This is a genomic window from Campylobacter helveticus (assembly GCF_002080395.1).
Lineage (GTDB): Bacteria > Campylobacterota > Campylobacteria > Campylobacterales > Campylobacteraceae > Campylobacter_D > Campylobacter_D helveticus.
Window position 1 is genome coordinate 1 of sequence record NZ_CP020478.1, and the last position, 57,671, is coordinate 57,671.

General features: G+C 36.5%; 47 protein-coding genes and 2 pseudogenes (1 of these 49 running past the window's edge). 33 read left to right on the forward strand and 16 right to left on the reverse strand.

Annotated elements, in window-relative coordinates; translation table 11 throughout:
* The 12 genes and pseudogenes from dnaA to CHELV3228_RS10760 all read left to right on the forward strand — a co-directional run bounded on the left by dnaA (nt 1) and on the right by CHELV3228_RS10760 (nt 10,296).
* Complete coding sequence (gene dnaA / locus CHELV3228_RS00005) at nt 1–1,320, forward strand: chromosomal replication initiator protein DnaA (RefSeq protein ID WP_082198959.1); 1,320 nt, start codon at nt 1–3, stop codon at nt 1,318–1,320.
* A gap of 138 nt (nt 1,321–1,458) precedes the next feature.
* Nucleotides 1,459–2,526 carry a DNA polymerase III subunit beta gene (gene dnaN, locus CHELV3228_RS00010; protein ID WP_082198960.1) on the forward strand — a complete coding sequence of 356 codons (1,068 nt, stop codon included), beginning with the start codon at nt 1,459–1,461 and terminating at the stop codon, nt 2,524–2,526.
* 9 nt (nt 2,527–2,535) lie between these two features.
* A complete protein-coding gene (gyrB, locus tag CHELV3228_RS00015) occupies nt 2,536–4,848 on the forward strand; it encodes a DNA topoisomerase (ATP-hydrolyzing) subunit B (RefSeq protein ID WP_082198961.1) in 2,313 nt (770 codons plus the stop codon).
* A 6-nt stretch (nt 4,849–4,854) separates the two neighbouring features.
* Nucleotides 4,855–5,064: a hypothetical protein gene (locus CHELV3228_RS00020; RefSeq protein ID WP_082198962.1), complete on the forward strand. Its 210-nt coding sequence runs from the start codon at nt 4,855–4,857 to the stop codon at nt 5,062–5,064.
* A 21-nt stretch (nt 5,065–5,085) separates the two neighbouring features.
* Entirely contained in the window at nt 5,086–5,394 is a 309-nt protein-coding gene (locus tag CHELV3228_RS10335) for a hypothetical protein (RefSeq protein ID WP_172461466.1), read from the forward strand.
* Nucleotides 5,367–5,552 (forward strand): hypothetical protein, encoded by a 186-nt coding sequence (locus tag CHELV3228_RS10340; RefSeq protein ID WP_171050447.1) that lies wholly within the window; start codon nt 5,367–5,369, stop codon nt 5,550–5,552. The genes CHELV3228_RS10335 and CHELV3228_RS10340 overlap by 28 nt, the downstream gene beginning before the upstream one ends.
* Complete coding sequence (locus CHELV3228_RS10345; RefSeq protein ID WP_172461467.1) at nt 5,540–5,902, forward strand: glycosyl transferase family 90; 363 nt, start codon at nt 5,540–5,542, stop codon at nt 5,900–5,902. The genes CHELV3228_RS10340 and CHELV3228_RS10345 overlap by 13 nt, the downstream gene beginning before the upstream one ends.
* A 74-nt stretch (nt 5,903–5,976) precedes the next feature.
* Nucleotides 5,977–6,369 (forward strand): preQ(1) synthase, encoded by a 393-nt coding sequence (gene queF, locus CHELV3228_RS00030; RefSeq protein WP_082198963.1) that lies wholly within the window; start codon nt 5,977–5,979, stop codon nt 6,367–6,369.
* Nucleotides 6,360–7,382: a GTPase ObgE gene (obgE, locus tag CHELV3228_RS00035; protein WP_082198964.1), complete on the forward strand. Its 1,023-nt coding sequence runs from the start codon at nt 6,360–6,362 to the stop codon at nt 7,380–7,382. Before queF ends, obgE begins: the two co-directional genes overlap by 10 nt.
* 111 nt (nt 7,383–7,493) lie before the next feature.
* Nucleotides 7,494–8,156: an FkbM family methyltransferase gene (locus CHELV3228_RS00045; RefSeq protein ID WP_082198966.1), complete on the forward strand. Its 663-nt coding sequence runs from the start codon at nt 7,494–7,496 to the stop codon at nt 8,154–8,156.
* Nucleotides 8,157–8,475: 319 nt separating this feature from the next.
* A pseudogene (locus CHELV3228_RS10755) lies at nt 8,476–9,057 on the forward strand (cache domain-containing protein); the annotation flags it as partial.
* 798 nt (nt 9,058–9,855) lie between these two features.
* On the forward strand, nt 9,856–10,296 hold the full coding sequence (locus tag CHELV3228_RS10760; RefSeq protein ID WP_370445650.1) for a methyl-accepting chemotaxis protein: 441 nt from the start codon (nt 9,856–9,858) through the stop codon (nt 10,294–10,296).
* A 38-nt stretch (nt 10,297–10,334) separates the two neighbouring features.
* Here the strand turns inward: CHELV3228_RS10760 and CHELV3228_RS10405 are convergent.
* A pseudogene (locus tag CHELV3228_RS10405) lies at nt 10,335–10,436 on the reverse strand (phosphoribosylglycinamide formyltransferase); the annotation flags it as partial.
* 90 nt (nt 10,437–10,526) lie between these two features.
* Between CHELV3228_RS10405 and CHELV3228_RS00055 the strand changes: the two are divergent.
* Together CHELV3228_RS00055 and pbpC are read left to right on the forward strand one after the other, a co-directional pair.
* Nucleotides 10,527–15,731, forward strand: a complete 5,205-nt coding sequence (locus tag CHELV3228_RS00055) for an alpha-2-macroglobulin family protein (RefSeq protein WP_082198967.1) — start codon at nt 10,527–10,529, stop codon at nt 15,729–15,731.
* Nucleotides 15,728–17,956, forward strand: a complete 2,229-nt coding sequence (pbpC, locus tag CHELV3228_RS00060) for a penicillin-binding protein 1C (RefSeq protein ID WP_082198968.1) — start codon at nt 15,728–15,730, stop codon at nt 17,954–17,956. Before CHELV3228_RS00055 ends, pbpC begins: the two co-directional genes overlap by 4 nt.
* Here pbpC and CHELV3228_RS00065 read toward each other — a convergent pair.
* From CHELV3228_RS00065 to argC, 5 genes are all read right to left on the reverse strand, one after another.
* Nucleotides 17,943–19,379: a glutamate synthase subunit beta gene (locus CHELV3228_RS00065; protein WP_082198969.1), complete on the reverse strand. Its 1,437-nt coding sequence runs from the start codon at nt 19,377–19,379 to the stop codon at nt 17,943–17,945. The two genes, pbpC and CHELV3228_RS00065, sit on opposite strands and share 14 nt — an antisense overlap.
* A gap of 119 nt (nt 19,380–19,498) precedes the next feature.
* Nucleotides 19,499–20,659 (reverse strand): aspartate aminotransferase family protein, encoded by a 1,161-nt coding sequence (locus CHELV3228_RS00070; RefSeq protein WP_082198970.1) that lies wholly within the window; start codon nt 20,657–20,659, stop codon nt 19,499–19,501.
* Entirely contained in the window at nt 20,660–21,499 is an 840-nt protein-coding gene (argB, locus tag CHELV3228_RS00075; RefSeq protein ID WP_082198971.1) for an acetylglutamate kinase, read from the reverse strand.
* 8 nt (nt 21,500–21,507) lie between these two features.
* Nucleotides 21,508–21,954 carry a GNAT family N-acetyltransferase gene (locus CHELV3228_RS00080; protein ID WP_082198972.1) on the reverse strand — a complete coding sequence of 149 codons (447 nt, stop codon included), beginning with the start codon at nt 21,952–21,954 and terminating at the stop codon, nt 21,508–21,510.
* An 8-nt stretch (nt 21,955–21,962) separates the two neighbouring features.
* Nucleotides 21,963–22,973 (reverse strand): N-acetyl-gamma-glutamyl-phosphate reductase, encoded by a 1,011-nt coding sequence (gene argC / locus CHELV3228_RS00085; RefSeq protein ID WP_082198973.1) that lies wholly within the window; start codon nt 22,971–22,973, stop codon nt 21,963–21,965.
* Between the two features lie 255 nt (nt 22,974–23,228).
* Here argC and CHELV3228_RS00090 point away from each other — a divergent pair, with 255 nt between their 5' ends.
* From CHELV3228_RS00090 to CHELV3228_RS00100, 3 genes are read left to right on the forward strand one after another with little or no spacing between them, the layout of a single operon-like run.
* A complete protein-coding gene (locus CHELV3228_RS00090; protein WP_234980996.1) occupies nt 23,229–24,524 on the forward strand; it encodes a hypothetical protein in 1,296 nt (431 codons plus the stop codon).
* On the forward strand, nt 24,521–25,441 hold the full coding sequence (locus CHELV3228_RS00095; protein ID WP_082198974.1) for a Dam family site-specific DNA-(adenine-N6)-methyltransferase: 921 nt from the start codon (nt 24,521–24,523) through the stop codon (nt 25,439–25,441). Before CHELV3228_RS00090 ends, CHELV3228_RS00095 begins: the two co-directional genes overlap by 4 nt.
* Nucleotides 25,422–26,477 carry a DNA adenine methylase gene (locus CHELV3228_RS00100; protein WP_082198975.1) on the forward strand — a complete coding sequence of 352 codons (1,056 nt, stop codon included), beginning with the start codon at nt 25,422–25,424 and terminating at the stop codon, nt 26,475–26,477. The genes CHELV3228_RS00095 and CHELV3228_RS00100 overlap by 20 nt, the downstream gene beginning before the upstream one ends.
* Here CHELV3228_RS00100 and CHELV3228_RS00105 read toward each other — a convergent pair.
* The 4 genes from CHELV3228_RS00105 to topA all read right to left on the reverse strand — a co-directional run bounded on the left by CHELV3228_RS00105 (nt 26,474) and on the right by topA (nt 30,486).
* A complete protein-coding gene (locus CHELV3228_RS00105) occupies nt 26,474–27,562 on the reverse strand; it encodes a DNA adenine methylase (protein WP_082198976.1) in 1,089 nt (362 codons plus the stop codon). The genes CHELV3228_RS00100 and CHELV3228_RS00105 overlap by 4 nt on opposite strands.
* A gap of 11 nt (nt 27,563–27,573) precedes the next feature.
* A complete protein-coding gene (locus tag CHELV3228_RS00110; RefSeq protein ID WP_234980997.1) occupies nt 27,574–28,098 on the reverse strand; it encodes an EcoRI family type II restriction endonuclease in 525 nt (174 codons plus the stop codon).
* Nucleotides 28,099–28,153: 55 nt separating this feature from the next.
* Nucleotides 28,154–28,297 (reverse strand): hypothetical protein, encoded by a 144-nt coding sequence (locus CHELV3228_RS10410; protein ID WP_234980998.1) that lies wholly within the window; start codon nt 28,295–28,297, stop codon nt 28,154–28,156.
* A 95-nt stretch (nt 28,298–28,392) separates the two neighbouring features.
* A complete protein-coding gene (topA, locus tag CHELV3228_RS00115; protein ID WP_082198977.1) occupies nt 28,393–30,486 on the reverse strand; it encodes a type I DNA topoisomerase in 2,094 nt (697 codons plus the stop codon).
* 140 nt (nt 30,487–30,626) lie between these two features.
* On the opposite strand from topA, the gene flgE reads away from it, so the two are divergent.
* Nucleotides 30,627–33,146 carry a flagellar hook protein FlgE gene (flgE, locus tag CHELV3228_RS00120; protein WP_082198978.1) on the forward strand — a complete coding sequence of 840 codons (2,520 nt, stop codon included), beginning with the start codon at nt 30,627–30,629 and terminating at the stop codon, nt 33,144–33,146.
* Between the two features lie 386 nt (nt 33,147–33,532).
* Here flgE and CHELV3228_RS00125 read toward each other — a convergent pair whose 3' ends face one another.
* Complete coding sequence (locus tag CHELV3228_RS00125; protein WP_082198979.1) at nt 33,533–35,506, reverse strand: OPT family oligopeptide transporter; 1,974 nt, start codon at nt 35,504–35,506, stop codon at nt 33,533–33,535.
* 145 nt (nt 35,507–35,651) lie between these two features.
* On the opposite strand from CHELV3228_RS00125, the gene CHELV3228_RS00130 reads away from it, so the two are divergent.
* From CHELV3228_RS00130 to gltB, 5 genes are all read left to right on the forward strand, one after another.
* A complete protein-coding gene (locus tag CHELV3228_RS00130; RefSeq protein ID WP_082198980.1) occupies nt 35,652–36,455 on the forward strand; it encodes an undecaprenyl-diphosphate phosphatase in 804 nt (267 codons plus the stop codon).
* Between the two features lie 69 nt (nt 36,456–36,524).
* A complete protein-coding gene (gene thrS / locus CHELV3228_RS00135) occupies nt 36,525–38,333 on the forward strand; it encodes a threonine--tRNA ligase (protein ID WP_082198981.1) in 1,809 nt (602 codons plus the stop codon).
* The gene (infC, locus tag CHELV3228_RS00140) at nt 38,330–38,848 is read left to right on the forward strand and encodes a translation initiation factor IF-3 (protein WP_082198982.1); all 519 of its coding nucleotides are present in this window, start codon (nt 38,330–38,332) and stop codon (nt 38,846–38,848) included. The genes thrS and infC overlap by 4 nt, the downstream gene beginning before the upstream one ends.
* 56 nt (nt 38,849–38,904) lie before the next feature.
* On the forward strand, nt 38,905–39,687 hold the full coding sequence (locus tag CHELV3228_RS10180) for a DUF1796 family putative cysteine peptidase (protein ID WP_167562775.1): 783 nt from the start codon (nt 38,905–38,907) through the stop codon (nt 39,685–39,687).
* Between the two features lie 15 nt (nt 39,688–39,702).
* Nucleotides 39,703–44,175, forward strand: a complete 4,473-nt coding sequence (gene gltB / locus CHELV3228_RS00155) for a glutamate synthase large subunit (RefSeq protein WP_082198984.1) — start codon at nt 39,703–39,705, stop codon at nt 44,173–44,175.
* 121 nt (nt 44,176–44,296) lie between these two features.
* On the opposite strand, the gene CHELV3228_RS00160 is transcribed toward gltB, so the two are convergent.
* The 3 genes from CHELV3228_RS00160 to CHELV3228_RS00170 form a co-directional block, all read right to left on the reverse strand.
* On the reverse strand, nt 44,297–44,536 hold the full coding sequence (locus CHELV3228_RS00160; RefSeq protein ID WP_371819586.1) for a DNA cytosine methyltransferase: 240 nt from the start codon (nt 44,534–44,536) through the stop codon (nt 44,297–44,299).
* 214 nt (nt 44,537–44,750) lie between these two features.
* Nucleotides 44,751–45,812, reverse strand: a complete 1,062-nt coding sequence (gene rlmN / locus CHELV3228_RS00165; protein ID WP_082198985.1) for a dual-specificity RNA methyltransferase RlmN — start codon at nt 45,810–45,812, stop codon at nt 44,751–44,753.
* Between the two features lie 17 nt (nt 45,813–45,829).
* Nucleotides 45,830–46,348: a phosphorylase family protein gene (locus tag CHELV3228_RS00170; protein ID WP_082198986.1), complete on the reverse strand. Its 519-nt coding sequence runs from the start codon at nt 46,346–46,348 to the stop codon at nt 45,830–45,832.
* Between the two features lie 75 nt (nt 46,349–46,423).
* Here CHELV3228_RS00170 and rsmA point away from each other — a divergent pair, with 75 nt between their 5' ends.
* The 3 genes from rsmA to CHELV3228_RS00185 all read left to right on the forward strand — a co-directional run bounded on the left by rsmA (nt 46,424) and on the right by CHELV3228_RS00185 (nt 50,003).
* Nucleotides 46,424–47,197 (forward strand): 16S rRNA (adenine(1518)-N(6)/adenine(1519)-N(6))-dimethyltransferase RsmA, encoded by a 774-nt coding sequence (gene rsmA, locus CHELV3228_RS00175; protein ID WP_082198987.1) that lies wholly within the window; start codon nt 46,424–46,426, stop codon nt 47,195–47,197.
* Complete coding sequence (locus tag CHELV3228_RS00180) at nt 47,194–49,152, forward strand: ribonuclease J (protein ID WP_082198988.1); 1,959 nt, start codon at nt 47,194–47,196, stop codon at nt 49,150–49,152. Before rsmA ends, CHELV3228_RS00180 begins: the two co-directional genes overlap by 4 nt.
* A 65-nt stretch (nt 49,153–49,217) precedes the next feature.
* Complete coding sequence (locus CHELV3228_RS00185) at nt 49,218–50,003, forward strand: DUF1796 family putative cysteine peptidase (RefSeq protein ID WP_167562776.1); 786 nt, start codon at nt 49,218–49,220, stop codon at nt 50,001–50,003.
* Nucleotides 50,004–50,008: 5 nt separating this feature from the next.
* Here the strand turns inward: CHELV3228_RS00185 and CHELV3228_RS00195 are convergent, their stop codons facing one another.
* Nucleotides 50,009–52,378 (reverse strand): ribonucleoside-diphosphate reductase subunit alpha, encoded by a 2,370-nt coding sequence (locus CHELV3228_RS00195; RefSeq protein ID WP_082198990.1) that lies wholly within the window; start codon nt 52,376–52,378, stop codon nt 50,009–50,011.
* A gap of 12 nt (nt 52,379–52,390) precedes the next feature.
* Complete coding sequence (gene purB / locus CHELV3228_RS00200) at nt 52,391–53,719, reverse strand: adenylosuccinate lyase (protein WP_082198991.1); 1,329 nt, start codon at nt 53,717–53,719, stop codon at nt 52,391–52,393.
* 76 nt (nt 53,720–53,795) lie between these two features.
* Here purB and CHELV3228_RS00205 point away from each other — a divergent pair, with 76 nt between their 5' ends.
* The 7 genes from CHELV3228_RS00205 to rpsS form a co-directional block, all read left to right on the forward strand.
* Nucleotides 53,796–54,704, forward strand: a complete 909-nt coding sequence (locus CHELV3228_RS00205; protein ID WP_082198992.1) for an RluA family pseudouridine synthase — start codon at nt 53,796–53,798, stop codon at nt 54,702–54,704.
* Nucleotides 54,705–54,851: 147 nt separating this feature from the next.
* Nucleotides 54,852–55,163 (forward strand): 30S ribosomal protein S10, encoded by a 312-nt coding sequence (gene rpsJ, locus CHELV3228_RS00210; protein WP_004275690.1) that lies wholly within the window; start codon nt 54,852–54,854, stop codon nt 55,161–55,163.
* An 11-nt stretch (nt 55,164–55,174) separates the two neighbouring features.
* Nucleotides 55,175–55,750: a 50S ribosomal protein L3 gene (gene rplC, locus CHELV3228_RS00215; RefSeq protein WP_082198993.1), complete on the forward strand. Its 576-nt coding sequence runs from the start codon at nt 55,175–55,177 to the stop codon at nt 55,748–55,750.
* Entirely contained in the window at nt 55,747–56,361 is a 615-nt protein-coding gene (rplD, locus tag CHELV3228_RS00220) for a 50S ribosomal protein L4 (protein WP_082198994.1), read from the forward strand. Before rplC ends, rplD begins: the two co-directional genes overlap by 4 nt.
* 2 nt (nt 56,362–56,363) lie before the next feature.
* Complete coding sequence (locus CHELV3228_RS00225) at nt 56,364–56,645, forward strand: 50S ribosomal protein L23 (protein WP_082198995.1); 282 nt, start codon at nt 56,364–56,366, stop codon at nt 56,643–56,645.
* Nucleotide 56,646: 1 nt separating this feature from the next.
* The gene (gene rplB / locus CHELV3228_RS00230; protein WP_082198996.1) at nt 56,647–57,477 is read left to right on the forward strand and encodes a 50S ribosomal protein L2; all 831 of its coding nucleotides are present in this window, start codon (nt 56,647–56,649) and stop codon (nt 57,475–57,477) included.
* Between the two features lies 1 nt (nt 57,478).
* A protein-coding gene (rpsS, locus tag CHELV3228_RS00235) for a 30S ribosomal protein S19 (RefSeq protein WP_004275685.1) crosses the window boundary here: on the forward strand, nt 57,479–57,671 show its 5' portion. It continues 89 nt past the right edge of the window; 193 of the gene's 282 nt are visible here — the first part of the coding sequence; it begins with the start codon at nt 57,479–57,481; its stop codon lies beyond the right edge, outside the window.

Consider the following 57,671-nt stretch of genomic DNA (forward strand, 5'->3'; position numbering starts at 1 on the left):
ATGGACGCAAGTGAAATTCTAGATGCCTTTAAAAAAAAATTAAGAGAAGAAGAGTATAAAAATTACATCTCTCTTTTAAAATTTAACGAAAAACAAAGCAAAGCAGATATATTAGTTTTCAATGCTCCAAACGAATTCCTAGCCAAATTTATCCAAACAAAATATGCCGAAGGAATTGCCCTTACTTACGAAACTATGAGCGGCAACAAAGCTAAAATTTTAATCCAAAGTCAAACGCATAAAAGCAAAAATTCCACCAAAATAGACATCGCTCAAATTAAAATGCAAAGCACGATTTTAAACCCCTCTTTTACCTTTGATAGCTTTGTCGTAGGTGGCTCTAATGAATATGCTTATGCCACTTGTAAGGCTGTTAGCCAAAAAGATAAACTTGGAAAGCTTTATAATCCCATCTTCATCTATGGTCCCACAGGACTTGGTAAAACGCACTTACTTCAAGCTGTAGGAAATGTGTGCCTAGAAATGGGAAAAAGAGTTATTTATGCGACAAGTGAAAATTTTATTAACGATTTTAATTCTCACATTATCAACAAAACAATGGATAAATTTCAAGAAAAATATCAAAACTGCGATGTTTTACTCATAGATGATGTGCAGTTTTTAGGTAAAACGGACAAAATACAAGAAAAATTTTTCTTCATTTTTAATGAAATTCGCGATAAATCAGGACAAATCATAATGACTTCTGATAACCCTCCTAATATGCTAAAAGGCATTACAGACAGGCTAAAATCGCGTTTTGCTAATGGCATTATTGCTGATATTACCCCGCCTCAGCTTGAAACTAAAATCGCCATTATCCGTAAAAAATGTGAATTTAACGAAGTCAATTTAAATAATGAAATCATCAGCTATCTCGCCACAGCTATGGGGGATAATATCCGTGAAATAGAGGGTATGATAACAAATTTAAATGCTTATTCTAGACTTATCAATCAAGAAATAAGCCTAGAATTCGCCAAAGAAATGATGAAAGACCACATTAAAGAAAAAAAAGAAAATATCACCATAGAAGACATTTTAAGCATTGTTAGCAAAGAATTCAACCTCAAAACAAACGATATAAAATCAACAAAAAGGTCGCAAAATATCGTTCTTGCAAGACGCATTATAATATTTTTAGCAAGAGAACTTACAAGTCTCTCTATGCCGCAACTTGCAGTTTATTTTGAGATGAAAGACCACACAGCCATTTCACATAATATTAAAAAAATCAACGAACTCATCAAAGAAGATCAACATTTAAAAAGCAAAATCGAAGAACTAAAGAATAAAATTTTAACCAAAAGTCAAAGTTAATGTGAAAAATGTGAAAAACCACAAAAATTTAAAATGTAATAAAACTATGATAAAATAAATTTTTAAAAGAGTTTTTCACATTTTCAACATACTTATTATTATGATGAAAATTTAAAATAAATACTTGAAAGGAAAACGATGAAAATCAACATTAACAAAAACACCCTAGAAGCCGCCATACTTTTATGTAATGCTTATGTAGAAAAAAAAGACCTAAGCACTATAACTTCACATCTACTATTTGAAGCAAGTGAAGACAAACTCATCATAAAAGCAAGTGATTATGAAATAGGTATTAATTATAAAATTAAAAAAATTCGCATCGAAAACCCGGGTTTTGCCACAGCAAATGCCAAAAGTATCACCGATGTCATCAAAAATTTGAATAATGAAGAAATCATACTTGAAACTATAGATAACTTTCTTTTCATTAGACAAAAAAATACAAAATACAAACTCCCTATGTTTAACTACGAAGATTTTCCAGTTTTCCCAAATACAGAAAATAAAAATAAATTTGACATTGATTCAAGTGATTTAAGTCGTTCTTTAAAAAAGGTTCTTCCAAGTATCGATACTAATAATCCAAAATACTCTTTAAATGGTGCTTACCTAGATATTAAAAACGACAAAATTAATTTTGTAAGTTCGGATTCAAAACGCCTTGCCATTTATACTTTGAATAAAACAAATGACAATGAATTTCACATCAGCATTCCTAAAAAAGCAATTATGGAAATGCAAAAACTCTTTTACGAAAAAATCGAAATTTATTACGATGAAAATATGCTTATTGCTAAAAACGAAAATTTCGAATTTTTTACTAAGCTAATCAACGACAAATTTCCAGACTATGAAAAGGTTATCCCTCTGCAATTTAAACAAGAATTTACATTGCAAACGGAAGATTTTATAGATTCGCTTAAAAAAATTAGCGTTGTAACGGAAAGTATGAAACTCCACTTCACAAAAAATAAAATCATTTTTGAGGGTATTAGCCTTGATAATATGGAAGCAAAAACTGAGCTTGAAAAAGAGCTTGAAGTTGAAAATGAATTTTCCCTTACAATCAAGATAAAGTATTTGCTTGATTTCTTAAATTCCATAGAAGAAAATGAATTTAAAATTAAAATTAATGAACCAAATTTAGCTTTTGTGGTGAGTTCAAATGAGCTTGAAGTCGTTATTATGCCTATGATTATCTAAAGGAAGATTATGCAAAAAAATTATGGCGAAAGTAATATTAAAGTTTTAAAAGGTTTAGAAGCCGTCCGCAAACGCCCAGGTATGTATATAGGTGATACAAATGTCAATGGACTTCACCATATGATTTATGAAGTCGTGGATAATTCCATCGATGAAGCTATGGCTGGATATTGCGATACCATAGATATAGAACTTACTACAGAAGGAAGTTGTATTGTTAAGGATAATGGACGCGGTATTCCAGTTGGAATCCATCCAACAGAAAATATCCCAACTTTAACTGTTGTTTTAACAGTGCTTCACGCAGGTGGGAAATTCGACCAAGATACCTATAAAGTCTCTGGAGGGCTTCACGGCGTGGGTGTTTCTGTCGTTAATGCACTTTCTAAAAAACTTGTTGCCACAGTAGAAAGAGATGGAGAAATTTATAGACAAGAATTTTCTAAAGGTCTAATTGCAAGTGAATTTGGCGTTGTAGGTAAAACCCAAAAAACAAGCACAACAATAGAATTTTGGCCTGATGAAAGTATCTTCGAAGTTACGGAATTTGATTATGAAATTTTAGCGAAACGCTTTAGAGAACTTGCCTATCTAAACCCCAAAATTACCATAAATTTTAAAGATAATCGTGTCGGTAAAAGTGAAAGTTTTCATTTTGAGGGTGGAATTTCACAATTTGTTAGCGATTTGAACAAAAAACAAGCTTTAACTAAACCTATCTTTTTTAGTGTTGATGAAGATAATGTTAATGTCGAAGTTGCTCTGCTTTATAATGAAACTTACACAGAAAATTTACTTTCTTTTGTCAATAACATACGCACACCAGATGGAGGCACTCACGAAGCAGGTTTTAGAATGGGACTTACACGCGTGATAAGCAATTATATCGAGGCAAATGCAAGTGCTAGAGAAAAAGATAATAAAATCACAGGTGAAGATGTGCGGGAGGGACTTATCGCCATAGTGAGCGTTAAAGTACCTGAGCCGCAATTTGAGGGGCAAACTAAAGGAAAACTTGGCTCTTCTTATGTGCGTCCTATCGTTAATAAAGCGAGTTTTGAATATCTAAGTAAATATTTTGAGGAAAATCCTATCGAGGCTAAAGCCATTATGAATAAAGCTTTAATGGCAGCAAGAGGTAGGGAAGCAGCAAAAAAAGCAAGAGAGCTAACGCGTAAAAAAGAAAGTTTGAGTGTGGGGACCTTGCCGGGGAAATTGGCTGATTGTCAAAGCAAGGACCCAAGTGAGAGTGAAATTTATTTAGTCGAGGGCGATAGTGCGGGAGGCTCTGCTAAACAGGGGCGTGAAAGGGCTTTTCAAGCGATTTTGCCTTTAAGAGGAAAAATTTTAAATGTCGAAAAAGCAAGGCTGGATAAAATTTTAAAAAGTGAGCAAATTCAAAATATGATTACCGCTTTTGGCTGCGGTATAGGTGAGGATTTTGACCTTTCAAAGCTAAGGTATCATAAAATCATCATTATGACAGATGCGGATGTTGATGGCTCACACATACAAACTTTACTTTTAACTTTTTTCTTCCGCTTTATGAACGAGCTTGTGGCAAATGGACATATTTATTTGGCTCAACCCCCACTTTATCGTTATAAAAAAGGGCAAAAAAGAGAAATTTATCTTAAAGATGAAAAGGCTTTAAATGAATTTTTAATTGAAACAGGGATAGAAAATTCAAATTATGAAGGCATAGGACTTAATGATTTGAAAGAATTTTTAAAAATCGTTGCAGCATATCGCTCGGTGTTAAAAGATTTAGAAAAACGCTTTAATGTTATTTCTGTCATTCGTTATTTGATAGAAAATCCAGATTTGATTAAGAATTCGAATGAAGAATTATTCAAAATTATCAAAAGCTTTTTAGAAAAAGAAGGACATAATATTTTAAATTCTTACATTAGTGAAGAGGCGATAAGAATTTATGTGCAAACTGAAAATGGACTTGAAGAGCTTATCGTAAATGATGATTTATTCTCGCATCCTTTATATACGGAGGCGACTTATATTTTTGGAAAGATTAAAGAGCGAGATTTAAATTTCGAACGAGATATTTTAGAAATTTTAGATGAAGTGGAAAAAAATGCTAAAAAAGGTGCTTATATCCAGCGTTATAAAGGTTTAGGTGAGATGAATCCTGAGCAGCTTTGGGAAACGACAATGGACCCTAGCATTAGACGCCTTTTAAAAATTACAATCGAAGATGCGCAAAGTGCAAATGATACTTTTAATCTCTTTATGGGTGATGAGGTCGAGCCAAGACGCGACTATATCCAAACACACGCTAAAGATGTGAAGCATCTTGATGTGTAATTTAAGATGATTTTTATTATAGGTGGAGAAAGTCATACGGGAAAGAGTTTATTGGCGCAGAATTTGCTTAGAAAAACTTCTTTCCCCTATCTTAGTTTAGACCTTATTAAAATGGGTTTTGTTAAGCTTAAAAACCCGCCTTTTAAGGTCGATGAAGATGAAAAAATAGCAAATTTCTTTGCCCTTTTCTTAATAATTTTATCCAGAGTGCTTTAGAAAATCAGCAAAATTATATCATTGAGGGTGTATATTTACGCCCTAAAAAACTTCAAAAATGGCTTAAAAATGATGAGTGTAAAATACTTTTTTTATTTTTTTCTAAGGCGTATTAAAAGCGAATTTGTTGATGTTAAAAAGCTTATAAAAGAACATCAAAAACTTAAGAAAAAATGTAAGAAATTTAAAATGCCTTTTTTAGAAATTAAAGAAAATTATGAAATAAAAATTCCAAAAGCCTTGGAATTTTTATTGAATGAGGGTAATAATGCAAAGTTGATTAAAAAGCGTGTGGATTATTATTGCCCACTCAATTCCAAATCAATTTAGATTCTAGTGCGTGGCAACTAAGAAATTTGCGTTTTTGTCGTAAAAATACAGCATATTTTTTTGACAGCTATGAAATCGCGCGTTATTTTCCGCAAAATTTTAAAGCAAATTTTGAATTTGGTGATGTTTCTTATAGAGGGCAACGATGTGGCAAGTAATATTAAATTTGAATTTGGTGATGTTTCTTATAGAGGGCAACGATGTGGCAAGTAATATTAAATGGGTGATGAGCTCAAATTCACTTGTCATTATGCCACGCGTAAAATTTGAAACTTGGTTTATGGAGGGAGAGCTTAAGCCAAATGTGCATTATGCTGAGATTAAAGATAATTATGAAAATTTAGAAGAATTGCTAGAATTTTTCATCAAGCATTCAAATGATGCAAAAGAGATTATCCACAATGCACACGAATATGTTAAGCAGTTTTTTGATAAAGAGCGTGAATTTCTTATCTCACTTTTACTAATGGGAAAATATTTTTATTACACAAACCAAATCGAAAAATGAGTTTAACGACGCTTTAAAGCTTCGTATTTAATTCTTTAGTATATAATGCTTCGATTTAATTTAAAGGATAAAAAATGCGTTATGGCGAAAAGGAAATTAAAGAATTTGATGTCGATAAAGACTTAGAGCTTTGGGAAAACACGGCGGAAAATGACTATGTGATTAAAATTACCTTGCCTGAATTTTGTTGTCTTTGCCCTAGAAGTGGGTATCCTGATTTTGCAACGATTTATGTTGAGTATATGCCTGATAAGCTTGTTGTGGAGTTAAAGGCGATTAAAATTTATATTAATTCTTTTATGAACCGCAATGTCAGCCACGAAGCAAGTATTAATGAAATTTATAACACCTTAAAAGATAAGTTAAAACCAAAATGGATAAAGGTTGTTGGAGATTTTAACCCTCGCGGTAATGTCCATACCTTAATCGAATGTCGTAGCGATATAGTTGTGCCAAAATGTTTATAGATAGTGTGAAATTAAGCCTTGCTTCGGGAGATGGGGGTAAGGGAGCTGTGAGTTTTCGCCGTGAAAAGCATGTGCCTTTGGGAGGTCCTGATGGAGGAGATGGTGGAAATGGCGGTGACGTGGTGATTATTTGCGATAATAATACACATACTTTGATGAATTTTAAAGGCAAAAAAGAACTTCGCGCACAAAATGGAGTCCCCGGACAAGGGCGTAACAAAAATGGCAAAAGAGGGGCAAATTTAGAACTCATCGTCCCACAAGGGACACAAATTATCGATGCAAAGAGCGGTGAGATTTTGCTAGATTTAGTTAAAGAAGGACAAAGAGAAGTTTTTCTAAAAGGCGGTAAAGGGGGGCTTGGTAACACGCATTTTAAAAACTCTACAAATCAACGCCCAGATTACGCACAGCCGGGCATAAAAGGGCAAGTGCGTGAGGTAAGGCTTGAGTTAAAGCTTATCGCTGATGTGGGCTTAGTGGGCTTTCCAAATGCTGGTAAATCCACACTTATAAGCGTGATTTCTAACGCAAAGCCCGAGATTGCAAACTATGAATTTACCACGCTGACGCCTAAACTTGGGCTTGTGGAGGTTGATGAGTATCATTCTTTTGTGATGGCGGATATTCCGGGCATTATCGAGGGTGCTAGTGCGGGTAAGGGCTTGGGGCTTTTATTTTTAAAGCATATCGAACGCACAAATTTTTTACTTTTTGTGCTTGATACGATGAGGCAGATGAGCCTAAAAGAGCAGTTTATTATCTTAAAAAAAGAGCTTGAAAAATTTTCAAATACGCTTAGTAAGCGTTCTTTTGGTGTGATGATTTCTAAGATAGATTGTGCGAATTTGGGAGAGGACTTTGCTAAAGAATTGGAAACAAATGTGAAAGATTTGGAAGAATTTTTAAAAGAGCAAAATCCTAGTTTCGTTTTGAAAGTTTCAAGTCTTGATAAAACGGGGCTAAATGAGCTTAAATTTAAGCTTTTAGAGCAAGTGAAACCTAAAAATTAAAGGAGAAAAAATGTTTCGTAAAGTAAAATATGACAATGGCTTAAGGGAAATTTACCTTGGTAAATTAAGAATCGCTAAATATCTAAATTCTAAAAAACATTTAGAGTATCAATGCGAACTCTTGCAAAATTCTCGAGGGGGGGGGTCAAATACTTTCAGTTTCTTTTAAAAAGAGCTTGTGTCGCTACTAAGTATCATCATATTTTTTATGAATTTTATCTGCGTTCAAGTAAGGGCGAAGAGCTAGTTTTCATAGACGGCGGTGCGCATGCTGGTGTTTTTAGTGATGTGGCTTTGGCAAGTGGCGGAATTTGCTATGCTTTTGAGCCAAATGTTTATTTAACGGCTTTTTTAAGGAATTTATATAAAGATAATGAGCGTTTGATTGTCTTAGAGCAGGCGATTTCCAACAAAAATGAAAAAACCATTTTTTATAATATGAATGGCGATCTTGTCAGTGACGGCAATAGTATCATTTCTATGTCTAAAGCAGAGCAAGAAAGTGCTTATGAAGTGCAGATGATAGACTTTTGTGAATTTATCGCAGAGCTTATTCAAAAACACGGCAAAATAGCCTTTGTAAAGCTTGATATAGAGGGTGCTGAATTTGATGTTTTGGATGCTTTGATTGAGAAAAATTTATATGAAAATATAGAATATATTATGGTAGAAACGCACGAAAGATTTTTTGAAAATCCTAGTCAAAAAATAGGACAATTAAAAGAAAAAATCGCAAAAAAGAAAATCACAAATATCTATTTAGACTGGATTTAGCAAAATTAATTTACAAGGAATTTAAGCTACGCAGTTTGGGTATTGGGCTGCGTAGGTAAAATTATAGATATTTTTAAAAATTTATTAAAATCGTTTTTTTTTTTTTTTGTAGAATAGTCAATTCAAATGAAATTAATTTAGCAAGGAGTGAGTTTTGGAGATGAAAAGTATAAAGATTAAATTAGCCTTGATTGCAAATTTAATGGCGGTTTTGTGTTTGGTAATTTTGGGAGTGGTTACCTTTATGTTCGTTAAAAACGAAATTTATACTGAAGTTGTCAATGCCGAGACAAATTATGTGAAGACAGCTAAAAATTCTATGGAGAGTTTTAGAGCGAGAAACATTGCCGCACTTAAGAGTTTGGAAAAAAATATTCTCAAACATTCTTTAAGCAGACTTGATAATCAAGAAGCTTTAATGCAATTTGTGGGACAAGATTTGAAAACATTTAGAGATGCTGGGCGATTTTTAGCGGTTTATATCGCTCAACCTAGCGGAGAACTTTTAGTTAGCGACCTAGATTCTGATTCAAAAAATCTTGATTTTGGAATTTATGGCAAAGCAGATAATTACGATGCTAGGACAAGAGATTATTATAAAGAAGCCCTAAAGACAAATGAAATTCACATTACGCCCTCATACATTGATGTAACTACTGGATTGCCTTGCTTTACTTATGCGGTTGCTCTTCACAAAGATGGTAAATTTATAGGCGTTTTAGCGGTCGATGTATTGGTAACTGACTTGCAAAAAGAGTTTGAGAATTTACCGGGACGCACTTTTGTTTTTGACTCAGAAAATCAGGTATTTGCCTCCACAGATAAAGAGATGTTAAATTCAAACAATGATATTTCAGTGATAGCAAATGTAGCTAAAGAGAGGGCAGATTATGAGCATTTTGAGTATATCAAGCCTGAAGATAAAAGCGAAAGATTTGGAATTTGTGCTAGAACAATGGGTAATTATACGGTTTGCGTTGGTGAAAATATCAGTAAAATTGAAAGTCCTGTTTATAAAATCGCTTTCATACAAATCACAATTGTTATTTTTACAAGTATAGCTAGTGTCATTTTGCTTTACTTTATCATTTCATACTTTTTGTCTCCACTCTCTTTTATCCAATCCGGTCTTAACTCCTTCTTCGATTTCATCAACCATAAAACACAAGACATCTCTACTATCAATATAAATACAAGCGATGAATTTGGTCAAATGGCAAAAGCCATTAATGAAAATATCCTTGCAACTAAACAAGGACTTGACCAAGATAAACAAGCCGTCAAAGAAAGCGTAGAAACAGTAGGCATAGTAGAAAATGGTAACCTCACTGCAAGAATCACAGCTAATCCTAGAAACCCACAACTTATAGAACTCAAAAATGTTTTAAATGATCTCCTTGATGTTTTACAAACTAGAGTGGGTAAAGATATGAATAAAATCCGTTCTATCTTTGAAGAATTTAAAAGCCTAGACTTTAGAAATAGAATTGAAGATGCAACAGGTAGTGTAGAAGTAACCACTAATGCCTTAGGCGAAGAAATCATCAAAATGCTAAAACAAAGCTCAGATTTTGCAAATTCTTTAGCCAATGAAAGCTCCAAACTTCAAAACGCTGTGCAAAACTTAACAACAAGTTCAAATTCTCAAGCAGCTTCACTAGAAGAAACAGCTGCTGCTTTAGAAGAGATTACTTCCTCTATGCAAAATGTCTCTCAAAAAACAAGTGATGTTATCACTCAAAGCGAAGAGATTAAAAATGTAACAAGCATTATAGGTGATATAGCTGACCAAATCAATCTTCTAGCCCTTAATGCTGCCATAGAAGCTGCAAGAGCAGGAGAACACGGAAGAGGCTTTGCCGTCGTGGCTGATGAAGTTAGAAAACTAGCTGAAAGAACCCAAAAGTCTTTAAGTGAGATAGAAGCAAATACTAACCTTCTCGTTCAATCTATCAATGATATGGCAGAAAGTATTAAAGAGCAAACTGCTGGTATCACTCAAATCAATGAAAGTGTAGCTCAAATCGACCAAACCACTAAAGATAATGTAGAAATAGCTAATGAAAGTGCTATCATCTCTAATAATGTTAGTGATATAGCAAATAATATCCTTGAAGATGTGAAGAAGAAGAAGTTTTAATACTTCTTCCCCCCCCCCCCCTTGTTCTTTTGTGGGGGCTATAAATTTTTACAAAAAAGCTCAATGACGCTTTGGGGTAGTAATTCATACTCCAAAGCGTGAATTTTTTCCTCAAATTCCTCATAAGTTAGATTTTTCTTTTATATCTTAACTCTCACTTTGCTTGGTGGGGGTTAAGTTAAATTTGTTAGAATCAACTTAATTTTATGTAGTTTTGAAAGGGATAATAAATGCTTAAAAAAGGGTTTTTGGGATTAATTTTTGCGTTAATTTTTATGGCTTGTTCCAAAGAAAATGTAGAAAATGAAAGCTTTGTCCGTGCAAAAACGCAAGGAACAATCACGCAAAATGAAAGCATTTTTGTCGAATTTAAAGAAGATTTTTTAAAAGATAAAGATTTAACAAATTTAAGTTTTAAACTCAACGATAAGATAGTCAATTTTATGGTCGGCGTGGAAAATGATACGCTTTTTCTTTATCCTAAGCTCGAGGCACAAAAGGATTATAAGCTTGAATTTAGAATTGATAAAGAGCTTGTAACATTAAATTTTAAAACTTCTTACGCGAATTTAAGGGCTGTGAATGCAAATTTTGAGGAGCTTGGTAAGGACAAGGTGCGTTTTAACATAGAGCTTAGTAAGGGTGTATTTTATGATGAAGCTTTTTTAAAGAATCATTTAAAGCTTAGTTTAGATAACGAAAATTTAAGCTTTTCTTTGAAAGATACGCTAGGGCGTTTTTATCTTTTGCAAAGTGAGGAATTTGAAAAAGGTGTCAAGCCTAAAGAAGTGCGATTAGCATTAAGCGAGGGTTTAGAAAAGCCTTTGGAGCTTAAATTTCAAAGTCCTGTGAAGCTTCAAAATGAAGATTTTGTTTTTTTAGGTGCTTTTAGCAGGGACAATATGCTAAGTTTGCGTTTCAGTCAAGACTTAGATGAAAGGCAAAATTTTAAGGATTTTGTTAGCATTACCCCCACTATCGATGCAAAAATTTATAGCGTAGGAAAAGAGCTTAAAATCTCTGCGAATTTCAAACCGAACGAAACTTATGCTTTAACCCTAATGCAAGGACTTAAATCGAAGCAAGGTTTGGTAAATAGCGGAGAAAGAGTGGAATTTAGTTTTAAGGATTTAGAGCCGAGTTTAAGTTTTGCGAGCGAGGGCGTTTTTTTAGAAAGTGGAGCGAATAAGACAATTTATCTTAAGAGCCGTAATTTAAAAGAAGTGCAAGTTGAGGTTTATCAAGTTTTTACGAATAATATAAGCCAGTATTTAAGATTTAAAGAGCTTTTGGGTTATAAGACGGATAGCAGCCGTGATGTTTATAATGCTGGTGGAGGTTTTGGTTATGTTTCAAAGAGTGTTTTAAAAGAAAAATTGGCGGTTGAAAGTCAAAAAAATGCTTGGGTGCAAACGAAGATAAATTTGGCTAAACTTAAAGATTTTAGCGGGATTTTTGTGATAAATGTAAAACCTTTGAAGTATGACTATGAATTTGAAGAAAAAGAGCAAAGATATAAAATCGAAAATCGTCTTGATATCGCTAAAAATATCATTTTTTCTAACATCGCCCTAAACGCACAGCTTTTAAATGAAAGTCTGGTCATTCACGCGAGAGATTTTAGTCAAAATAAGGCTTTGAAAAATGTAAAAATCGAGCTTATCGACAAACGCAACCAAACCATCAAAACCGCCCTAACAAATGAAAATGGGGACGCTAGTTTTGAAAATGTCAAACGCGAGGAGCTTTTATACATTTTAGCTTACGATAGCACACAAATGAGTGTTTTAAAGCTTAGCAATCCTCTTTCAACTGATGGTTATGATGTGGCAGGTTTGCAAGAAAAAGATGCGATTAAGGCTTTTATTTACACGGAAAGAGGTGTTTATAGACCGGGAGATACCATTCATCTTAGCCTTGTTGCAAGAAATGATAAGGGAAGCATTACTCACCCTGTAAATTTAAGCTTTTACAATCCAAAAGGGCAAAAAATTTTAGAAAAAACTTTGCATAGTGCAAATGATATGTTTTATGAGAAATTAAAGCTTGAAAAAACTGCTCCAAGTGGAATGTATAGGGCAGAATTTAACATAGCTGGGAGGGAATTTTTTAAAGATATTTTAGTGCAAAATGTCGTGCCAAATCGCATAAAAGTTGAAATTATGGCTGATGAAAATGTAAGCGAGGATATAAATTATACGGTAACTTCGCACTATCTTTTCGGCGCGAAAGCTTCAAATTTAGCGTATGAAAATAAGCTTTATTTTACTCCTAAGCCTTATGAAAATGCAAAATACCCAAGTTTTTCTTTTAGAAATTTTTCTTTACTCAATTTAAAAGATGAGCTTCGCACCAAAGGCGTTTTAGATAGTGAGGGGATGATAAGTGAGAGGGTTAAAATCCCAAGTAAAATTTTAAATTCTAAGGGGCAGAATTTTAGGATTAATCTTATCAGCGAGGTTTTTGAGGGCGGGGGAAGAGGTGTTAAGAGCGTTAAAGAGCTTTCTTATAACAAATATGATTATTTTGTCGGGCTTAAGAACCTAGAAAATAATCATATTTTAGAGGGTGCAAAGGTAGAATTTGAAGCTATTGTGGGTGATTTGACACAGAATTTGGTGGAGGGGAAAAAACTGCATTATAAAATTTATAAAAATAGCTATTCTTGGTGGTGGGATTATGACGATTATGAGGAGTTTTTACGCTCCATTAAGCAAGATAGCCATACCGAGCTTATCGAAAGTGGGAGTGTGGTTTCAAAAAATGAGCCTGTGAAATTTAGCTTTGACACTAAGGGGCATTTTGGCGAGATGATAATAGAACTTAGCGATGAAGAAAGTGGAGTGAGTGCTATGCAAAGCTTTTATGTAGGCTCTTTTGGTGAGCCAAGTAAGGCTGATGTGCTAAATTCTTTAAAGATTAAAAGTGATAAGCAAGATTATAAGATAGGGGAAAAAGCTAGGGTTGAATTTGAAAGTGTGGCGGGAGCTAAGGCTTTAATCACTTTAAGTGATAATGCAAAAATTTTAAAGCGTTTCATCATCGATACTAAAGATAAAAGCACGAGCGTAGAATTTGAGATGAAAGAATCTTACGCGCCTAATGTTTATATGAGCGTGAGTTTGTTTCAAGATTATCATTTGACGGAAAATGATAGAGCTTTGAGGCTTTTTGGTGTCTTGCCTTTGAGAGTGCAAAATCCTAAAGCGCATTTAGAGCTTGAGCTAAAAGCCCCTGAAACGCTTTTGCCAAATGAAGAATTTGAGGTGCAAATTCAAAGTAAAAATAAAGAGTCATTTTTCTACACTCTTGCTTTGGTTGATGAGGGACTTTTGGATATTAGTGCTTTTAAAACGCCTGATATTTATGGATACTTTTACGCTAAAACAGGCTTGAAACTTTTAAGTTTTGATACTTATAGTCAAATTATCTCTAAGGCTACGGGCGGCGATGCTTTAAGTAGTGGGGGAGCAAATTTTAAGGTAAAAGATGAAAATGCGGAGCGTTTTAAGCCTGTGGTGTTATTTAATGCTCCTGCAAAAAGTGATGATTTGGGTTTTGCTAGGCTTAAATTTAAAATGCCAAATTATGTTGGCTCTTTAAGATTAATGCTAATTGCGCATAAGCAAAACTCTTACGCGAGTGTGGAGAAAAATATTAAAGTAAGTGCGCCTTTAGTGATGCTTGAAACTCTGCCGAGAAGTTTAAAAACAAATGATGAATTTAGTCTTTTGACGCAGATTTTCAAAACGAAAGATACAATTAAAGAGGCGGTTTTGAGCGTTAAGAGTGCAAAAGGGCTGGTAGAATTTGAGCAAGAAAGCTTAAGGATTGATTTAGCAAATAAAAATGAGCAAATGCTAGAATTTAAAGCTAAGACAAATGGCACGGGCGTGGAGCGTTTGGAATTTGAGCTTAAGGCGAAAGATTTTATTAGTCATAATAGCGTAGAGATAGACATTAAGCCGCATAATCCTTACACCTATGAGAGCGAAAGTTTTGTTTTAAAGGCGGGAGAAAAAAGGGAATTTCGCCTTAGTGATGCGTATTTAAAAGGCACGGCAAAAGGAGTTTTAAAACTTTCTTCTAAGCCTATTTTAGAGCTTGATAAGCGTGTGAAGTATTTATTAAGCTATCCTTATGGCTGTGTGGAGCAGACGATTTCTTCGGCTTTACCTCAACTTTTCTTAGATAAATTTGGTGTGGAATTTGACGAACAAAAAGCGGTTAATCATATCAACAAAGCCATAGAAAAATTAGCAAGCTTTCAAACAAGTGATGGCGGTTTTGCCTACTGGAGTGGTGGGAAAACGAGCAGTGCTTGGGGGAGCTATTATGCTGGGTTGTTTTTACTTTTGGCAAAAGAGCAAGGCTATTATGTGCCAAGCGGAATGTTAAAAAAATGGCTTAAATTTACGCAAAATTTCGTCCAAGATACAAAAAACAATGCAGACATTAAAGCAAATATGCTTTATCTTTTAGCTTTAGCAAAAGAGCCAAATATCACAGCGATGAATTTGCTTTATGAAAATTTAGAGAATTTGAGTAATGAAGCTAAATGGCAGTTAGCTGCAGCTTATAAAATCTCTGGCTTAGAGGACATCGCGGGTAAGATTGCTAGTGCTAGTGCGACTAAGCCAAATGCGACAAATTATCATTTAACCTACGGCTCAACGCTTAGAGAAGAAGCCATTATCGCAAACGCTTATAAGCAAATTTATGGCGTGAAAAATGAAAATTTGGTAAAAAATTTAAGTGAGGCTTTAAGCTCGAATCAATATCTTTCTACGCAAACAAGTGCTTATGCTTTGTTTGCTTTGGCAAAAAGTTTCAATTTAGATGAAAATTTAAGCCCTATGAATGCTAGACTTGAGCTAAATGACGAAAAAATAGAGCTTAATCAAAATAAAATGCAAATTTTTAGCTTTAAAGAGGGTAAGGCTATTATAGAGGCGAAAGAAGATATGTTTGGAATTTTTGGTGTGGAGGGTGTGAAAAAAGAACTAAATAGTGAGCCTTTTAGTCAAAATCTCACTATCAAGCGTGAATTTTATGATGAAAATGGAAATTTGATAAATGAAAGCCTTTTAAAAGCGCCGCAAAGTTTTTGGATGAAAATTAGCGTTTTTGGACATAAATCTATCGAAAATTTAGCTTTAACGCAAATTTTACCAAGTGGCTGGGAAGTCGCTGAAAATATTTTGGATAAAAATACGCCTTCTTTTGTTAAAAATAGTCCGCTTAATTTTATTGACATTAGGGACGATAAAATTATGTGGTTTTTTCATCAAGAAGACGCGCAAATGGACTTTTTTATTAAATTAAATGCCGTGAATGCTGGGACTTTTAGCCTAAGCGGAGCTTATGTAGAAGCGATGTATGATGAGGCATTTAGGGCTTTAGGCGAGAGCAAAAAAGTCATCGTAACAAGATGAGACTTTTGCTCTGTTTTTTGGCTATTTGTCTTGCTTTTGTGAATTATTTTTATTTTAGTTTTGATGAAAAGAGGCTTTTGAGTGATTTTGAAAAGCGTTATAGTAAGGTTTTATATGATAAAAATGAAGAGCTTTTGAGCGTTTTTTTAAACGAAAAAGAGCAATTTCATATCAAAACAAATGCTGTTCCTCAAAGGTTAAAAACCGCAGTTTTGGCGTATGAAGATAAGGATTTTTATACGCATAATGGAGTAGATTTTTCAGCCCTTTTAAGAGCTTTTAGGGATAATTTATTCAAAGCTAAAAGAAGTGGAGCTAGCACACTAACAATGCAAACTATCAAGCTTTGGGGGCAAAATGAAAGGACTTATTTTAATAAATTTAAAGAAATGATTCAAAGCTTTGCTTTAGAAAATGCCTTAAGCAAAGAAGATATTTTAAAGCTTTATTTAAGTAATGCACCTTATGGGGGGAATTTAGTAGGCTATGAAGCGGCGCTTTTATTTTATTTTGACACGCAAAAAGAGCATTTAACTTGGGCGCAAAGTGCTTTACTAGCTATCTTGCCAAATCAGCCCGGACTCATTAATTTAGAAAAAAATAAGCCTTTGCTTCTGCAAAAAAGAAATGCCCTTTTAAAAAAACTTTATGAGAAAAATGCTTTTTCAAAAGAGCTTTACGAGCTTTCTTTAAAAGAGCCTTTGCCAAAATTTAAAGCGCGTAAAAATATCGCTCCTCATCTTGCATTAAGAATGCTTAATGATGAAAATAAGGTGCAAATTTCAAGCATTGATAAAAATTTGCAGCTCAAATTCGAAGAAAAAGCCGCACAATTTTCTAAAAAATTAAAACAACAAGGTATTCGTAATTTAGCCATCATTTTAGCCGATACAAAAAGCTACAAAACTCTAGCTTATGTGGGTTCGCAAGATTTTTACGATATGAAAGATTTAGGGCAGATAAATGGTGCGGCGGCAAAAAGAAGCGTAGGGTCTATTTTAAAGCCCTTTTTATACGCTTTAAGCATAGATGAGGGGCTTGTAGGAGCGAAATCTTTGGTGCTTGATGTGCCGACTTATTTTTCAAATTTTAGTCCTAAAAATGCAAACCAAAAATACTATGGCTTAATCCCCTTAGATGAAGCCTTGCAAAAATCTTTAAATGTCCCTTTTGTCGCACTTTTGCAAGAGTATGGCTATGAAAAATTTTTTTACAAGCTTAGGGAATTTTTGGACTTTAAGGAAGAAAATTATAAACAATATGGACTTTCTTTAATTTTGGGGACGAAAGAATTTAGTCTTGAAGAGATGACTAAGCTTTATTTGGGTTTGGGAAATTACGGCGTTTTGGCAAATTTATCTTTTTTAAGAGATGAAAGCTTAAGTGGAGTGAAAAAGATGTTTTCAAGTGGGAGTGCTTCTTTGACTTTGGAGGCTCTTAAAGATGTGCAAAGGCTTGGTTTGGAGCGTTTTAACGCAGATAAAGTCATCTCTTGGAAAACAGGCACAAGCTATGGCAGAAAGGACGCTTGGGCTATGGGCGTAACGCCTAAATACACGCTTGGAGTTTGGGTGGGGAATTTTAGTGGCGAAGAAAATGCAAATTTATACGGCGTGAGCGTGGCGGGGGAGTTGCTTTTCGAGCTTTTTGGTTTGCTTGATTCTACAAATTTGGCTTTTGAAAATAAAGGTTTAAGGCAGATAAAGCTTGATACACCGAGCAAATACCGCTATGATGAAAGTTTGGGCGGGGCTTATACTTTAGGGCTTTATCCTGTGGAGGTAAAGGTTTTAAAAACCTCGCCTTTTTTAAAGAAAAGCTTTGAATTTGAGGGTAAAAAGCTTGATTCCTTAGATGAAAATTTTACTAAGGCTAAGACTGTGGTGAAATTTGAATTACCAACTTTTGCGAGGAGTTTTTTAGAGAAAGAAAATATCACTTTTAAAGGGGATAAAAATCTCAAAATTTTATATCCTAAATCCAATTTAAAATTGATTTTAGCAAGGGATTTTGATGGAAAGAAGCCCTTGATTATCAAAGTAGCGAATTTAAATCAGCAAAAGCTTTTTTGGTATTTAAATAAGACTTTGCTTTATGAGGGGGAGAAAATGGAGTTAAGTTTAAATTTGAGTTTGGGCGAATATGAGCTTTTTATCATAGGGGAAAATGGGGAATTTGATACGATAAAATTTAGCGTGGAGGGACCCACGCTTACTCGCCACTAAGTTCTTTATGCACACTCAAAGCACATAAAAGCCCATCTTTTATCGCCCATACGACTAGGCTTTGACCCATTCTAGCGTCTCCGCAAGAAAAGATTTTTTCGTGCGTAGTTTTGAAATTTTTTGTGGCGACATTATTTTTTTCATCAAATTTCACGCCAAAATTTGCACTGATAGCTTTCTCACTCCCACTAAAGCCCATAGCCAAAAGCACTAAATCCGCCTTATAAAGCTTCTCGCTGCCCTTGACTTCGACATTTTTGCCCTTTTCGCGTTTTAAATCACAGGCTAAAACGCCCTCGATTTTTTCTTTGCCTACAAATTCCTTAGTGAGCTTTTGATATTCGCGCACATCTTTACCATACACTGCCTTAGCCTCTTCTAAGCCGTAATCTGTGCTAAAAACATCCGCTTTTAAAGGCCAAGGATTATTTGTTTCACGCACGGGCGATTTTTTAGGACTTCTTTCAAAACGCGTAATGCTTTTAGCCCCCTGCCTTAAAGCCACCGCGATACAATCGACACTCGTATCCCCACTTCCTATCACAAGCACATTTTTATCTTTAGCGGTGGTGGCAGCTTTTCCATTTTTAAGTAGAGTTTTGGTATTTTCACTAAGAAAGTCCATAGCAAATTCCACGCCCTTTAAATCCTTGCCCTTGATGTTTAGGGCATTTGGCTCACTCGCACCTGTGCAAAGGATTAGGGCGTCAAATTCTTTTAAAAGTTTGTTTGCTTTTTCTTTGCTATCGATGTTTTGATTTAGTTTAAATTCCACGCCACTTTTTTCTAATAAGTCTATGCGTCTTTGCACTATGTTTTTTTCTAGCTTCATATCAGGGATGCCATACATCAAAAGTCCCCCGGCTTTATCACTCCGCTCAAAAACGCTTACCTTATAGCCTAGCAAATTTAAAGAATACGCACAGGCAAGTCCCGCAGGTCCGCTTCCTATGATGGCTATTTTTTTGCCACTATATTTTTGAGGCTTTTGGGGGGTTACTAAGCCCTCTTTAAAGGCATTTTCTATGATAGCCAACTCATTATCTTTTATGCTGACACTCTCGCCATTTATCGCACACACGCAAGAGTCTTCACACGGAGCAGGACACACTCGCCCTGTAAATTCGGGGAAAGGATTAGTCAAATCTAGGCGCTTAAAGGCTTCTTCCCATAAAGAGCGATAAAGCAGGTCATTCCACTCGGGGATGAGATTATTTAGCGGACAGCCTATGTCCTTACCCTCGCTAATTTTTCCCGTATGACAAAACGCCACACCACAATCCATACACCTCCCACCTTGAATTTCACGCTCTTTTTTATCTAAAGGCTTTATAAATTCTTTGAAATTTTTCACACGCTCAAGCGGAGGCGCTTTTTTATTACTCACCCTTTTAAAATCTAAAAATCCTCTTGCATTTCCCATTTTTACTCCTTTAATTATCGTTGATTATACTCTAAATTTTTTAAATCAATTTGCAATAAAGTATATGATAATTTTCTGGTTATTTATTTGTTTTATTTTCTTTAAATATTTAAATAATTCTAAAAACTTTTCAAAACTTTCCTCAAAATCTCACCCATAGTGTCAATGTGCGTTTTTTCTGTGATTAAAGGTGGTAAAAATCTTAAGTCATTTTTGCCGCAGCTTAAAAGCAAAAGACGATTTTCACGGCATTTTTTAAGCACATCGCCCACTTTTACTTTAGGATTTAAACGAAGTCCTTGCATAAAGCCAAGCCCTTTTCTTTCCCCGCAAAAGTCAAATTCTCCTGCCACCTCATCTAGCACTTTTTCCAAATGAGGCGTTAGCTTTAAAACTCTGCTAAGTATCTTTTCTTTTGCGTAAATTTCAAACACCGCATTTACCGCCGCACAGGCAAAAGGATTTCCCCCATAAGTGCTTCCGTGGTCTCCTGCCACAAGTGAGTTTTTTGCCACCTTTTCGCTTAATGCAAATGCCCCCACGCTCACACCATTTCCAAGAGCTTTAGCACTTGTCAAAACATCAGGTAAAATCTCACTATGCTCATAAGCAAAATACTTCCCACTACGCCCCATTCCGCACTGAATTTCATCAGCGATAAGCAAAATATCTCTTTCATCACAAAGCCTTCTTAAGCCTTGATAAAACTCTTTTGAGGCAGGATTTATCCCTCCCTCACCTTGCACACTCTCAAGCACTATGGCACAGGTTTTTTCATTGACAAGCTTTTCTACACTTTCTAGGTCGTTAAACGAGACAAATTTTACTCCGTTAATCAAGGGCTTAAAAGGCTTTCGATACTTTTCATTTGCCGTTAAAGACAAAGCTCCCAAAGTACGTCCGTGAAAAGAATTTTTAAAAGCGATGAAAGAGCTGTTTTTAATACCCTTGTTAAAAGCGTATTTGCGTGCCACTTTCATCGCCCCTTCTATGCTTTCCGCGCCTGAATTTGTGAAAAAAACGCGAGAAAGTTTTGAAGCTTTGGTTAAATTTTTGGTAGCTTTTAAAACTTGTTCGTTAAAATAAAGATTACTTGTATGTAAAATTTTATCAATTTGCTTTTTTAAAGCTTCGTTAAAATGTGCGTGATTGTATCCTAAGGCACACACACCTATACCGCTTGAAAAGTCTAAAAATTCCCTATTTTTATCATCATAAAGATAAACGCCATTACCCCTTGTCAAAGTCAGTCCAAATTTATTATAAACCTCAAGTAACATTTACACCACCAAAGTCCCTATACCCTCATCGGTAAAAAATTCAAGCAATAAACAATGCTTCACGCGTCCATCTAAAATATGCACTTTTTTCACGCCATTTTCACAAGCGTCAATGCAGGATTTAAGCTTGACTAGCATACCTCCTTGCAAAGAAGAAAGCAAGGTTTTTGCCTCATTTATAGTAATTTTTGAAATGAGCGAATTTTTATCGTCAAAATCCCTATAAAGCCCTGCAATATCACTTAAAAAAACGAGCTTTTCTGCTTTTAAAGCCTTGGCTAATTCACAAGCGGCGTCATCGGCGTTAATATTATAAGTGTTAAAGCTCTCATCCATTCCCACAGGAGCGATAACAGGTAAAAAGTCCTTTTCTAAAAGCTCATTTAAAATTCCCACCTTAACACTAGAAATTGCACCCACAAAGCCTAAATCCTCGTCTTTTTTCTCACACTGCAAAAGCCCCCCGTCCTTACCACAAATTCCTATAGCTTTCACGCCTAAACACTCTAAATTTTGCACAAGATTTTTATTGATTTGCAAGAGTGCCATTTCAGCTACTTTTGTTGTTTCTTTATCGCTAATCCTTAGCCCATTTTTAAATTCGCTTTTAATGCCTAAATTTTCACAGAGTTTTGAAATATCCTTGCCTCCGCCATGAACTATGACGGGCTTTAAGCCTACAAGTTTTAAAAGGGCGATGTCTTGCATAACGCAGTGCTTTAGCTCGTCATTTTCCATAGCAGAGCCGCCGTATTTTATCAGTATGATTTTAGAGTTAAATTTGCGTATGTAGGGCAAAGCTTCGATGAGGGTTTGCGCTTTTTCTAAGTATTTTTGCATTATTTTTCCTAATGGTTAAAATTCGTTTTGTTATTATCATTTAGGGATAAATCATAATAATTTGCATCTTCTCGCAAAGTAAAGCCATAATGCCTCCAAAACTCATTACCCAAATCATTGCTTTTAAAAGCAATGAGGGCAATTTTATTAATCTTTTCTTTTTTAAGCGCCTCTAGGCAAAATTTTGTCATCTCGTGTGCTATGCCCTTTTTTCTATGATTTTTATGCACACATACATGGTAAAAGCCGCCCGTGCGTCCATCGTGTCCGCAAAGTATGCTCCCTACTATTTCGCCATCAAGTTCTGCCACAGCACTCAAACCGGGATTACGCCTCAAAAAAGCACTGATATTTTCAAAACTATCATCAATACTTCTTAGACCAAAGCCCTTAATTTCACACCACAAAGCATACACTTTTTCATAATCACTCTCTTGCATTGCCCTAATTTTCATAAATCCTCCTAAAATCCTAAATTTTCATCAAAATCAAACATTAAATTCATATTTTGCACCGCTTGTCCAGCCGCACCTTTGACTAAATTATCCAAAGCACCGATGATGATAAGTCTTTTTGTGCGTTTATCTATGCAAAAATTAAGATCCATAAAATTACTATGGCTTACAAAATGCGTTTGCGGATAAGTTTTTTCAGGCAAAAGGCGAATGAAAAGCTTATCTTTATAGTATTTTTCATAAATTTTTCTTAACTCCACTTCATCTAAATCACAGGCTAAATTCGCATAAATACTTGCTAAAATCCCCCTTTGCATAGGCACAAGATGAGGGGTGAATTGAATTTTTAGTTCCTCATTTGCTGCAAGGCTTAATTGCTCCTCAATCTCTGGTGTATGACGGTGCGAAGCTATGGCGTAGGCTTTGAAATTTTCATTAACTTCACAAAATAAATTCTCTATCTTAGCTCCGCGTCCAGCCCCACTTACTCCGCTTTTTGCGTCGATGATAATGGAGCTTAAATCAATCACTTTTTCCTTCACCACAGGATAAAGACTAAGGATAGAGCAAGTCGTATAACAGCCCGCATTTGCCACTAAACGCGCCTTTTTTATCTCCTCACAATAAAGCTCACTAAGCCCATAAACAGCCTCTTTGACAAGCTTTTCATTAGGGTGAGTAAAATGATAATAAAGCTCATAATTTCGCAAATTTTTCAAGCGAAAATCCGCACTCAAATCGATAATTTTCATACGCTTTAATAAAGCATCATTAATAAAACTCGCACTAAATTCGTGCGGAGTCGCCATAAAAAGCACATCAAGCTGAATTTTACTTAAATCCTCGCTAGCAAATTGAAGACTTAAATTTGAGTGCGGATAAAGGGCGTTGTAACTTTGTCCTACATTATTTTTTGAGCCTATGTAAGTAAGCTTTGTTTTGGGGTGTTTTGAGAGAATTTTCACAAGCTCATTACCCACATAGCCACTAGCACCTAAAATTCCTACCTTAAGTTCCATTTTTTTCCTTAATTTTGAGATTTCGATTATATTATTTTAAAATAAAAATTGATTTAAAAAGTATTAAGAAAATTCTAAACTTATAATGATAAATCTGCCTTCAAAGCCACATTAAACAAAGCTTTTATTGCTATGTTATAATTTCATAAAAAGAGAAAAGGAAAGATTTGAATCTTTATATCCTCACAGAAGAGCGACCAAAACAAGAGGTTTTACACACTATAATCACAAGATTTTTACAGGATAAAAAGTTTTGTGGATACTCTTAAAATTTTACCCATTGTTAAAGAAAATTGCTTTACTTTTAGCTATGAGATTCTAGGCGTGTCGTGCAAGGCGATTGAAAAAATCTATGTCAAAATTGTGAGTGGGACGAGTAGTTTTGTAGATTATCTTATATTTTTTCAAGAGAATGAGCCTACTCCTAAAGATATTCCACTTTATGCGATTGAAGAGACAAAGACAAACGATAGTGAAAGCCGCAATACAGGCGTATATCAACGCATTACTAAATTTGTCTATCTTAACAATTTTTATCCACAGACAACAAAAATTATGTTTTACAATCTTAAAACCGAACTCAAAAGCCCCACACAAACTTCAATTTTTGGCACAAGGATTTTACGCACTTTGGGTGTGGAGATTATGGGAAAGGATTTTAGAGAAAATAATGAGATTTTAAAACCTTTTGAAAATATTGAAGAATTGGTAGCCTATAAAAATTCAATGAGAAAACCACCAAAAAATAATACTCCACTCAACATCCACAAAGTTAAAGATATAATCTTTATAAGTGCAAGACTTTTTAAAGCAAATACCCTATCTCACGACCCAAATATTGGGGCGGTAAGTGGTATTTGTGCAGCGTTACGAAAGCTGGGGTTTAAAGAGAATCTTACTATCACACATCACGGCTTAGAACAAAAACATCTTGGCAAAAATAATAAATTTATACAAATAGCAAATATGCTACATATTGACTTAGATGGACTTACAATTCCAAAAGCAAAATTACCACAAACATATTGGCATTATGAAACACAAGGCGAGAAACTTGCGACAATTTTTATCCATCTTGTTGTGGAGCATTTTAGCAGTGCTTATGGAATTTTTGAAAATCACGCAGGATGTGAAAAAAGCTATTTTTTAACAGCAGATGGTAATTACATAGCGTTACAAAAATATGAGGATAAGCAATCTTATAAGCAAGGCAATAAAAAGGCAAGGCTTTTTATTCCTGATTTGATTTTACTTGACCCTAAAAACCTTGAAATTATCAATATTGAGGGTAAAAAATATATCAACAAGCAACAAGGAATCAAAGAATTAAACAATTATGATTGCATAGAGACAGAGTATATCTCAAAATATTATAAAAATTATAAAATTATCCGCACTCTTGTGCTTTATGGCTCTTTATGTGAGGAAATTATAGATATTGAAGTAGGCTTTTTACTTAACGAAAAAGGCAAGATGATTTTAGGGATTAAAGCACCAAAAATTTTTATACAAAGCTTAGAAAATTTACTCGCATTTTGGAAACCACAATGACAAAAATAATACACTCAAAACCAAGCTATATCAAATCACCGCTCAATTACATTGGCGGAAAATACAAAATATTACCCCAAATCCTACCCTTATTTCCTAAAAGAATTGATACTTTTATAGATGTATTTTGTGGAGGTTGTAATGTAGCAATCAATGTCAATGCCAAGCGAATTTTGGCAAATGATAATTTAAGTTATCTTATCGCTCTTTTAAGATTTTTGCAACAAAATCCTTTAGAGAAAACACTGCAAGAAATAGAGCAAATCATACATTTTTATGCTTTAAGCAAAGAAAATGCAGAGGGTTATAAACTTTTAAGACAGGATTATAATGCGTATAAACATCCTTTAAAATTACTTGCACTTCTTGCTTTTAGTTTTAATCATCAAATACGCTTTAATAACGCACATCATTTTAATACCCCTTTTGGCAGAAATCGCTCAAGTTTTAACCCACAAATGAAAATCAATCTCATTGATTTTATACAATCCCTACAACAAATCAGTATCACATTTTCTAGCCTTGATTTTAGTGAAATTTTTAGCACTTTAGATTCTATGCAAGATAAAGAATTGTTTGTGTATTGCGACCCACCCTATCTTATCACGCAGGGCACTTATAATGATGGTAAAAGGGGTTTTAGTGGCTGGAATGAAAGCCTAGAAAAATGGCTTTTAAACTATCTTAGCAAACTAGATTCTAAAGGCATTCTCTTTGGACTTTCAAATGTCCTTACCCACAAAGGACAAGAAAATAAGCTTTTAAAACAATGGCTAGAAAAGTATAATTTTTATATTCACACCATACAAGCACACTATACAAATGCAAATTATCAAGCAAAATATAGGGATAAACAACACACGCAAGAAGTATTCATTACAAATTACAAGGCGGATAATGCGTTTTATTGGCAATAAAGAAAAATTAGCCCCCATCATTTATGACTTTTTACAAAAACTTAGGCTTATTAAGGCAGAAAACCAAAGCTTTTTTGATGTTTTTAGCGGCAGTGTAAGTGTGGGGAAATTCTTTAGGCATAAAGGCTTTAAAGTATATAGTAGTGATATGCTGTATTTTTCTTATTGTTTGCAAAAAGCATATTTGGAGTATGGGATTCCAACTTTTGAAAAGCTTTTACTAGAAAAACAATCCTTGCAAAACCCCACTTTTTTTAACACTCCTTATGAAAAGGTGCTAAATTTTTTAAATTCTTTGCGTGGTGTGCAAGGCTTTATTGGCACACATTATGCACCCAACCCGACAAATGCAAGAATGTATTTCACACAAGAAAATGCACAAAAAATAGATGCGATGCGTTTGCAAATAGAGCAATGGAAAAATGAAAATCATATCAACGAGAGTGAGTATTTTATCCTCCTTGCCACGCTTTTAGAATCTGTGTCTTTATTTGCAAATGTGGCAGGTGTGTATGCAGCATTTTGTAAGAGTTGGGATAAAAGAGCTTTAAAGCCTTTTATGTTAAAGGCTATTGAGTTTTCGCAGGGCATAAGCGGGGAGTGCTTTTGCGGGGATAGCGTAAAGATTTTGCAAGGTTTTAAAAAGTCTATTGATATACTTTATCTTGACCCGCCTTATAATCAAAGACAATACGCCCCAAATTATCATTTACTAGAAACCCTTGCAAGATATGATAATCCTAGTATTAAAGGTGTGGCTGGAATGCGTGAGTGGGGGAAGCAAAAAAGCCTATTTTGTAACGCAAAAACTGCTTTAATACAGCTAGAAAATATTGCAAAATTACCTTGCTATAAAAACTTAGTGTTAAGTTACAATAGTGATGGAATTATGCAAAAAGATTCTATTTTCAAGCTTTTAGAATCCTTTGGTAAAGTAAGTTTTTATGAAATTCCTTATAGGCGATTTAAAAGTAATGCTAAAGTGCAGAAAAATGGTGTATTTGAATATTTATGGGTGCTTGAAAAATCAACCTAAGCTTTTTTAACGATATAAAGCTGTTCTTTAATATGTATGGGACGATTTTTAAGATTGCGACTAGCTCTAAAAGCATTGTAATTTTGCTCTAAAATAAAGCATTTTCCAAGCTTTTCAAGCCTTTTAATAAAATTTTCTTTTTTCACAAAACCTTCACAATTATAAGAGAGTAAAAGAATTTTCGCACGCGTTTTAGCCATAAGCTCAAAAAGTGCGTCCTCTGCTTCTTTTGCCTTATTATACACGCTTCTATTCCACTGCTTTGGTATGCCACTTACCTTAGAAATTTCAGTAGGCTTTTCATAAGTAGCCAAGAGATTTAGCATAAAATAGTTTGAGCCGTAAGGGTGCTGATTATAAGGCGGGTCAAAATAAGCTAAATCAAGCCTTTCAAGCTCTTCGCTTAAAAGATTTGCGTCCTTTTGCAAAACCTCAAATTCGCAGTGAAAATTCGAAAAAACAGGCATTTTTAAACACATCTTCCCCCTAATGCGTGAAAGAGCATTTTCTCCCACTCCGCCAAATTTCCCCACCCCGTTTTTATCCTTATAAAAGCCCTTAAAAACGCCACTTGTATTTGCATGAACGCTAGCTTCATAAAGCAAAGGAGCTAAGAAAAACTGGCGCAGGTGCTTTGGAATTTGCTTATCTATGGCTTGTCTTAAGCTGTCTAAATAAAGGGCATTTTCTTTAGTGTAAAAAACGCGTTCATCTTTTTGGATAGCATTTTCATCTTTAGGCGCGTAAAGCTCAGTGATGAAGCCTTTTTTTAAGGGCGCGTTTAAAAGCTTTTGGTGTAAAAGGGCTAAATTTTCAAGTTCATCTTTGCTTAAATTTGCCAAGTAACAAGAATTAATAATTTTGCTGTAAAGCTCCAAATCATTTGCAATGATAAAATCACTATGCGCCTTAGCAAAGCGGCTTACTATCCCTGAGCCGCTAAACATATCTAAAAAGCTGAGTTTTTCTTTTTTAAGCTCTTTTTTTGCATAGTCAAAGCCTTGTTTTAAAAAGCCTAGCAAGGCTCTTTTATTACCCAAATAAGTGATAATTTGCTCTTTTAAAAAAGCGGGATTTTCTTGCATAATTAATTCTCCTAAAATATATAATATCTCAAAGCCGTTTCGGCTATTTCTTTACAGATGTGAAACATTTCATCCGCTTTCCATTTTTCTTCTCTAAAATACATACTCACCGGAGAAAAATAATTAAAATTACTATTGCCGTCCGTTTTGAAAATGTAAGTTTTATTAAGATAGTAAAATTCGTTAAGGACATTGAGTTTTGCTAACACCGTTTTTTCGCTGGGAGCAAAATCGCAACCCCAGCCAAAACACACAAAAGGTGTTATTTTTTCGTGATTAAGCATAGCTTTAATGCCTGTGAGATTTTTGCCTAATCTTTCTATAGCGTTGCCTGTGGCTTGTTTTTTCCTGCCCTCTTTTGCTCTTTCGTCATTTGTGCCTTGCCTTTTGGCTTCTGTGATGAGAAGCACCTTAGCAAAATTTGGCTCATCTTTTTTCTTTAAAAATAAAATTCCCCCATCAGGATAAATCGCTCTATCCATAAAACTCGTATCAAATTCAGCCCTAAGCTTAGAGGCTTTAATATTTTCTATCATAAAGGACAAATCAAGCTTTTTAGTGATTTCAAAATAATACTTGCCTTCTACAAAATTAGCTACCCCCCCCAGAAAATCGCTCCTCTAAATATTTTTTAGTTTTTTTCATCGCTAAATCCAAATTTAAATCATCACTTTTTGATTTTAAATTTTTTGCTTTATGTTGTTCTACGCTACTGCGTAAAGCTTCTCTTGGCATTTTAACTTCCTTTTATACATTACCACGACAATTACCGCCCAAGCTCAAAACCAAATCCGCCTCAATTTCACTCAGCCCATCCACACAAACAGACCTTATAACATTTCCTTCTTAACCTTACATTTAGGGCATTCTAAAAAAGTGCCTTTTTTAAGCTCTTTAATAACCATAGTTTCGCCACACTCCTCACACTTTTCCTCGCTTGGCTTGTAGTTTGAGACAAAATCACATTTAGGATAGCAATTACACCCGTAAAATTTCCCCCGTTTTGAAAAGCGTTCCACCACCTCGCCACTTTTACATTTAGGGCAAATTATGCCTGTGCCGTTTGTTTTTTTGGTTTGCTTTTCACTCTCACTTTTATTTTCATTGTTTAAATTCCTTGAGTAGCGACATTTTGGAAAGGCAAGACAAGCGATAAATTCCCCATATCTTCCCTTACGCACGGCTAGCTCACTTCCGCACTCGGGGCATTTTTCCTCAAGTTTTGTGAAAGTTTTTTGACTTTTGATTTTGCTTTTGCCCTCCTCGATTTTCCGCATAAAAGGATAGTAAAATTCCCTTAAAGTCTCTTGCCAGTCGGCTTTATTTTCGGCGATTTCATCAAGGGTATTTTCTAAATTTGAAGTAAAATGACTATCCACGATGTCGCTAAAATTCTTTTCAAGCACTTCCGTTACGCTAAAGGCAACTTCACTAGGGACAAGCTGCTTTTTGTCAATCTTCACATAATCACGACTCGTAAGGATAGAAATAGTCGGCGCGTAAGTGGAGGGGCGTCCTATGCCAAGGCTTTCTAGCTTTTTGACAAGCCCAGCCTCCGAGTATCTAGCAGGTGGCTCGGTAAAATGCGAATTTAGCTCTAAATTCTGCACCTTTAATTTCTCCCCCTTTTTGAATTCAGGCAAAATTTTATCCTTATCCATATCCCCATACACCTTATAAAATCCCTCAAATAATACTCTCCTCCCACTGATTTTAAATAAAGCTCTCCCTCCCCTTACAAAAACGCCCTCACTTTGCGAAAGCGCCGGGTTCATTTGACAGGCTAAAAAGCGGTTGTAAATGAGAGTATAAAGCCTTAATTCATCTTTTTCAAGGTATTTTGCGGCAAGTTTGGGCGTAAAGCTTAAATTCGTAGGGCGGATAGCCTCGTGAGCTTCTTGTGCGCCCTTATTTTTAGTCGCATAAATATTTTCTTTACTTGGTAGATACTCTTTTCCAAAATGCTCTTTTATAAATTCCCTAGCACCCTTTACCGCCTCTTTAGCTAAATTTAGGCTATCCGTTCTCATATAAGTGATAACGCCCATCGTGCCTTGATGAGTCTTCACACCCTCATAAAGCTTTTGCGCTATCATCATCGTTTTTTTAGGGGTGAAGCCTAGCCTATTACTCGCGCTTTGCTGCAGCGTAGAGGTCATAAAGGGCGGTGGCGGGGCGATTTTGCGTTCCTTGCTTTCTATGTTTTCCACGCTAAATTCCGCCTTTTTGCACTCTTCTAAGATGAGCTTGGCGCGGTCTTTATTTGTAAGGCTTAGTTTTTCAAGCTTTTTTTTGTCAAATTCGACCAGCTCCGCCTCCAAGTCCTTATTAAAAATCATATCGATACTAAAATACTCCAGCGGCACAAAGGCACGGATTTCCTTTTCTCTATCCACGATGATTTTAAGCGCCGCACTTTGCACCCTACCCGCACTTAAGCCTCTTTGAATTTTTTGTCCTAAAAGGGGGCTTAGTTTATAGCCTACGATTCTATCTAGCAAACGCCTAGTTTGCTGGGCATTGACCGAGCTTATATCAAGCTTTCTAGGGTTTTTTAGGGCGTGTTCTATGGCGCTTTTTGTGATTTCGTGAAAGACTATGCGAGGCAGGGCGTTTTCATCTTTACCTATGGCTTTTGCGATGTGATACGCTATCGCCTCCCCCTCCCTATCCTCGTCCGTCGCAAGATAAATTTGTCCCGCCTTTGCCGCCTTAGCTTTAAGTTCTTTGACTAAAGCACTATGGTCTTTTGAAATTCTATACTCAGGCACGAAGCTATCTTCTTCTATCTTGATGCCAAAGCTTGTTTTGGGTAGGTCTCTAATGTGTCCTTTTGACGCCATTACTTCGAATTTATCGCCTAAAAAATTGCTTATCGTTCTCGCCTTTGCAGGAGACTCGACGATGATTAAATCTTTTTTCATCTTACTATACCTTATTATATGCGTTAAAAATTCGCATTATATTTAAAAGATTTTAAAAAGTGCTTAGTGAAACTTGGAACACTTCTTGCTTGATTAGCTTTAGCAATTTTGAAGCAATATCTTATGAAAAAGGATTCACTATGATGCGTTCTCTTTGGTCTGGTGTTAGCGGTATGCAAGCCCACCAGATAGCAATGGATGTCGAGGGTAATAACATCTCCAATGTTAATACCACAGGTTTTAAATACTCCCGTGCGGATTTTGGCACAATGTTTTCTCAAACGGTTAAAATAGCCACTGTGCCTACGGAAAATCTAGGCGGACAAAATCCTCTGCAAATAGGACTTGGCACGAGCATAAATTCTACAACAAGAATTCACTCTCAAGGCTCAGTGCAAACCACAGATAAAAATACCGATGTCGCGATTAACGGCGATGGCTTTTTTATGGTGAGCGATGACGGCGGACTTACTCGCTATCTCACAAGAAGCGGGGACTTCAAGCTTGACGCGTATGGGAATTTTGTCAATAACGCAGGTCTAGTCGTGCAGGGCTGGAACATCAACTGGGACGACCAAAGTATCGATACCTCTCGCTCTCCGCAAAATATCTTCATCGACCCAGGTATGCACATCCCAGCGGCAAAATCCACCGAAGTAGCGATAAAAGCGAATCTTAATAGTGGTCTTAATGTCGGCAACGCCGCCCGTCCTATTTACGGACTTGACTCCGTTCACGGGTGGAATAAAAAAACAGGTGAAGCCAAAGACGAAAACGATGTCGGCACAACTCAGTTTTACTCCACTTCTAAAAATTCTATGGAAGTAACAGAAAAGGGTGTGGATGCTGGAGCTTTGTTTAACGGCAGCGGACAAGGGCTAAATTTAAGAGACGGACAGGGCATTTGGGTGAGCTACACAGACGCGAAATTTGAAACCGACAAAGGCAACTCAAATGTCTTCGACCCAAATAATAAAACTCAACAGCAAAATGTCATATTCTGGGGCGACCAAAATAAACCTGTAAAAATGGACATCACGCTAAATGGAGTGCAAATCACAAATGATAATATCAAAAGCCTCGATGAAGCGATAAATTATATCAACACCTTCACCAACCCAACTGACGGGCGTGATGGCACAGGCGTGGTAGCGACTAAAAAGCAAGATGGCTCAGGCATAACATTTACCAACACCAACTCAAACGGCACCACCGATAATATGAAAAACATCGACTTGCAAATCAACGCAGGAAACCAAGCAGGTGAGCTTCAAACCGTGCTAGTAGCTAATGGCAACTTTAACTGGAATGCTATGCAACTCAACTCCCTCCAAGCTCGAACGGACTCCAAGTGGATAGCGGGTAACTTCCAAAATAATCAAAACCATGTCCAAATCGTAACCGCACATAAATATGTCTATAGCTCAAATCCTGTGCAAATCACCCCTATGTATAACCCCGATGGTGGGAAAACTTGGAATCAAGTGGACTTAAATACTCTCGGAACCCCAGAAAATAACTATAACCTAGCGGTGAAAGGTGGACTTTTAAACACTCAAGTAAGACAATTTAGAACCACTGAAGACTTAAGAGAGCTTTTACAAAGAGACGCGAGATATGGGGTTGATTATAATGGCTCAGGTGGCTTTGAAACGACAGGGGAAGATGTCAATGAGGGCGTAACTGTAACCATAACAGAAAATGGAAATTACTCCATTTCAAACCCAAATAAAACAACAACCCCACCGCAAGGTATCAACGGCGTTAATAGGACGAACCACGACCTAAATTTCAATGTAACAGCCTACACCGATAAACAAGGTAAGGTCAGCACAAATGACGCCTTTACGAAAATCTTTAAAGCCTTTGACGGGGTGCAAACTGTGGGTAGTATGAAAAAAGAAAGCGAACAACTTAAGCTTTCAGCCTTTTCAGCAGGACTTGAAATTTTTGACTCACTTGGTAACAAGCACACCCTAGAAGTGCAGTTTGTCAAGCAAACCACCACCCAGGACGGCGGTAACGAGTGGCAAATGATAATCCGTGTGCCAGAACCTGCCGAAATCAACACAACAGGCGATGGACCGGCTAACATAGTCGTAGGAACAGCGCGTTTTAATAATGACGGCTCTTTGGCGAGTTATAACCCCAAAACGCTTAACTTTAGCCCAAATAACGGTGCTATGCCTAACCAGCAGATAAAACTTAGCTTTGGAACAAGCGGTGGAAATGACGGACTTGTAAGCTCAAGCTCTGCTTCAACGCTCACCAACCAAGCCACAGATGGCTACGCTTCAGGGAATTTAAAGCCTGATGCTATCCGTGTCGATGACAAAGGACACATTTTAGGCGAATTTACAAATGGAAAAGTTTTCTCCGTGGCTCAAATCGCTATGGCGAGTGTGGCAAATAACTCAGGACTTGAAGAAATCGGCGGAAACCTCTTCAAAGTAACGGGAAATAGTGGCGACATCGTAGTCGGTGAAGCAGGAACAGGCGGACGCGGAGAGATGAAAACCTCAGCGCTTGAAATGAGTAATGTGGATTTAAGTCGCTCACTCACTCAGCTCATCGTGGTGCAAAGAGGCTATCAAGCCAACTCAAAAACCATAAGCACGAGCGACCAAATGCTTAACACGCTTTTACAGCTTAAGCAGTAGGGATTTAGGGTAGTCGTCATTGCGAAAATGCGGAGCATTGAAGCAATCTAGTCTTTAAACTAAGGGGATTGCTTCAGCCTTAACAGGCTTCGCAATGACGAATTTAGTTAGTGGATACCACGCTACGCCCATAAGACGAGGGTCATCCGTCATTACGAGCCGACTTGTCGGCGTGGTAATCTAAGCTAATCTAAAAAGCCCAGCTTTACAAGCCTAGTTCGCTAGTCTTGTAATACTAGGCTTGACTGCCTTCAATTTATTGCTAACCCGCTCTTAGAGTGGGTTGCAATATTTCTTCATTTTATTAATACTTGAATTTATTTTCTGCGTGTGGATTTAGCGGTTTTGTGGAAAGAGTGGAAAAAAGCAAAGCGTAAAAGCCTTGCTTAATCTTTTCTCAAAATGCGTTTAGTAAAAAATAGCACCACACTGATGAAAAATATAAGGGCTAAAAGCTCATTATTATGCACGCTAAGTCCAAGCTCAAGCGGACTTTCACTTCCGCCACGACTTAAAGAAAATGCCGTAATCCCAGCGATGATAACCCCACAAAGACTTTCCCCAACGATAAGCCCAGAGGCAAAAAGTGTGCCTCTTTGCTCACTTTTGGCAAGTTTTTCGTCCTTGTGCGAGTTGTTGGCGTATTTTTTGGCAAGTTTTTTCATCACAAGATATTTTAAAACTCCGCCTATAACTAAAGGGATATTAACAGCTGGTGGGAGGTAAATTCCTATCCCAACGGCTAAAGGTGGGAGCATTTTACCGCTTCTTTTTAAAAGCTTATCGGTGATGATGATGACAATGCCTACACAAACGCCAAAGATAATGTATTTCCACTCTATATTTTGGTGAAAAATGCCCTGTGCGATGGTGTTCATAAGATTTGCCTGTGGGGCGGCTAAAGCAGCGCTAGCGTCCATATTTTCGCGAGGCATAGCCCCCACAAAACCATAAGCTTGATAAAGCAAATTTAAAACAGGCGTAATCGCCAAACTCCCAAAAATACAACCTATAAGCAAAGAAACCTGCTGTTTCCAAGGAGTCGCCCCAACTAAATGCCCTGTTTTTAAATCCTGCAAATTATCATTTGAAATGGCAGCCGTGGCTAAAATCACACTCGTGATAAAAATGGCTAAAGCGATGGCGAATTTAGAAAACAACTCATCTTTAAAAATCTCCGCTCCCACAAGTAAAATCATCAAAGAAGAGATGATAATGGCGATTAAGCCTATCCCTGAAATCGGGCTTGACGATGAACCTACAAGTCCTGCCATATAGCCACAAGCCGCCGCGACAAAAAAGCCGATTAAAACCGCTAATATCGTCCCACCCACGCTAAAAAGCAAGAGGTAAGAAAGGCTTAAATTTGCTTCGCTCACAAAACTATAAAAAGTCGCAAAAAGTCCTATAAGTGTGATGATAAATAAAATCATAATGCTTTTGATAGAAAGGTCTTGTTTGCTCGTCTCTGGGGCAAGTTTAGCGTGTTTGACTAAATCTTTCATTCCCTCAATCACAGGCTTTAAAAGCTCAAAAAGCGTCCAAAGTGCCGCTATGGCTATCGTGCCTGTGCCAATGAGCCTTACTTTATCTTTCCACACACTACCTGCTAAATCCACCGCCTCGCTTGTGCTTGTAAATTCAAAGCTAGAAAGATAAGGCGTAAAAACTCCCCACGCTAAAAACATTCCTACAAAAAGCGCCACCGCTCCCACAAGCCCTACAAGATACCCAGCTCCTAAAAGTGCTAGAGAATAGCCCATAGAAAAGCCAAAAGCCATTTTATTCCAAATAAAGGCTAAGGAGCTTTCTCCAGCTAAAACCTTAAAGCCACTGCTAAAAAGGCTCATCACACTAGCAATAAGCGCACCAAAGGCGATTTCTTTGACCCCCTCTTTGCCCTTTTTATCGCTTTGGTCTTTGTTTGCCACTTTTAAAATTTCTGCGGCGGCTCTTCCCTCAGGATAGGCTAATTTACTCTCCACTACCATAACACGCCTTAAAGGTATGGTAAAAAGCACCCCAAGCACTCCCCCACAAAGACAAATCATAAAAGTCTGCCATAAAGGAAACTCACTCCAATACCCACACATAAAAAGTCCCGGTATCACAAAAATCACAGCCGAGAGCGTCCCCGCTGCGGAAGCTTCAGTTTGCACCATATTATTCTCTAAAATGCTTGAATTTTTAAAAAAGCTTAAAACCGCCATAGAAATGACAACCGCAGGGATAGAGGAAGAAAAGGTAAGCCCCACTTTAAGCCCAAGATAAACATTTGAAGCGGTAAAGATAAGGGTAAGGATACTTCCCAAAACTAAACCACGAAAGGTAAGTTCGCGTAAATTTTTTGAAGCTTGCATAGCAGTCCTTGTAAAGTTTGATAAAGCAAAAAGATATATAAAAAGTTCTTAAAAGCAGATGAAATTCAGCAAAGTTTAAAATTCATATCCTCGCATTTGTAAATTTAAAGTAAGATTTTGTTTAAATTTGCATTAAGGGTATGGTTTGGAAAATTTATATGCTTTGATACTTGGCATTATCGAGGGTTTGACGGAATTTTTGCCCGTTTCTAGCACGGGACATATGATTTTGGGAACGACCATTTTAGGCATAGAAATGAACGAATTTTGGCGCTCTTTTCTTATCATCATTCAGCTTGGTTCTATTTTGGCGGTGCTTTTTGTCTTTTGGCGTAAGCTTTTGCAAAGTTTTACTTTATGGCTTAAGCTTGGCGTTGCCTTTTTTCCAACGGGCTTAATCGGGCTTTTTGTAGCAAAGCATTTAGAGCTTTTATTTAATGGCTATGTTGTGGTTTTTATGCTGATTTTAGGGGGCGTGGTTTTTATCGTTATCGAGCTTTGGCATAGGGAGAAAAATTATGCCATAAATTCGCTTGAAGAAGTGAGCTTTAAGCAGGCTTTTTGTATAGGCGTAGTGCAGTCTTTAGCGATGATTCCGGGAACTTCAAGAAGTGGGGCGAGTATCATCGGCGGGCTTTTGCTAGGACTTAACCGCAAAGTCGCGGCGGAATTTAGCTTTTTACTTGCTGTGCCAACTATGATAATCGCCACCGCTTATAGCATTTATAAAGAACCTAGCCTTTTGACTAACGCCTCTTCTTTTACCCCCCTTGCTATAGGCTTTGTGGTGGCTTTTGTGGTGGCTGTTTTTGTGATAAAATTTTTCTTAAAATTCATCGCTAAATTTGATTTTATCCCTTTTGGGATTTACCGCATTTTTTTGGGGCTTTTGTTTTTCTATCTTTATTCGAGTGGAATTTTAGATTCTGGGAGCGAGTTTGAACTTTAAACTTTCATTAAATTCAAAAAAAATTAAGCCCTTAAAAGCTACAATTTGCCTTAAAAATTAGAGGTTATAATGGAAAAAGAGCTAATAGCGTATAAAAATAATGGACTGATAATAGACACGCAAAGTGTGGAAAATCAGGATTTTGAAAAAGTTTATTTTGATAATTCTAAAGAAAGCTTAGAAGTCATCCGCCACTCTTGTGCGCATTTAATGGCACAAGCGATTAAGGCACTTTACCCTGAGGCGAAATTTTTCGTGGGTCCTGTGATAGAAGATGGCTTTTATTATGATTTTCGCGTGGAAACGAAGCTTGGTGAGGAAGATTTAGCCAAGATTGAGAAAAAAATGAAAGAATTTGCCGAGGCAAAGCTTACAATTCAAAAATACACTTTAAGCAAAAAAGAAGCTTTAGAAAAATTTAAAGATGATGATTTAAAACAAGAGGTTTTGGCAAAAATCCCAAGCGATGAGGTTAGCATTTACAAGCAAGGGGAATTTGAGGATTTGTGTCGCGGTCCTCACGCTCCAAATACGAAATTTCTACGCTTTTTTAAACTCACACGCATAGCAGGTGCTTATCTTGGTGGTGATGAAAAAAGAGAAATGCTAACACGCATTTACGGCACAGCTTTCGCAGATAAAGAAAGTTTGAAAGAATATTTGCACATCATCGAAGAGGCAAAAAAAAGAGACCACAGAAAGCTTGGAAATGAGCTTAAGCTTTTCACTTTTGACGAGCAAATCGGCGGAGGTTTGCCGATATGGCTGAGTAATGGAGCAAGGCTTCGCTCAAAATTGGAGCATTTGCTTTATAAAATTCATCGTTTGCGTGGTTATGAGCCTGTGAGGGGTCCTGAGCTTTTAAGAGCGGAGGCGTGGAAGATTAGCGGACATTACGCAAACTATAAAGAAAATATGTATTTTACGCAGATTGACGAGCAAGAATATGGCATAAAGCCGATGAACTGCGTCGGGCATATTAAAATTTATCAAAGCGAAATAAGAAGTTACCGCGATTTACCTTTGAAATTTTTTGAGTATGGAGTGGTGCATAGACACGAAAAAAGCGGCGTTTTGCATGGACTTTTTAGGGTAAGAGAATTTACGCAAGATGACGCACATATCTTTTGTATGCCAAGCCAGATTAAAGAGCAGGTGCTTGAAATTCTAGCCTTTGTGGATAATTTAATGAAGCTTTTTGACTTTAGCTATGAGATGGAAATTTCAACCAAGCCCGAAAAAGCCATAGGTGATGACAGCATTTGGGAAATGGCAACAAGAGCTTTAAAAGAGGCTTTAGACGAGCAGGGCTTAAAATATGGCATTGATGAGGGGGGTGGGGCTTTTTATGGTCCAAAGATTGACATTAAAATCACAGACGCCCTAAAGCGTAAATGGCAGTGCGGGACGATACAGGTGGATTTTAATTTGCCTGAGCGTTTTGAGCTAGAATATACTACAAGCAAGAACACTAAAGAACGCCCTGTGATGTTGCACCGTGCCATTTTAGGTTCATTTGAGCGTTTTATAGGAATTTTAACCGAGCATTGTGCGGGGGAATTTCCTTTTTTCATCGCACCGACTCAAGTGGGTATAGTGATTATTAATGAGACACATTTAGCTTATGCAAAGGGCATACAAAAAGCACTTTTAGAACTTGGTGTGGATAGTGAAATTTATGACAAAAACGAAAGCCTAAGTAAGAAAATCCGCAACGCTGAAAAGCAAAAGTTACCGATGATTTTGGTTTTAGGCGATGAGGAATTATCAAATAGGGCTGTGGCTTTAAGAGACAGAAGAGCTAAAGAGCAGAAAAATCTTAGCTTAGATGAATTTATCAATTTAATTAAGGAGAAAATGAATGAGGTTGCGTTTTGAGTAAAGAAAAAGAGGTGTTGCTCAACGAAGAAATAAGAGCGGACGAGCTTCGTTGTATAGGCGATGATGGTAAGGTTTATGGGATTATTGATAGTGATGAGGCTTTGGGTATTGCGAATCGCTTGGGACTTGATTTAGTTTTAATAGCCCCTGATGCCAAGCCCCCTGTGGCGAAGATTATGGACTATGGTAAATTCCGTTACCAGCAAGAAAAAAAGCAAAAAGAGGCGAAGAAAAAGCAAAAAGTTATTGATGTAAAGGAAATTAAGCTTTCCGTTAAAATCGCGCAAAATGATATAAACTATAAGGTCAAACACGCCTTAGAATTTTTAGAACAAGGCAAGCATGTCAAATTTCGTGTCTTTTTAAAAGGGCGTGAAATGTCAAATCCCGAAATTGCCGTAGCTTTGCTTGAAAAAATTTGGCAAAGCATTGAGGATAAGGCTAATCGTGATAAAGAGCCAAATTTTGAAGGGCGTTATGTCAATATGCTTGTGATGCCGAGAAAGGGTTAATTTAACCCTTATCTAACCCCTAAGCTTTTATCTATATCTTCATAAAAAGGATAAAAATGCAAAACCAAATTCACAAATTCTATTCTTTTGATTTTCCAAAAATAAAAACCGATTTTATTTTAAGTGTGGGCTCAATGTGTCGAGTGGCACATCATTTGAGAAGAAATCGTTTAAGGGAATTAGCCTGTCCTCTTGATTGGATGATTAATGATAAATTAGAAGTTGTGTATGATTTATTTCAAAGTGATTTCAAGGATTTCTTTCGCTCTTGCTCCATTACCAAGCAAGACCCTTTCGAAGTTAAAGACAATCATAATGATATGCTCGCCATACACTACTTTTTCCCTAATCAAGACTTAGAAATTCAAGCAAAAAGGGTTAATGGGCAAGCTATTCGTAGATGGAATACTATAAAAAACATCATCTTATCTTCCAAAAATGTGGTTTTTGTGCGTAGTGGAGATTTTGATTTAAAAACTGCAAGTAAATTTTTACAAAAAGTTGCGAAGCTGTTCAATAAAAACGGGGGGGGGGGGTATTACCTCATCAATGTTAGCCATAATGAAAAATTGCAAGAGGATGAAATGATAATGCAAACATTTGATTTGGGTGAGAATTTGACACTGATTCATTATAGTGTTTTTGAGAAAGAAGATGATTTTAGAGGAAACATATCTTTTTGGAATCAAATGTTAAAACAAAGCATTATAATGAAACGCAGTAAAATGCTTAAAAATGCCTATAATGAAATCAAAATTCGTTTCATTAGAAGCTGTAAAAGAAGAAAGGCATTTTTTACAAAAAAGATTGAAAGCGATCTTGATGCAACACAACTATAATCAAAAGGAGGCGATATGCACTTAGAAAAAAACCAAAATTTGGGGCTTTACCACCCTAAAAACGAACACGACGCTTGTGGAATTGCTGCTGTGGCGAACATACGCGGTATAGCCTCTTATAAAGTCATTTGCGATGCTTTAGAAATTTTGATGAATTTAGAGCATAGAGGGGGAGCGGGAGCAGAGGAAAATTCAGGCGATGGTGCTGGCATACTCATACAAATCCCTCACGATTTTTTTAAAACGCAAGATTTGGGCTTTAGTTTGCCTAAAAAGGGCGATTATGCTGTGGCACAAATGTTTTTATCTCCAAATTTTGATGCAAGAGAAGAGGCGAAAGCACTTTTTTTAGAAGGGCTTAAAGAGAAAAATTTGGAATTTTTAGGCTTTCGCGTAGTGCCTTTTAATCCAAGCGATTTAGGACAAAGTGCGTTAAAAGCTATGCCTTATTTCTTACAAGCTTTTGTGAAAAAGCCTACAAAAGTGGCAGCGGGACTTGAGTTTGAAAGAGTGCTTTATGCCGTGCGCCGCCACATTGAAAAAAAGGCGGTAGCCGTGCCGAAATTTTATTTTTCAAGCTTTTCTTCACGCACCATAGTTTATAAGGGTATGCTACTTTCTACCCAGCTAAGTGATTTTTACCTAGACTTTAAAGATGTCAATATGAAATCTGCTATAGCCTTAGTGCATTCAAGATTTTCTACTAATACTTTTCCAAGCTGGGAAAGAGCGCATCCCAATCGCTATATGGTGCATAATGGCGAGATTAATACCATTAACGGCAATGTGCATAGCATTAAGGCTAGAGAGGGCTTGATGCAAAGCGATTATTTTGAAAATTTAGAAGAGCTTTTTCCCATCATTGCTAAGCCTAGTAGCGATTCTGCGATGTTTGATAATACTTTGGAATTTCTTACTCTCAATGGTCGCTCTTTGGAGGAAGCCTTTATGATGATGGTGCCTGAGCCTTGGCATAGAAATGAAAATATGCCAAGCGCTAAAAGGGCATTTTATGAGTATCATTCTGTTTTAATGGAGCCTTGGGACGGACCTGCGGCTATCGTTTTTACTGATGGGGTGATTATGGGAGCGAGTTTAGATAGAAACGGCTTTCGTCCGTCAAGATATTATCTTACCAAAGATGATTTTTTAATCCTTTCAAGCGAAACGGGAGCGTTAAAAATCGATGAAAAAAATATCAAGGCTAAAAAGCGTTTAGAGCCGGGCAAACTCTTGCTTGTAGATACTGCTAGGGGGAGGCTCATCGCAGACAGCGAGATAAAAGAGCATTATGCTAATGCCAAGCCTTATAAAAAATGGCTTGAAAATTTGATTAAGCTTGAAAAGCAAGAGAGCAAAGCCTATAAACACGAGTTTTTAAAACAAGAGGAAATTTTGACCCTGCAAAAGGCTTTTGGCTGGAGCTATGATGAGCTAAAACTTAGCGTTTTGGCTATGGCAAATTCAGGTAAAGAAGCTTTGGCGGCTATGGGAGTGGATACGCCTTTAGCAGTTCTTTCACAGCAGTATCAGCCTTTATTTAATTATTTTAAGCAGCTTTTTGCTCAAGTTACCAACCCTCCCCTTGACGCTCTGCGTGAAGAAGTTGTTACTTCAACAAGAATTTATCTAGGACGCGAGGGAAATCTTTTAAAACCAAACGAAACCAACGCTAACAGGGTAAAAATCCAATTGCCTATCATTAGCAACGAAGAGCTTTTTAAAATTAAAAATTTAAAAAATTTCAAAGTAAAGGAATTTTCTATTGCTTATGACTTTAAGAAAAAAAGTCTTGAAGAGGCTTTAGAAGAGCTTTTTATAAAAGTTGAAGCAGAGATTAAAAAAGGCGTTTGTGTGGTGATTTTAAGCGATAGGAGTGTGAGTGAGAAAATGGCTTATATCCCGTCCTTACTTGCCGTTTCAGGGCTACATAATTACCTTGTAAGAAAGAGCTTAAGAACCCATGCTAGTATAGTGCTAGAAAGTGGTGAGCCTAGAGAAATTCATCATTTTGCTTGTCTTTTAGGGTATGGGGCTACGGTGATTAATCCTTACTTAGTTTATGAAAGCATTAAGGACTTGATAGAAAAAAAAGAACTAGGGCTTTCTTATGAAAAAGCTGTGCAAAATTTCATCAAGGCTAGTTCGGCAGGTATAGTTAAAATCGCTTCTAAAATGGGCGTTTCCACTCTACAAAGCTATAATGGCTCCGCTCTTTTTGAGTGCCTTGGCATAAGCTCATCAGTGGTGGAAAAATACTTTAGCTCCACGACCTCACGCATAGAAGGCATAGATTTAAGCGACATAGAAAAAGAAACGCTAAAGCTTCACGCTAAAGCCTTTAAAGATACAAGCAAGGCTTTAGACTCACTTGGAATTCACGGCTTTAGAAGCGAAAAAGAAGAGCATTTAATCGACCCTTTGGCTATTTTTCATCTAAGAGAAGCGTGTAAAAATAAAGACTATGAAAGCTTTAAAAAATACTCCACTATTCTCAATCAAAAGCAAATTCATCTACGCTCCTTAATGGAATTTGATTTTAGTGAGCCGATTAGCATTGATGAGGTTGAAAGCGTAGAAAGCATAGTTAAGCGCTTTCGCACGGGTGCTATGAGCTACGGCTCCATCTCAAAAGAAGCACACGAGTGTTTAGCCCAGGCGATGAATCAAATAGGCGCAAAGTCAAATTCGGGCGAGGGCGGAGAAGATGAAAGCCGCTATGAAAAAGAAAATTTAAGCAAAAATTCCGCTATCAAGCAAGTAGCAAGTGGGCGTTTTGGTGTGGATTTAAACTACCTCAACCACGCAAAAGAAATTCAAATCAAGGTCGCACAAGGTGCAAAACCGGGCGAGGGCGGACAGCTAATGGGCTTTAAGGTCTATCCTTGGATAGCTAAGGCTAGACACTCAACGCCGGGTGTTACCCTCATATCTCCCCCACCGCATCACGATATTTATTCTATCGAGGATTTAGCCCAGCTCATTTATGATTTAAAAAATGCCAACAAAGATGCAAAAATTTCAGTCAAGCTTGTGAGTGAAAATGGCATAGGCACGGTGGCTGCTGGCGTAGCTAAGGCAGGGGCGAACTTAATCCTCATTTCAGGCTATGGCGGCGGCACGGGAGCAAGTCCCCGCACCTCCATACCTCACGCGGGAATTCCTTGGGAAATGGGACTTGCTGAGACACATCAAACCTTAATCCTCAACGGCTTAAGAGACAGGGTAAAACTTGAAACGGATGGGAAGCTAATGAATGGGCGTGATTTAGCCATAGCTGCACTTTTGGGGGCAGAGGAATTTGGCTTTGCCACTGCACCTTTAATCGTAATGGGCTGCACAATGATGCGTGTTTGTCATCTTAATACCTGCCCTTTTGGCATAGCAACGCAAGATGTGGAACTTAGAAAGCGTTTTAATGGTAAGGTTGAAGAAGTGGTCAATTTTATGCATTTTGTCGCACAAGAATTAAGAGAATATATGGCAAGGCTGGGCTTTAAAAGCCTTGATGAGATGATAGGACGCGTGGATAAACTCCGCCAAAAAGAAGTGAGCGGCAAGGCAAATAAACTTAACTTAGATAATATCCTAAAAGCCCTGCCAACCTATAATAAAACCGCCGTGCATTTCAAAGAACATAAAGATAGTAAGCTTGAAAAGACGATTGATTATAGAATTTTACTTCCGCTTTGCAAAGATGCGGTGGCAAAAAACAAGCCTATAAAACTTAGCCTTGAAGTAGGAAATCAAAGCCGCACCTTTGCCACTATGCTCTCAAGTGAGCTTTTAAAAAGCTATGGTAAAGAAGCTTTAAAAGAAGACAGCATACAAATCACAGCAATAGGAAATGCAGGCAATAGCTTCGGGGCATTTTTGCTTAAGGGCATAAAGCTAGAAATCATCGGCGATAGCAATGACTACTTGGGCAAGGGTTTGAGTGGGGGTAAAATCATCGCTAAAACTTCAAGCGAGTCAAGCTTTAGCCCTGAGGAAAACATCATAGCAGGAAATGCCTGTCTTTATGGTGCGACGGAGGGGGAAGTGTATTTAGACGGCATAGCGGGGGAGCGTTTTTGCGTAAGAAATTCTGGCGCTAAAGCTGTGGTTTTAGGCACAGGAGTGCATGGCTGTGAGTATATGACAGGGGGTTGTGTGGTAGTGCTTGGCGATGTGGGGGCAAATTTTGCTGCGGGGATGAGTGGGGGCGTAGCCTATATCCTAGGACGACATAACGAAGCAAATGTTAATAAAGAGCTAGTAGATATCAAAGAGCTTAACGCAAAGGATGAAAAAGAACTTAAAATGATGATACAAAGGCACATTGACTATACGGATTCGAAAAAAGCAAAAGGGATAATGGCTCAGTTTGATAGGAAAGATTTTTTTAAGATTATGCCTCGTGATTATGAAAAAATGCTTAAAATGCTAGAACTTTGTAAAAATGAAAAAGAGCCTGAGTTGGCTGCGTTTAGGAAATTGAGACAATAAAACAAAACCAAAAAAGATATTTTATTAATAAATGCTTTGATGCAACAAGATGTTATAAAATATCTTGAATTTTATCCCTTTATCCTAAAAAACACCATAAGGCAACTTCTACTCTTTAGGGTTAAGCTTTTTTTAGGTTTTGAATCAAAGGTTTTTCTAAATTCATTAGCAATAGCAGTGGGACGGCATTGCCTATTTGAGCGTAAGCTGCTCCGTTATCTCTGTAAAAGATAAAATCATCAGGAAAACTTTGAATTCTTGCACACTCTCTTACGCTTAATCTTCTATGCAAATTTGGATGAGGGTGGATTGCGACACCACATCGTGATGGGTGGGATATGGATTGAAATAAAGCTGACAAAACAATAGTGTTTTTTGGCAAAGATATATAAAAAACAGAGTTCATTACTTAAGGGGGGGGGTATTTATGTTTAATGGGAAGTTGTAAGAAATTATCATTTTCTCACTTCAAAACTTTGAAAAATGCAACTATTTTTTAATCACATAAATCATACCCACAAAGCTCACTATCACAACTACCGCGATAAAAATAAGCTGGATAATGTCTAAAGCATTCATATGCCTCCCTCCCTTTCTTTAAGCTGTCCACAAGCGGCTGAGATGTCAAGCCCTTTGCTTTCTCTTATCGTGCAAGTTACGCCCTTTGAGCTAAGTAAGTCTTGAAATTTGACGGCGTTTTCAAGGCTTGGGCGTTGATAAATGCTTCCTTGATGGGGATTGAAAAGTATTAAATTGACCTTAGCTTTAATGCCATTTAAAAGTCTCACTAATTCCTTGGCGTGTTCGATTTTATCATTTATGCCGTCAATTAAAAGATATTCAAACATCACTCTTTTACGCATATCTATGGGAAATTCTCGCACGGCTTGTATTACTGAGGCGATATTGTAAGCCTTATTGATGGGCATTAATTGCGTTCTTAGCTCATCATTAACCGCGTGTAAGGAAATGGCAAGTAAAACGCCCAAATTCATTTCTCCAAGCTCTTTGATTTGTTTAGCCAAGCCACTTGTGCTAATGGTTTGTCGGCGTGGGCTTATGGCTAGAGTGTCGTTATGGCTTAAGATTTGCACGGCTTTAGCGACATTTTTAAGATTGTCTAAAGGCTCACCCATACCCATATAGACGATATTTACGCGGCGTTCGTAAGGAATTTTATGCTGTTTTTTTATCCATAAAATTTGTCCTACAATTTCTCCCGCACTCAAATTTCTTTTTAGTCCGCCTTTAGCCGTGAGGCAGAAACTACACCCACTTCTACACCCTACTTGAGAAGATACGCAAATAGTAAATTTGGCGTGTGCAAGTCTTTTGCCCTCCGCGTCAAATTTTTCTTCCTTCATCGGTAAAAGCACGGACTCCACTCTTAAGCCATCGAGAAGTTCAAAAAGGTATTTTATGCTGCTATCTTTACTTTGCTCTTGTTTGATGCATTTTAAGGGACTAAAATGATAAATTTTGCTTAATTTTTCACGCAAATCTTTCGGTAAATTTGACATTTGTGAGAAATCATCGGCATATCTTTGGTAAATCCATTGGCAAATTTGTTTCACACGAAACAATGGCTGAATTTCTTTTGAAAGTTCTTCTGGTAAAAAATCTAAAATATTTGTCATTTCTTCTAATTTTTCCTTTAAATTAAAGCTTTTTTTCTTAGTGTTTCTTCTAATTTTTCTTTAGCATTTTGATGATTTTTTAAAAAATTTTCGTGTGCAAAGGCATCGCAAAAATTTGTGGCACATAAAATGCAACTTGCTTCTATTTTCATATTTTCAGCTACACTTAACACAGAAAAAGCTTCCATATTTTCTACATCAAGTCCTAAATTTGCTAGTTTTAGGGCTGCATTTTTGTCCGTGCAAATGTAATTAGAAGAATTAATTTTATAAGCACTTTTTTTAAGACAAATTTCTGTTTTTGCTGGACTATAAAAGTGATTTAATTTAGAAAATTCGATGTTAAAAGCGTGAGAGCTTTCATAAATTCCTAAAATTTCTCCATTTTTATAAAGCCCACAAGTTCCAATAAATATGAGTTTTTTTGGTCGAAATTCTAAGCAAATTTTTGTTAAATTCATCGCACTTTCAATTAATCCTATGCCTATGGGTTTAGCAAAAGGAAAAAGTTCATTTCCACCCGCACAAACTATCATTTTTTCTCCTAAAATTCACAATAATTTTAGCCAAAAAGGCTTAAAGTTAAGAATTTTTAGTTAAAATCGCTTTTTATGATTAGAGCGAAAAAACAATATGGACAAAATTTCTTAAAAGATAAAGGGATTTTGACACAAATCACTCAAGCCATACCCAAAGATGTGAAGAAAATCGTTGAAATTGGGCCTGGCTTAGGTGATTTAACGCAAGAGCTTATGAAAATTTCTCCTGTTAAAGCTTATGAAATAGACGCTGAGCTTGTAGATTTTTTAGGGCGAAAATTTCAAAAGGAATTAAAAGAAAAAAGAATTGTTTTGCTTCATCAAGATGCGAGTGAAATTTCTTGTTTTGATGATGAGAAGTATTTTTTGGTTGCAAATTTACCTTATTATGTTGCTAGTAAGCTGATTTTGCAGGCTTTGGAAGATGAAAATTGCCAAGGTTTAATTGTAATGGTGCAAAAAGAAATGGCTTTGAAATTTTGCGCTAAGAGTGGAGATAGCGATTTTAGTGCACTTGGAGTTTTAAGTGCGATGATTTGCGAGAGAGAAATTCTTTTTGATGTGAGTCCTTTGTGTTTTAATCCTCCTCCAAAGGTTGTTTCATCGGTAATGAGACTGATGAAGCAAAGAGAATTTGGTCAAGTATGTGAGCTTGAAAGTTTTAAGAAATTCCTTAGAATTTGTTTTAAAGCTCCGCGGAAACGACTTTTGAGCAATTTGAAAGCTGATAAAAAATTGCTTTTGAGGCTTTTTGAGGATTTAAAGCTTGAGGAAAATGTGCGCCCTCACGAACTTTGCGTTGATTCATACCTTAAAATTTATGAAAACTTAAAGGATTATTTATGAACGAAAACGAACAAAATGTAGAGAATCCCAACGCAAATTCTAAAAATAATAAGCGTTACAAACACAAAAATCGTCGAAAAAAACTTGCAGATTCTTTAGATACAGAAGGTGTAAAAAATAATGAAAATGCAAATTCAACAAAGCCTAACGAAGTAAAAAAGAAGAAAAAAAATCGTAATCTTCCCTCTAAACTCACAGGAAATGAGGACTGGCAAATCGCCCTTGCTGAGTGCATAGAGGCAAATCGCGTTTCACATGAAACAAGACTTCATCCCCTTAAGTATAATAATTCTAGTGAGCATAAAATTCGTATTACTCCGCTGGGGGGGCTTGGTGAGATAGGTGGAAATATTAGCGTTTTTGAGACAAATACAGACGCTATTATTGTTGATATTGGTATGAGTTTTCCAGATGGGACAATGCACGGAGTGGATATTATAATTCCAGATTTTGATTATGTGCGTAAGATTAAAGATAAGATAAGGGGTATTGTTATCACTCACGCTCACGAGGACCACATTGGTGCTGTGCCGTATTTTTTCAAAGAATTTCAGTTCCCTATCTATGCAACACCTTTGGCTTTGGGTATGATTTCAAACAAATTTGAAGAACACGGCTTAAAAGCAGAAAGAAAATGGTTTCGCCCTGTGGAAAAACGCAAAGTTTATGAAATTGGTGAATTTGAAGTGGAGTGGATTCATATAACCCACTCTATCATCGATGCTTCTGCTTTGGCGATTAAAACAAAGGCTGGGACTATCATACATACGGGAGATTTTAAGATAGACCAAACGCCTATTGATGGTTATCCTACGGATTTAAGTCGTTTGGCGTATTATGGTGAAGAGGGCGTGATGTGCCTTTTGAGTGATAGCACAAATTCTTATAAAGAGGGCTACACCAAAAGCGAAAGCTCTGTGGGTCCTACTTTTGACCAAATTTTTTCTAAAACAAAAGGCAGGGTGATTATGAGTACCTTTAGCTCTAATATCCACCGCGTTTATCAAGCCATCACTTATGGGCTTAAATACGGAAGAAAGGTTTGTGTCATCGGGCGTTCTATGGAGCGTAATCTTTACACTACTATGGAGCTGGGTTATATAAAGCTTGATAGAAAAATTTTCATTGACGCTGATGAGGTTAGCAAATATAAAGATAATGAGGTTTTAATCGTTACCACAGGAAGTCAAGGTGAAACGATGAGCGCACTTTATAGAATGGCAACGGATGAGCATAAATTTATTAAGATTAAGCCGACAGACCAGATTATCATTTCTGCTAAAGCTATCCCTGGTAACGAAGCTAGCGTTTCGGCGGTGCTTGATTATCTTTTAAAAGCGGGAGCGAAAGTGGCTTACCAAGAATTTAGTGAAATTCATGTGAGTGGGCATGCGAGTATGGAAGAGCAAAAGCTTATGCTAAGCCTCATTAAGCCTAAATTTTTCTTGCCTGTGCATGGAGAGTATAATCACATCACTAAACATAAAGAAACGGCTATGAAATGTGGTATCCCTGAAAGAAATATTTATTTAATGAGTGATGGAGACCAAGTCGAAGTGTGCCAAAAATACATCAAACGCATTAAGACTGTGAAAACGGGTAAAGTTTTTGTGGATAATCAAATCAATAAGCAAATTGCTGATGATGTTGTTATCGACCGCCAAAAACTTGCAGATAGTGGCATAGTTGTTATTATTGCTCAACTTGATAAGGCGACCAAAACTCTCGTAAATAAGCCAAGAGTTTTTAGCTATGGACTTGTTGCAGATAAGCACGACCAAGCTTTTTCTAGAGAAATGGCAGATGTCTTAAGTGTCTTTTTTACCAATGCTAAAGATGAATGGCTCAATGACCCAAGATTTTTAGAAAATCAAATCCGTCAAGTTTTAAGAAAGCATATTTTTAGAAAGATTAAAAAATATCCAACAATAGTTCCAACGCTTTTTGTGATGTAGAGAGCATAAATCGCTTAGATTTTGGTGAATTTGACTAAAATCTAAGCTATATTGAAAGGATAAAAATGCAAAATCAAATCAATCATTTTCACATTTTCAAATTTCCCAAAATAAAGACCGATTTTATCCTAAGTGTAGGGTCGCATTGTAGAGTGGCACATCATTTAAGGAAAAATCATCTAAGGAATTTAGCCTCTCCTTTGGATTGGATGATTAATGATAAATTAGAAGTCGTTTTTGAATTATTTCAAAGTGATTTTAGAGACTTTTTTCTCTCTTGTTTTATTGTTGATGAAAAAAGAAAGCCTATGGAGGTTAAAGATAGGCTTAATGGTATGATTTCACTTCACCATTTTTTCTCAAATGAAGAGCTAGAAATTCAAGCTCAAAGAATAAATAAGCAAACAAGAAAACGCTGGATACCTATCAAAGATAAAATTCTCTCTTCTAAAAATGTCGTTTTTGTGCGTAGTGGAGATTTTGATTTAAAAGAAGCAAGTGAATTTTTGCAAAAAATTGCAAAATTATTTGATAAAAATGGGGGGGGGGGTTACACCCTCATCAATGTCAGTCATAATGAAAAGCTAAAAGAAGATGAAATGATAATGCAAGAATTTGACTTGGGAAATCATCTAGCCTTAATCCATTATAGTATATGTGAAAAGGAGGGTGATTATAGAGGAAATATCCCTTTTTGGACAACTATGATGCAAAAGAGCATTATGATGCCACACGGATTAAAGTTTAAAAACGCTTTGGGGGATTTTAAAATTCGTTTCATTAGAAGTTGTAAGAGAAGAAAGGCGTTTTTTACGAAGAAAATAAAGGTCGATATTAACGAGACGCATTAGGCTACCTACTGGCAGCCCTCGCACTCTATACTTCTATCTGCGACATTTACTTTTTCGCTATCCGGACTTTCACTTCTTAGATAGTAAGTTGATTTTACTCCTAGCTCCCAAGCAAGTTGGTAAATTTCATTAAGATAACCACCACTTGCTTTATCAAGCGATAAAAAGATGTTTAGGCTTTGCCCTTGGTCAATCCACTTACCTCTTATAGCTGCAGCTTTGACGAGAATTTTTTGGTCAAGTTCGTAAGCTGGTGTGTAGTATTGCCAAGTCTCTAAGTTAAGATTTGGCACGACAACAGGTATCATACCGCTTAAATTTTGTTCGAACCATTTGCGCTTATAAACAGGTTCTATGGTTTGAGTTGTGCCTACAAGTATGGATATGCTTGAGGTTGGCGCTATAGCCATTAAATAGCCATTTCTCATACCATCTTTTTTGACTTTCTCACGCAACTTATCCCAATCACAAGAATTTTGTGCGAATAGTCCATCTCTTAAAGTTAAGGCTTTAGCTTTTTCGTTCGCCATATCAATAGGGAAAATTCCTTGACTCCATTTTGAGCCTTCAAAATCGCAATATTTACCCTTTTCAATCGCCAAATTTGAACTTGCCAAAATGGCCTCATAGCTAAGATTTTCCATAATTTCGTCAATTTTACTAAAATGTTCTTCACTACCCCAAAAAATTTGATTTTCCGCTAACATTTGTGCTTCACCCATTACTCCAAGTCCTATGGAGCGGGATTTTAAATTTGTGTTTTTGACTTTAATGTGTGGATAAAAATTTAAATCAATCACATTGTCAAGCATACGGATAGCTGTTGGCACGACCCTAGCTAAATCCTCTTTAGTATGCACTTTGCTAAGATTAATGCTAGCAAGGTTACAAACAGCTGTTTTGCCGTCGTTCTTAAATTTCTCTACAATAAAAACTTTTTTACCATTAATGCTATCTAGGGTTGAAATTTTCTTTGCGGGTTTTTCATAGCCCCCATCGATTATTATTTTTTCCTCTTCATCATAATGCACTTCTTCGCCATTTTCAAAAATAACTTTGATTTGATAATAGTTTGGCTCGGTATTTTGAAAGATTTCCGTGCAGAGATTTGAGCTTCTTATGATGCCCGTGTGGGAATTTGGATTAGCTTTGTTGGCATTGTCCTTAAAGCATAGAAATGGCAATCCTGTCTCAAAATAATTAAGCAAAATTTTCTTCCAAAGCTCTTTCGCATCGACAATTTCTTTAACAATGCTTTCATCTTTTTCGTATGCTTCATATCTTTTTTCAAATTCTTCGCCATATAAATCGCATAAATCGGGAGTATCAGCAGGGTCAAAAAGTGTCCATTTATCGTTTGCTTTAATCCTTTTCATAAAAATATCATTAATCCAAAGTGCAGGGAAAAGTTCGTGTGCTCTGCGTCTTTCTTCGCCTGAATTTTTACGCAAGTCAATAAAATCGTTAATGTCCATATGCCAAGGCTCTATATAAACAGCAATAGCCCCTTTTCTAGTGCCTAGTTGGTCAACAGCCACAGCGATGTCGTTGGTGATTTTAAGAAAGGGGATAATGCCCCCCGCGGCGTTTTTATGTCCGTCTATGCTCCCACCCATAGCTCTTACCTTACTCCAGTCCCAGCCTATACCGCCCCCAAATTTAGAAAGTAAAGCCATTTCTTGATAAGAGTCGAAAATTCCCTCGATATTATCCGCAGTGCTTCCTATGTAGCAAGAACTTAGTTGATGACGCGTAGTTCTAGCATTTGAAAGGGTTGGGGTAGCTAACATCATTTCAAATTTAGAGATTAAATCATAAAATTTCTTCGCCCATTCTTGAGGATTAAATTCATTTTGTGCTAAAAACATCGCAATAGCCATAAACATTTGTTGAGGCAATTCTATGGGTTCAGCTTTAGAATTTTTAATCAAATATCTATCGTAAAGCGTTTTGATTCCAAGATAAGTAAATTGCAAGTCTCTCTCGGGTTTAATGTAGGCATTTAAATCGTCTAAATCGTATTTTTCTTTCAAGCCTAGTAAAATTCTACCCTCTTTTTCACCCCTTTCAAAGTATTCTCGTAAGTGATTGTAGCGATTCATTCCATTGACTTTCTTGTATAAATCAAATAAAAATAACCTTGCCGCCACAAAGGTCCAGTTGGGGCAATCGATGTCAATTTTATCTACTGCAGTTTTAATTAAGGTTTTTTGAATTTCTTCTGTCGTAATGCCGTCTCTAAATTGAATTTTTGCATCAAGCTCAAGCTCACTTAAGCTAACCCCCTCCAAATTCTTTACGGCATCCATCGTGCATTTTTTAATTTTAGATACATCAAGCTCTTCTGTGCGACCGTTTCTTTTTATCACTTTCATCTATTTACCTTTTTATTTAAATACTCTATTAAAAATCGAATCAACATTTTTTGTATAATAGTTATAATCAAAGCATTTGCGAATATCCTCTTCGCTTAGTTTCGCTCTTAAATCTTCATCGTGAAGCAAGGCGGTCAAAAATAAACTTTCGTTTTTTTCGTTTAGGGCAGATTTGCCCTCTTGCAAGTCTTTCCATACTTTCATCGCATTTCTTTGAACGATTTTATAAGCATCCTCGCGGCTTAGTCCTTTAAAAGGAAGTTCTAAAAGCACCCTCCCTGAGAAAACAAGCCCACCTGTAAGATTTAAATTTTTCATCATATTTTGTGGATAAACCAAGAGTTTATCAATTAAATTTGTAAGACGCATTAGCATAAAATCAGCCGTAATAAAAGCATCTGGCAAAATAAATCTTTCCACGCTTGAATGGCTAATATCCCTTTCGTGCCAAAGGGCGACATTTTCAAGGGCTGGAGTTACAAAAGAGCGAAGCACCCTACAAAGCCCTGTGATGTTTTCACTCAATACAGGATTTCTTTTATGCGGCATAGCAGAGCTTCCTTTTTGTCCCTCGCTAAAATATTCCTCCGCTTCATAAACTTCGGTGCGTTGAAAATGTCTTATCGCAACGGCGATTTGTTCGCACGATGAAGCAAGGATGGCTAGAGCAGAAATTACTTGTGCATAGCGGTCTCTTTGTATGATTTGGTTTGAAACTGGTGCAACTTTTAAGCCTAAATTTTTACAAATTTCCTCTTCAAATTCTAGTGGAGCGTGGGCGAAATTTCCCATAGCTCCGCTGATTTTCCCATAGCTTATTACTTCTTTAGCGTGAAGGATAAGTTCTTTAGCGTGTAAAATTTCATCATACCAAATGGCTACCACAAGTCCAAAAGTGATAGGTTCACCGTGAATTCCGTGGCTTCTTCCAACCATTAAAGTATCTTTATGCTCATACGCTCTTTTTTTCAAAGCGTTTAATAAAAGCTCAATGTCTTCTAAAATAAGCTCTAAACTTTCTTTTATCTGTAAAGCCACTGCCGTATCGATACAATCAGAGCTTGTCATCGCATAATGCACGAAGCGACTTTCTTCGCCCAAGCTTTCGCTTACGCTTGTAAGAAAAGCTATGACATCGTGCTTAGTTGTCTTTTCTATCTCATCGATTCTAGCGATATCAAATTTGGCATTTTTTTGAATTTTTTCATTATCTTCATCGCTGATAAGCCCTAGTTTGTTCCAAGCTTTAGCTGCGGCTAACTCCACTTTAAGCCAAGCGTCATATTTTGCTTTTAAGTCCCATTTTTTAGCCATAACTTCTCTACTGTATCTTTCAACCATTACCCATAAACCTTTTTTGTTATAATTTTAAAAAATTGAAATAATAGCAAAGCAATTATTAAAAAAGGGTTAGAAAATGCCTTATAAAAAAATTAAATTGGAAAATCCTTCAAGCAGTGGAAAAAGTGGAAAAAAGGCATTTTTGTTTCTAATGCAGAGTTTAAAAATTCCCATAAATGAGGCTCAAAAACTTATCGATAAAAAAAGACTTTTTTGCAATGGAAATTTAGTTGAAAGAAAAAATGAAATTTTGCAAGGTTTGGTTGAGTTAATTGTATATGAAAACGCTCCAAAAGGTGTAAAAATAGTTTTTGAAAATGATGAATTTGCGGTGCTTGAAAAGCCAAGTGGAGTTTTGTGTCATCCAAATGGAAGAAATTGCGAATATAGTTTATGCGATGAAATTTGGGAGCTTTGGGGAAATTGTGCTTGTGTGGCACATAGGCTTGACAAAGAAACGAGCGGATTGATTTTGGTCGCTAAAAATAAAAATTTACAGGTAGAATTTAAAACGATGTTTGAAAAAAGATTGATTGAAAAAGAATATTTGGCCTTAGTGCAAGGCTGTGTTAAGGAAAAATTTGAAGTTAATTTACCGATGTGTTTGACTCAAAATTATGATGATATAAAAACTAGGATGCAAATTTCTTCAAGTGGTAAAAAGGCTTTAAGTTTTTTTCAAAGATTGCAATTTTATCCCAAATTTGATGCAAGTTTGGTTCTTTGCAAACCTTTTACCGGTAGGCAACACCAGCTTCGTTTGCATTTGTTTCATACAGGACACAAAATTTTAGGCGAACCGCTTTACGGTTTAGAGAAAGAACAAATTGAACAAATTTTAGATGGGAAGTTAAGTGAAGAAGAAAGGGTAAAGCTTACGGGTGCAAAAAGATTAATGCTGCATTCTCAACGACTCCATTTTTTTTATAAGGAAAAAGAATTTGACATTAGCTCAAATGAGGAATTCTTAAGAGAATTTATCTAATTATAAAATTCTATTTTTATCCTTTTAAAAAGGAAAAAAATAGCAAAAAATTATAAATTTGCTTGACTTTTGAAAAGCGATTTTACTATACTCTCGTTTTTATTTTGGTTAGTTAAAACTAACGAGTTCTTTAACAAAGGAAAATTTATGGAAAGAATAAGGCTTAAGCTCAAGGCTTATGACCATCGAGTACTAGACAGAACAGTTGCAGCCATAGTAGAAGCTGTTAAAAGAACGGGTGCGGATATAAGAGGTCCAGTACCTATGCCTACCAAAATCAAACGCTATACGGTATTAAAATCTCCACATATTAATAAAGATTCTCGTGAGCAGTTTGAAATAAGAATTCACGCGCGTATGCTTGATATAGTCGCAGCGACTCCAGATACGGTTGATTCTTTAACTAAGCTTGATTTAGCGCCAGAAGTGAGCGTTGAAGTTAGGGCTATGGGAAAGTAAAAGGATAGAGTATGGAATATATCGTAGAAAAAATAGGAATGAGTAGAACCGTAAGCAATCCAAGTATCGCTGTAACTTTACTTAGGGTGGTGAGTGCTAAGGTTTGTGAAGTCCAAGATGGCAAAGCTTTGGTGGCTTATTCTAAAGGTAAAGCAAGTAATAAATGTGTTGCCGGAATGCAGAAAAAATACAATTTGTCAGCAGAATTTAATAAATTTGCAACTTTAAAAGTGGCGAATGTAGAGGCTGGGGATTTAGATGAAAGCCCATTAAATGAAGCGAAAATTTTAAAAGTAAGTTTTAATTCTAAGGGTCGTGGCTATAGCGGTGTTATGAAAAGACATAACTTTGGCGGAGGTCCTGCAAGTCACGGAAGTAGATTCCACAGAAGACACGGCTCTATTGGTAATAGAGAGTGGCCAGGTCGTGTGCAACCGGGCATGAAAATGGCCGGACATTATGGAAATTCAAAAGTTACCGTTAAAAACGAGCTTGTATCTTACGATGCGGAAAATAAAATTTTGGTGTTAAAAGGTGCGGTGCCGGGCTTTAACGGTGCTATGGGTAGAATAAGGATTGCAAAATGAGTAAGGCAGTTGTTTTAAACGAGAAATTCGAGAAGTCAGGTGAATTTGAACTTCCCGCAAAATATGCAGAGGTAAATCCACATAATCTTTACTTATATGTGAAATCTTATCTTGCAAGTTTAAGAGCCAATACCGCTCACACTAAAGGCAGAAGTGATGTAAGTGGTGGAGGTAAGAAGCCTTGGAGACAAAAGGGTCGCGGTGGAGCAAGAGCAGGTTCAACAAGAACGAATGTTTGGGTTGGTGGTGCAGTTGCTTTTGGACCTAAAAATGAAAAAAATTATTTTCAAAAAGTCAATAAAAAGCAGAAGAGATTGGCGCTTGAAAGAGCTTTGGCTGATAAGGCGATTAAGAATTCCCTTTTTGTAACAGATTCTTTGAGTATAGAAAGTGGTAAGACTAAAGATGCAAATGCAGTTATTAAAAAGCTTGGTGTGAAAGATGCGCTTATTGTTAAAGATTTACTAGATGAAAAAACGCTTCTTGCATATAGAAATTTAGCAAATTGCTATGTTGTGGATATTACAGAAGTCAATGCTTATTTAGTATCTGTGTTTAATGCTGTGATTATAGAAAAATCAGCGTTAGAATCAATTACGAAAGAGGGATGATTATGGCAGATATTACAGATATAAAAACTATACTTTATACAGAGAAAAGCTTAAATTTGCAGGAGCTTGGTGTGGTTGTTATCCAAACTTCTCCTAAAATGACAAAAACGGGCTTAAAGTCAGTATTAAAAGAATATTTCGGCGTAACGCCTCAAAGCATCAATTCGTTGAAAATAAATGGAAAAGTGAAGCGTTTTAGAGGTCGTTTAGGACAAAGAAATGATTATAAAAAATTCTATGTAAAGCTACCTGAGGGTGTTAGCTTGGAAAATGCGGAGGCTTAAGATGGCGATTAAAACTTATAAACCTTATACTCCAAGTAGGAGATATATGACAGGTGTAAGCTCAGAAGATATCACAGCAAAACCTAGTGTGCGTTCCTTGCTCATTAAGCTTCCAGCACACGCCGGACGCAATAGCTATGGACGCATTACAAGTCGCCATAAGGAAGCTGGTGCGAAAAAGCTTTATAGGATTATCGATTTTAAGCGTCGTAAATTTGGTATTGAGGGTAAGGTTGAGGCGATAGAATATGACCCTTATAGAAATTGCCGTATTGCTTTAATTTCTTATAGAGATGGCGAGAAAAGATACATTTTGCAAGCTAGAGGTTTGAAGGTTGGCGATGTGGTAATGGCGGCTGAAAGCGGACTTGATATTAAGCCGGGTAATGCTATGAAGCTTAAAAATATCCCAGTAGGAACTATCGTTCATAATATCGAGTTAAAGCCGGGTAAAGGCGGTCAAATGATTCGCTCTGCTGGTGCTTATGCACAACTTATGGGTAAAGAAGAAAAATATGTTATCTTAAGGCTTGCTAGTGGCGAAATGAGACAGGTTTTAGCTGAATGTATGGCAAGTATCGGCGAGGTTGGTAATGAAGAATGGGCAAATGTTACCATAGGCAAGGCAGGAAGAAATCGCCACAGAGGAATTCGCCCACAAACAAGAGGTTCAGCGATGAACCCAGTAGATCACCCACATGGCGGTGGTGAGGGTAAGAAAAATTCAGGTCGCCATCCTGTAACTCCGTGGGGCAAACCAACTAAAGGTGCGAAGACTCGTCGCAAAAAAGCTAGTGATAAATTAATTATTTCAAGAAGAAAAGGAAAATAAGATGGCTCGTTCACTCAAAAAGGGTCCTTTTGTAGATGACCATGTAATGAAAAAAGTCATCGCAGCAAAAAAGACTAATGATAATAAACCTATCAAAACTTGGTCGCGTAGAAGCACTATTATCCCAGATATGATAGGGCTAACTTTTAATGTTCATAATGGCAAGGTTTTTATTCCTGTTTATATTACGGAAA

Bases quoted from the DNA above. Each gene is read 5' to 3' on its own strand.
- dnaA (WP_082198959.1), top strand. From the start codon at position 1: ATGGACGCAAGTGAAATTCTAGATGCCTTTAAAAAAAAATTAAGAGAA.
- dnaN (WP_082198960.1), top strand. From the start codon at position 1,459: ATGAAAATCAACATTAACAAAAACACCCTAGAAGCCGCCATACTTTTA.
- gyrB (WP_082198961.1), top strand. From the start codon at position 2,536: ATGCAAAAAAATTATGGCGAAAGTAATATTAAAGTTTTAAAAGGTTTA.
- CHELV3228_RS00020 (WP_082198962.1), top strand. From the start codon at position 4,855: ATGATTTTTATTATAGGTGGAGAAAGTCATACGGGAAAGAGTTTATTG.
- CHELV3228_RS10345 (WP_172461467.1), top strand. From the start codon at position 5,540: ATGTGGCAAGTAATATTAAATTTGAATTTGGTGATGTTTCTTATAGAG.
- queF (WP_082198963.1), top strand. From the start codon at position 5,977: ATGCGTTATGGCGAAAAGGAAATTAAAGAATTTGATGTCGATAAAGAC.
- obgE (WP_082198964.1), top strand. From the start codon at position 6,360: ATGTTTATAGATAGTGTGAAATTAAGCCTTGCTTCGGGAGATGGGGGT.
- CHELV3228_RS00045 (WP_082198966.1), top strand. From the start codon at position 7,494: ATGCGAACTCTTGCAAAATTCTCGAGGGGGGGGGTCAAATACTTTCAG.
- CHELV3228_RS10760 (WP_370445650.1), top strand. From the start codon at position 9,856: ATGCAAAATGTCTCTCAAAAAACAAGTGATGTTATCACTCAAAGCGAA.
- CHELV3228_RS00055 (WP_082198967.1), top strand. From the start codon at position 10,527: ATGCTTAAAAAAGGGTTTTTGGGATTAATTTTTGCGTTAATTTTTATG.
- pbpC (WP_082198968.1), top strand. From the start codon at position 15,728: ATGAGACTTTTGCTCTGTTTTTTGGCTATTTGTCTTGCTTTTGTGAAT.
- CHELV3228_RS00065 (WP_082198969.1), bottom strand. From the start codon at position 19,379: ATGGGAAATGCAAGAGGATTTTTAGATTTTAAAAGGGTGAGTAATAAA.
- CHELV3228_RS00070 (WP_082198970.1), bottom strand. From the start codon at position 20,659: ATGTTACTTGAGGTTTATAATAAATTTGGACTGACTTTGACAAGGGGT.
- argB (WP_082198971.1), bottom strand. From the start codon at position 21,499: ATGCAAAAATACTTAGAAAAAGCGCAAACCCTCATCGAAGCTTTGCCC.
- CHELV3228_RS00080 (WP_082198972.1), bottom strand. From the start codon at position 21,954: ATGAAAATTAGGGCAATGCAAGAGAGTGATTATGAAAAAGTGTATGCT.
- argC (WP_082198973.1), bottom strand. From the start codon at position 22,973: ATGGAACTTAAGGTAGGAATTTTAGGTGCTAGTGGCTATGTGGGTAAT.
- CHELV3228_RS00095 (WP_082198974.1), top strand. From the start codon at position 24,521: ATGACAAAAATAATACACTCAAAACCAAGCTATATCAAATCACCGCTC.
- CHELV3228_RS00100 (WP_082198975.1), top strand. From the start codon at position 25,422: ATGCGTTTTATTGGCAATAAAGAAAAATTAGCCCCCATCATTTATGAC.
- CHELV3228_RS00105 (WP_082198976.1), bottom strand. From the start codon at position 27,562: ATGCAAGAAAATCCCGCTTTTTTAAAAGAGCAAATTATCACTTATTTG.
- CHELV3228_RS00110 (WP_234980997.1), bottom strand. From the start codon at position 28,098: ATGATAGAAAATATTAAAGCCTCTAAGCTTAGGGCTGAATTTGATACG.
- CHELV3228_RS10410 (WP_234980998.1), bottom strand. From the start codon at position 28,297: ATGCCAAGAGAAGCTTTACGCAGTAGCGTAGAACAACATAAAGCAAAA.
- topA (WP_082198977.1), bottom strand. From the start codon at position 30,486: ATGAAAAAAGATTTAATCATCGTCGAGTCTCCTGCAAAGGCGAGAACG.
- flgE (WP_082198978.1), top strand. From the start codon at position 30,627: ATGATGCGTTCTCTTTGGTCTGGTGTTAGCGGTATGCAAGCCCACCAG.
- CHELV3228_RS00125 (WP_082198979.1), bottom strand. From the start codon at position 35,506: ATGCAAGCTTCAAAAAATTTACGCGAACTTACCTTTCGTGGTTTAGTT.
- thrS (WP_082198981.1), top strand. From the start codon at position 36,525: ATGGAAAAAGAGCTAATAGCGTATAAAAATAATGGACTGATAATAGAC.
- CHELV3228_RS10180 (WP_167562775.1), top strand. From the start codon at position 38,905: ATGCAAAACCAAATTCACAAATTCTATTCTTTTGATTTTCCAAAAATA.
- gltB (WP_082198984.1), top strand. From the start codon at position 39,703: ATGCACTTAGAAAAAAACCAAAATTTGGGGCTTTACCACCCTAAAAAC.
- rlmN (WP_082198985.1), bottom strand. From the start codon at position 45,812: ATGACAAATATTTTAGATTTTTTACCAGAAGAACTTTCAAAAGAAATT.
- CHELV3228_RS00170 (WP_082198986.1), bottom strand. From the start codon at position 46,348: ATGATAGTTTGTGCGGGTGGAAATGAACTTTTTCCTTTTGCTAAACCC.
- rsmA (WP_082198987.1), top strand. From the start codon at position 46,424: ATGATTAGAGCGAAAAAACAATATGGACAAAATTTCTTAAAAGATAAA.
- CHELV3228_RS00180 (WP_082198988.1), top strand. From the start codon at position 47,194: ATGAACGAAAACGAACAAAATGTAGAGAATCCCAACGCAAATTCTAAA.
- CHELV3228_RS00185 (WP_167562776.1), top strand. From the start codon at position 49,218: ATGCAAAATCAAATCAATCATTTTCACATTTTCAAATTTCCCAAAATA.
- CHELV3228_RS00195 (WP_082198990.1), bottom strand. From the start codon at position 52,378: ATGAAAGTGATAAAAAGAAACGGTCGCACAGAAGAGCTTGATGTATCT.
- purB (WP_082198991.1), bottom strand. From the start codon at position 53,719: ATGGTTGAAAGATACAGTAGAGAAGTTATGGCTAAAAAATGGGACTTA.
- CHELV3228_RS00205 (WP_082198992.1), top strand. From the start codon at position 53,796: ATGCCTTATAAAAAAATTAAATTGGAAAATCCTTCAAGCAGTGGAAAA.
- rpsJ (WP_004275690.1), top strand. From the start codon at position 54,852: ATGGAAAGAATAAGGCTTAAGCTCAAGGCTTATGACCATCGAGTACTA.
- rplC (WP_082198993.1), top strand. From the start codon at position 55,175: ATGGAATATATCGTAGAAAAAATAGGAATGAGTAGAACCGTAAGCAAT.
- rplD (WP_082198994.1), top strand. From the start codon at position 55,747: ATGAGTAAGGCAGTTGTTTTAAACGAGAAATTCGAGAAGTCAGGTGAA.
- CHELV3228_RS00225 (WP_082198995.1), top strand. From the start codon at position 56,364: ATGGCAGATATTACAGATATAAAAACTATACTTTATACAGAGAAAAGC.
- rplB (WP_082198996.1), top strand. From the start codon at position 56,647: ATGGCGATTAAAACTTATAAACCTTATACTCCAAGTAGGAGATATATG.